General features: G+C 73.8%; 48 protein-coding genes, 1 tRNA gene and 1 pseudogene (1 of these 50 only partly in view). 25 read left to right on the top strand and 25 right to left on the bottom strand.

The features are described 5' to 3' along the window. Together ACF1BH_RS20800 and rsmI are read right to left on the bottom strand one after the other, a co-directional pair. Positions 1–53, bottom strand: partial view of a hypothetical protein gene (locus ACF1BH_RS20800; RefSeq protein WP_391644173.1) — the beginning only. It extends 373 nt beyond the left edge of the window; 53 of the gene's 426 nt are visible here — the first part of the coding sequence; it begins with the start codon at positions 51–53; its stop codon lies off the left edge, out of view. Between the two features lie 228 nt (positions 54–281). Continuing rightward, entirely contained in the window at positions 282–1,184 is a 903-nt protein-coding gene (gene rsmI / locus ACF1BH_RS20795; protein WP_391644171.1) for a 16S rRNA (cytidine(1402)-2'-O)-methyltransferase, read from the bottom strand. 83 nt (positions 1,185–1,267) lie between these two features. On the opposite strand from rsmI, the gene ACF1BH_RS20790 reads away from it, so the two are divergent. After that, positions 1,268–3,004, top strand: a complete 1,737-nt coding sequence (locus ACF1BH_RS20790; RefSeq protein WP_391644169.1) for a dolichyl-phosphate-mannose--protein mannosyltransferase — start codon at positions 1,268–1,270, stop codon at positions 3,002–3,004. A 1,050-nt stretch (positions 3,005–4,054) separates the two neighbouring features. Here the strand turns inward: ACF1BH_RS20790 and ACF1BH_RS20785 are convergent. Next, positions 4,055–4,963 (bottom strand): alpha/beta fold hydrolase, encoded by a 909-nt coding sequence (locus ACF1BH_RS20785; protein WP_391644167.1) that lies wholly within the window; start codon positions 4,961–4,963, stop codon positions 4,055–4,057. A gap of 281 nt (positions 4,964–5,244) precedes the next feature. On the opposite strand from ACF1BH_RS20785, the gene ACF1BH_RS20780 reads away from it, so the two are divergent. Then, on the top strand, positions 5,245–6,891 hold the full coding sequence (locus ACF1BH_RS20780) for a penicillin-binding transpeptidase domain-containing protein (protein WP_391644165.1): 1,647 nt from the start codon (positions 5,245–5,247) through the stop codon (positions 6,889–6,891). Positions 6,892–7,199: 308 nt separating this feature from the next. After that, positions 7,200–8,048 (top strand): EamA family transporter, encoded by an 849-nt coding sequence (locus ACF1BH_RS20775; RefSeq protein ID WP_391644163.1) that lies wholly within the window; start codon positions 7,200–7,202, stop codon positions 8,046–8,048. Between the two features lie 52 nt (positions 8,049–8,100). On the opposite strand, the gene ACF1BH_RS20770 is transcribed toward ACF1BH_RS20775, so the two are convergent. Continuing rightward, positions 8,101–9,336, bottom strand: coding sequence for a serine hydrolase domain-containing protein (locus ACF1BH_RS20770; protein ID WP_391644161.1), 1,236 nt, complete (start codon positions 9,334–9,336; stop codon positions 8,101–8,103). 414 nt (positions 9,337–9,750) lie between these two features. On the opposite strand from ACF1BH_RS20770, the gene ACF1BH_RS20765 reads away from it, so the two are divergent. After that, complete coding sequence (locus ACF1BH_RS20765; protein WP_391644561.1) at positions 9,751–13,092, top strand: S41 family peptidase; 3,342 nt, start codon at positions 9,751–9,753, stop codon at positions 13,090–13,092. Between the two features lie 138 nt (positions 13,093–13,230). On the opposite strand, the gene ACF1BH_RS20760 is transcribed toward ACF1BH_RS20765, so the two are convergent. The 4 genes from ACF1BH_RS20760 to ACF1BH_RS20745 form a co-directional block, all read right to left on the bottom strand. Then, positions 13,231–13,386 (bottom strand): hypothetical protein, encoded by a 156-nt coding sequence (locus ACF1BH_RS20760; protein WP_391644159.1) that lies wholly within the window; start codon positions 13,384–13,386, stop codon positions 13,231–13,233. Positions 13,387–13,586: 200 nt separating this feature from the next. Beyond that, positions 13,587–14,468, bottom strand: coding sequence for an SDR family oxidoreductase (locus ACF1BH_RS20755; protein WP_391644157.1), 882 nt, complete (start codon positions 14,466–14,468; stop codon positions 13,587–13,589). Continuing rightward, positions 14,465–15,508 carry an alpha/beta fold hydrolase gene (locus tag ACF1BH_RS20750; protein WP_391644155.1) on the bottom strand — a complete coding sequence of 348 codons (1,044 nt, stop codon included), beginning with the start codon at positions 15,506–15,508 and terminating at the stop codon, positions 14,465–14,467. The genes ACF1BH_RS20755 and ACF1BH_RS20750 overlap by 4 nt, the downstream gene beginning before the upstream one ends. Continuing rightward, the gene (locus ACF1BH_RS20745) at positions 15,505–17,028 is read right to left on the bottom strand and encodes a flavin-containing monooxygenase (protein WP_391644153.1); all 1,524 of its coding nucleotides are present in this window, start codon (positions 17,026–17,028) and stop codon (positions 15,505–15,507) included. Before ACF1BH_RS20745 ends, ACF1BH_RS20750 begins: the two co-directional genes overlap by 4 nt. Positions 17,029–17,191: 163 nt before the next feature. Here ACF1BH_RS20745 and ACF1BH_RS20740 point away from each other — a divergent pair, with 163 nt between their 5' ends. Beyond that, on the top strand, positions 17,192–18,004 hold the full coding sequence (locus tag ACF1BH_RS20740; protein WP_391644151.1) for a MerR family transcriptional regulator: 813 nt from the start codon (positions 17,192–17,194) through the stop codon (positions 18,002–18,004). A gap of 18 nt (positions 18,005–18,022) precedes the next feature. On the opposite strand, the gene ACF1BH_RS20735 is transcribed toward ACF1BH_RS20740, so the two are convergent. Further along, positions 18,023–18,568 (bottom strand): NUDIX hydrolase, encoded by a 546-nt coding sequence (locus ACF1BH_RS20735; RefSeq protein ID WP_391644149.1) that lies wholly within the window; start codon positions 18,566–18,568, stop codon positions 18,023–18,025. Between the two features lie 403 nt (positions 18,569–18,971). Here ACF1BH_RS20735 and ACF1BH_RS20730 point away from each other — a divergent pair, with 403 nt between their 5' ends. Both ACF1BH_RS20730 and ACF1BH_RS20725 read left to right on the top strand, forming a co-directional pair. Then, on the top strand, positions 18,972–19,814 hold the full coding sequence (locus ACF1BH_RS20730) for a Scr1 family TA system antitoxin-like transcriptional regulator (RefSeq protein WP_391644147.1): 843 nt from the start codon (positions 18,972–18,974) through the stop codon (positions 19,812–19,814). After that, a complete protein-coding gene (locus ACF1BH_RS20725) occupies positions 19,811–20,020 on the top strand; it encodes a DUF397 domain-containing protein (protein ID WP_391644145.1) in 210 nt (69 codons plus the stop codon). The genes ACF1BH_RS20730 and ACF1BH_RS20725 overlap by 4 nt, the downstream gene beginning before the upstream one ends. Before the next feature lie 121 nt (positions 20,021–20,141). Here ACF1BH_RS20725 and ACF1BH_RS20720 read toward each other — a convergent pair whose 3' ends face one another. Further along, on the bottom strand, positions 20,142–20,945 hold the full coding sequence (locus ACF1BH_RS20720) for an exodeoxyribonuclease III (protein WP_391644143.1): 804 nt from the start codon (positions 20,943–20,945) through the stop codon (positions 20,142–20,144). 156 nt (positions 20,946–21,101) lie between these two features. On the opposite strand from ACF1BH_RS20720, the gene ACF1BH_RS20715 reads away from it, so the two are divergent. The 6 genes and pseudogenes from ACF1BH_RS20715 to ACF1BH_RS20690 all read left to right on the top strand — a co-directional run bounded on the left by ACF1BH_RS20715 (position 21,102) and on the right by ACF1BH_RS20690 (position 28,102). Further along, complete coding sequence (locus ACF1BH_RS20715; protein WP_391644559.1) at positions 21,102–21,584, top strand: GNAT family N-acetyltransferase; 483 nt, start codon at positions 21,102–21,104, stop codon at positions 21,582–21,584. A 212-nt stretch (positions 21,585–21,796) separates the two neighbouring features. Beyond that, the gene (locus tag ACF1BH_RS20710; RefSeq protein WP_391644141.1) at positions 21,797–22,726 is read left to right on the top strand and encodes an ABC transporter ATP-binding protein; all 930 of its coding nucleotides are present in this window, start codon (positions 21,797–21,799) and stop codon (positions 22,724–22,726) included. After that, positions 22,723–23,745: an ABC transporter permease gene (locus ACF1BH_RS20705; protein ID WP_391644139.1), complete on the top strand. Its 1,023-nt coding sequence runs from the start codon at positions 22,723–22,725 to the stop codon at positions 23,743–23,745. The genes ACF1BH_RS20710 and ACF1BH_RS20705 overlap by 4 nt, the downstream gene beginning before the upstream one ends. A 178-nt stretch (positions 23,746–23,923) precedes the next feature. Continuing rightward, positions 23,924–24,322, top strand: a complete 399-nt coding sequence (locus tag ACF1BH_RS20700) for a GntR family transcriptional regulator (RefSeq protein WP_391644137.1) — start codon at positions 23,924–23,926, stop codon at positions 24,320–24,322. A 539-nt stretch (positions 24,323–24,861) separates the two neighbouring features. Next, positions 24,862–25,650: pseudogene (locus tag ACF1BH_RS20695) on the top strand (MerR family transcriptional regulator); the annotation flags it as partial. 988 nt (positions 25,651–26,638) lie between these two features. Continuing rightward, the gene (locus ACF1BH_RS20690; protein ID WP_391644135.1) at positions 26,639–28,102 is read left to right on the top strand and encodes a glycosyltransferase; all 1,464 of its coding nucleotides are present in this window, start codon (positions 26,639–26,641) and stop codon (positions 28,100–28,102) included. A gap of 52 nt (positions 28,103–28,154) precedes the next feature. Here ACF1BH_RS20690 and ACF1BH_RS20685 read toward each other — a convergent pair whose 3' ends face one another. The 3 genes from ACF1BH_RS20685 to ACF1BH_RS20675 all read right to left on the bottom strand — a co-directional run bounded on the left by ACF1BH_RS20685 (position 28,155) and on the right by ACF1BH_RS20675 (position 29,901). Continuing rightward, positions 28,155–28,532, bottom strand: coding sequence for a winged helix-turn-helix domain-containing protein (locus ACF1BH_RS20685; protein WP_391644133.1), 378 nt, complete (start codon positions 28,530–28,532; stop codon positions 28,155–28,157). Continuing rightward, a complete protein-coding gene (locus ACF1BH_RS20680) occupies positions 28,529–29,056 on the bottom strand; it encodes a hypothetical protein (RefSeq protein ID WP_391644131.1) in 528 nt (175 codons plus the stop codon). Before ACF1BH_RS20680 ends, ACF1BH_RS20685 begins: the two co-directional genes overlap by 4 nt. A gap of 197 nt (positions 29,057–29,253) precedes the next feature. Continuing rightward, on the bottom strand, positions 29,254–29,901 hold the full coding sequence (locus ACF1BH_RS20675) for a LysE family translocator (protein WP_391644129.1): 648 nt from the start codon (positions 29,899–29,901) through the stop codon (positions 29,254–29,256). 473 nt (positions 29,902–30,374) lie between these two features. Here ACF1BH_RS20675 and ACF1BH_RS20670 point away from each other — a divergent pair, with 473 nt between their 5' ends. Further along, the gene (locus ACF1BH_RS20670; protein WP_391644127.1) at positions 30,375–31,718 is read left to right on the top strand and encodes a PLP-dependent aminotransferase family protein; all 1,344 of its coding nucleotides are present in this window, start codon (positions 30,375–30,377) and stop codon (positions 31,716–31,718) included. Positions 31,719–32,170: 452 nt separating this feature from the next. On the opposite strand, the gene ACF1BH_RS20665 is transcribed toward ACF1BH_RS20670, so the two are convergent. The 7 genes from ACF1BH_RS20665 to galU all read right to left on the bottom strand — a co-directional run bounded on the left by ACF1BH_RS20665 (position 32,171) and on the right by galU (position 37,399). Then, positions 32,171–32,243, bottom strand: a tRNA-Ala gene (locus ACF1BH_RS20665). Between the two features lie 72 nt (positions 32,244–32,315). Beyond that, the gene (locus tag ACF1BH_RS20660) at positions 32,316–33,365 is read right to left on the bottom strand and encodes a hypothetical protein (protein ID WP_391644125.1); all 1,050 of its coding nucleotides are present in this window, start codon (positions 33,363–33,365) and stop codon (positions 32,316–32,318) included. A 151-nt stretch (positions 33,366–33,516) separates the two neighbouring features. Continuing rightward, positions 33,517–34,140 (bottom strand): GNAT family N-acetyltransferase, encoded by a 624-nt coding sequence (locus ACF1BH_RS20655; protein WP_391644557.1) that lies wholly within the window; start codon positions 34,138–34,140, stop codon positions 33,517–33,519. Continuing rightward, positions 34,137–34,637: a molybdenum cofactor biosynthesis protein B gene (locus tag ACF1BH_RS20650; protein WP_391644123.1), complete on the bottom strand. Its 501-nt coding sequence runs from the start codon at positions 34,635–34,637 to the stop codon at positions 34,137–34,139. Before ACF1BH_RS20650 ends, ACF1BH_RS20655 begins: the two co-directional genes overlap by 4 nt. Continuing rightward, positions 34,634–35,116 (bottom strand): cyclic pyranopterin monophosphate synthase MoaC, encoded by a 483-nt coding sequence (gene moaC, locus ACF1BH_RS20645; protein WP_030282029.1) that lies wholly within the window; start codon positions 35,114–35,116, stop codon positions 34,634–34,636. Before moaC ends, ACF1BH_RS20650 begins: the two co-directional genes overlap by 4 nt. A 59-nt stretch (positions 35,117–35,175) precedes the next feature. After that, complete coding sequence (glp, locus tag ACF1BH_RS20640; protein WP_391644121.1) at positions 35,176–36,492, bottom strand: gephyrin-like molybdotransferase Glp; 1,317 nt, start codon at positions 36,490–36,492, stop codon at positions 35,176–35,178. A gap of 4 nt (positions 36,493–36,496) precedes the next feature. Beyond that, on the bottom strand, positions 36,497–37,399 hold the full coding sequence (galU, locus tag ACF1BH_RS20635; RefSeq protein ID WP_391644119.1) for a UTP--glucose-1-phosphate uridylyltransferase GalU: 903 nt from the start codon (positions 37,397–37,399) through the stop codon (positions 36,497–36,499). 87 nt (positions 37,400–37,486) lie between these two features. On the opposite strand from galU, the gene ACF1BH_RS20630 reads away from it, so the two are divergent. Next, positions 37,487–38,080, top strand: coding sequence for a 5-formyltetrahydrofolate cyclo-ligase (locus ACF1BH_RS20630; RefSeq protein WP_391644117.1), 594 nt, complete (start codon positions 37,487–37,489; stop codon positions 38,078–38,080). 124 nt (positions 38,081–38,204) lie between these two features. Here the strand turns inward: ACF1BH_RS20630 and ACF1BH_RS20625 are convergent, their stop codons facing one another. Then, on the bottom strand, positions 38,205–40,928 hold the full coding sequence (locus tag ACF1BH_RS20625) for a penicillin acylase family protein (protein WP_391644115.1): 2,724 nt from the start codon (positions 40,926–40,928) through the stop codon (positions 38,205–38,207). A 261-nt stretch (positions 40,929–41,189) separates the two neighbouring features. Between ACF1BH_RS20625 and ACF1BH_RS20620 the strand changes: the two genes are divergently transcribed. From ACF1BH_RS20620 to mscL, 5 genes are all read left to right on the top strand, one after another. Then, positions 41,190–42,701: a potassium/proton antiporter gene (locus ACF1BH_RS20620; RefSeq protein WP_391644113.1), complete on the top strand. Its 1,512-nt coding sequence runs from the start codon at positions 41,190–41,192 to the stop codon at positions 42,699–42,701. A gap of 284 nt (positions 42,702–42,985) precedes the next feature. Next, positions 42,986–44,284, top strand: a complete 1,299-nt coding sequence (locus ACF1BH_RS20615; RefSeq protein ID WP_391644111.1) for an MFS transporter — start codon at positions 42,986–42,988, stop codon at positions 44,282–44,284. A 68-nt stretch (positions 44,285–44,352) separates the two neighbouring features. After that, complete coding sequence (locus tag ACF1BH_RS20610; protein WP_391644109.1) at positions 44,353–44,700, top strand: FmdB family zinc ribbon protein; 348 nt, start codon at positions 44,353–44,355, stop codon at positions 44,698–44,700. 79 nt (positions 44,701–44,779) lie between these two features. Beyond that, a complete protein-coding gene (locus tag ACF1BH_RS20605) occupies positions 44,780–45,613 on the top strand; it encodes an S-methyl-5'-thioadenosine phosphorylase (RefSeq protein ID WP_391644107.1) in 834 nt (277 codons plus the stop codon). 730 nt (positions 45,614–46,343) lie between these two features. Beyond that, the gene (gene mscL, locus ACF1BH_RS20600; protein ID WP_391644105.1) at positions 46,344–46,853 is read left to right on the top strand and encodes a large conductance mechanosensitive channel protein MscL; all 510 of its coding nucleotides are present in this window, start codon (positions 46,344–46,346) and stop codon (positions 46,851–46,853) included. Between the two features lie 40 nt (positions 46,854–46,893). On the opposite strand, the gene ACF1BH_RS20595 is transcribed toward mscL, so the two are convergent. Together ACF1BH_RS20595 and ACF1BH_RS20590 are read right to left on the bottom strand one after the other, a co-directional pair. Next, complete coding sequence (locus tag ACF1BH_RS20595; RefSeq protein WP_391644103.1) at positions 46,894–47,247, bottom strand: hypothetical protein; 354 nt, start codon at positions 47,245–47,247, stop codon at positions 46,894–46,896. Between the two features lie 73 nt (positions 47,248–47,320). Beyond that, positions 47,321–48,166: a class I SAM-dependent methyltransferase gene (locus tag ACF1BH_RS20590; RefSeq protein WP_391644101.1), complete on the bottom strand. Its 846-nt coding sequence runs from the start codon at positions 48,164–48,166 to the stop codon at positions 47,321–47,323. A 390-nt stretch (positions 48,167–48,556) separates the two neighbouring features. Here ACF1BH_RS20590 and ACF1BH_RS20585 point away from each other — a divergent pair, with 390 nt between their 5' ends. From ACF1BH_RS20585 to ACF1BH_RS20570, 4 genes are read left to right on the top strand one after another with little or no spacing between them, the layout of a single operon-like run. Next, entirely contained in the window at positions 48,557–49,837 is a 1,281-nt protein-coding gene (locus ACF1BH_RS20585; RefSeq protein WP_391644099.1) for an ATP-grasp domain-containing protein, read from the top strand. Further along, complete coding sequence (locus ACF1BH_RS20580) at positions 49,834–50,721, top strand: hypothetical protein (protein ID WP_391644097.1); 888 nt, start codon at positions 49,834–49,836, stop codon at positions 50,719–50,721. The genes ACF1BH_RS20585 and ACF1BH_RS20580 overlap by 4 nt, the downstream gene beginning before the upstream one ends. Then, positions 50,718–51,857 (top strand): PLP-dependent cysteine synthase family protein, encoded by a 1,140-nt coding sequence (locus tag ACF1BH_RS20575; RefSeq protein WP_391644095.1) that lies wholly within the window; start codon positions 50,718–50,720, stop codon positions 51,855–51,857. The genes ACF1BH_RS20580 and ACF1BH_RS20575 overlap by 4 nt, the downstream gene beginning before the upstream one ends. Next, positions 51,854–52,918 (top strand): dipeptide epimerase, encoded by a 1,065-nt coding sequence (locus tag ACF1BH_RS20570; protein ID WP_391644093.1) that lies wholly within the window; start codon positions 51,854–51,856, stop codon positions 52,916–52,918. Before ACF1BH_RS20575 ends, ACF1BH_RS20570 begins: the two co-directional genes overlap by 4 nt. Before the next feature lie 117 nt (positions 52,919–53,035). Here ACF1BH_RS20570 and ACF1BH_RS20565 read toward each other — a convergent pair whose 3' ends face one another. Then, positions 53,036–53,560 carry an AMP-binding protein gene (locus ACF1BH_RS20565; RefSeq protein ID WP_391644091.1) on the bottom strand — a complete coding sequence of 175 codons (525 nt, stop codon included), beginning with the start codon at positions 53,558–53,560 and terminating at the stop codon, positions 53,036–53,038. A 541-nt stretch (positions 53,561–54,101) separates the two neighbouring features. Between ACF1BH_RS20565 and ACF1BH_RS20560 the strand changes: the two genes are divergently transcribed. After that, positions 54,102–55,475 carry an MFS transporter gene (locus ACF1BH_RS20560; protein ID WP_391644089.1) on the top strand — a complete coding sequence of 458 codons (1,374 nt, stop codon included), beginning with the start codon at positions 54,102–54,104 and terminating at the stop codon, positions 55,473–55,475. Between the two features lie 384 nt (positions 55,476–55,859). On the opposite strand, the gene ACF1BH_RS20555 is transcribed toward ACF1BH_RS20560, so the two are convergent. After that, complete coding sequence (locus ACF1BH_RS20555; RefSeq protein ID WP_391644087.1) at positions 55,860–56,963, bottom strand: MerR family transcriptional regulator; 1,104 nt, start codon at positions 56,961–56,963, stop codon at positions 55,860–55,862. Between the last annotated feature and the right edge of the window lie 400 nt (positions 56,964–57,363).

Below are 57,363 nucleotides of genomic sequence, written 5' to 3'. Positions count from 1 at the left end.
GTGGTGGGGTGGGTGTCGGGGTAGGTGGTGCGGATGTCCGCGATCTCACTCATGTGCCGCTCCTCTTGTCCGCAGGACAAGGTCTCCGGGGAACCGTGCGTCCCGGTCTCCAGTGGACTCCTGTCCCGGGCGAGGAGCGGCGGATGTTCTTACCTGTTGGCCCAGATTTGGCCGGCTCCAGGCCAAAGCGCCGGTCGTCCGGATGCTCCCTTTACCGTTCGAGACCGGCCGTTTACCTTCCGGCAGCGGCTTTCGGACACCGGACGCGGCCGGACCCGCGGTCAGGCCCCGGCGCCCTTCCCGCCGGTCTTCCCCGCGGTCTTCTCGGCGTTCTCGGCCTTCTCGGCGTTCTTCGCCGCCACCACCGCGTCGAACACCTCCCGCTTCGGCAGCCCCGCAGCGGCGGCGACCGCGGCGATGGCCTCCTTACGGCGCTCCCCGGCCTCCTCCCGGACCCGCACCCGGCGCACCAGCTCCGCGGGGCCCAGCTCCTGCGGACCGGCCTCCGGCGCGCCCTCGACCACGACGGTGATCTCGCCGCGCACGCCCTCGGCCGCCCACGCCGCCAGCTCACCGAGCCCGCCGCGCTTGACCTCCTCGTACGTCTTGGTCAGCTCCCGGCAGACCGCGGCGCGGCGGTCGGTGCCGAAGACCTCGGCCATCGCGGCGAGGGTGTCGTCGAGCCGGTGCGGCGCCTCGAAGTAGACGAGGGTGCGGCGCTCGTCCGCGACCTCCCGCAGCCTGGTGAGGCGCTCGCCCTGCTTGCGGGGGAGGAAGCCCTCGAAGCAGAACCGGTCGACGGGCAGCCCGGAGACGGCGAGCGCGGTCAGGACGGCGCTCGGTCCGGGGACGGCGGTGACCTTCACATCCCGCTCGACGGCGGCGGCGACCAGGCGGTAGCCGGGGTCGGAGACGGACGGCATCCCGGCGTCGGTGACCAGCAGCACCCGGGCACCGCCGGCCAACGCCTCGGCCAGCTCCGGCGTCCGGGCCGCTTCGTTGCCCTCGAAGTACGACACGATCCGGCCACCGGGCGTCACGCCGAGGCCCTGGGTGAGGCGGCGCAGCCGGCGGGTGTCCTCGGCGGCGATCACATCGGCGGCGGCCAGCTCGGCGGCGAGGCGCGGCGGGGCGTCCTCGATGTCGCCGATGGGCGTCCCTGCAAGTACCAGCGTTCCAGTCACGCCCCCATCCTCCCAGCCGCCGGGCGCCCCCTTCGTCACCCGCCCTGCGGCGTACCCGTCCGTCCACGGATCGCTTCCCTACGATGGGCCGGGTGACCAGTGACACCGCGACCGACGCCGTAGCCCGCAGCGCCGACCAGCCGGACCGGCGGCCGCCCGCGTGGCAGCACAGGCTGCGCCGCTTCGGCTACGCGGACGGCCCCCGGCCCGATGTCCGCGCGCGGCTGGTGCCTCCCTTCCCGCAGGCCGGCACCCGGCTGTGGGAGCTGTGCGGCGCGAACCCGGTGCTCGCGGCGCGGCTGGCCCGCGCCTCGGGGTGGCTCGGGCCGCTGCTGGTGACGCTGATCGCCGGGGTGCTGCGGTTCTGGAACCTCGGCAGCCCGGACAAGGTGATATTCGACGAGACGTACTACCCGAAGGACGCCTGGTCGCTCCTCCAGTTCGGCTACGAGGGCACCTGGGACAAGAACGCCAACGACGCGCTCATCGGCCATCCCGCGCGGATCCTGCTGAACTCCGACCCGTCGTACGTGGTCCATCCCCCGATGGGGAAGTGGCTGATCGCCGTCGGTGAGTGGGCCTTCGGGATGAACCCGTTCGGCTGGCGGTTCATGGTGGCGCTGCTCGGCACGCTGTCGGTGCTGCTGGTCTGCCGGATCGGGCGGCGGCTGCTGCGCTCGACGGCGCTGGGCTGCCTGGCCGGCGCGCTGCTCGCCGTCGACGGGCTGCACTTCGTGATGAGCCGGACCGCGCTGCTGGACCTCATCGTGATGTTCTGGGTGGTCGCCGCGTTCGGCGCGCTGCTGCTGGACCGGGACCGTACGCGGGCCAGGCTGGCGGCGGCGCTGCCCGTCGACGCGGAGGGGCGGGCCCATCCGGACGGCGCGGTCGGCGACCGGCTGCGGCTGGGCTGGCGGCCCTGGCGGCTCACCGCCGGGATCTGCCTGGGTCTGGCGTCGGCGACGAAGTGGAACGGCCTGTACTTCCTCGCCGCGTTCGCGCTGATGTCGGTGCTCTGGGACATCGGGGCGCGCCGTATCGCCGGGGCGCGGCGCCCGCTGCGGTCGGTGCTGCGGCGCGATGTGGTGCCCGCGTTCGGTGCGACGGTCGTGGTGGCGGTGGCGACGTATCTGGCGTCGTGGTCGGGGTGGTTCGCCACCAAGGGCGGCTACTACCGCGAGTGGGCGACGACCCCCGACGGCCGGACCGGTGCCTGGACCTGGCTGCCGGACTGGCTGCGCAGCCTGTGGCACTACCAGACCGAGGTCTACGCCTTCCACACCGGCCTGACCACCCCGCACACGTACCAGTCGAACCCGTGGAGCTGGCTGGTCCTGGGCCGTCCGGTCTCGTACTTCTACGAGGACCCGAAGGCCGGACACGACGGCTGCACCGCGGCGGAGGGCTGCGCCCGCGAGGTGCTGGCGATCGGCACCCCGCTGCTGTGGTGGGCCGCGTGCTTCGCGCTCCTGTACGTCCTCTACCGCTGGGTGTTCCGGCGCGACTGGCGCGCGGGCGCCATCGCCTGCGGGGTGGCCGCCGGGTATCTGCCGTGGTTCCTCTACCAGGAGAGGACGATCTTCCTCTTCTACGCCGTGGTGTTCGTGCCCTTCCTCTGCCTGGCGCTGGCCATGATGATCGGCGCGATCATCGGCCCGCCGGGCTCCTCGGAGCGCCGCCGCACCCTCGGCGCGGTCGGCGCGGGCGTCCTCGTCCTGCTCATCGTGTGGAACTTCATCTACTTCTATCCGCTCTACACGGGCCTGCCGATCCCGAAGTCGGAGTGGCACCGGCGGATGTGGTTCGACGCGTGGGTGTGAGGCGGGCCGGCCGCCGGGGGCAGCGTCCGGGGCCGGGCGGCCCCGGGCCCGCCCGGAGGGGCGCGCATCTTAGTGACCGGCACTGACAACCGTTCACCCCTCCGTGGGAGGAAACCACCCCCACGGAGTTCGTGATTCCCGTCACACCAGGGCGCGAAAAACTCTCCGGCCTGGGCTTATGCCGAGGCCATGTGAGCAGTTCCTCGTCATCGTCCGCCGTTTCCCACTCGCCAAACAGTCATGCGAAGCGGCAAGATGGGGCGGCGTCAGGCGCAGCGAGTGGCCGAAGTCACGCAGCGACTTCCGAGTCGGCGCTGTCCGCCCGACCCCCCTACGCGCGAACGCACGAGGGCCCCACCCCCGTGAGCCGGCCAAGCTGTTCGGAGTGAGGCCCTCCACCTACCGCGCACGGTGATCTCGGCCTCACGCGGGGCCGGGATCACCGCTTCTACAAGTGGGACCAGATCTCGCGCGCGATGCGAAACACCGCGTACAGCGGACCCAGCCATCCGGCCCCGGATTTGATCCGGCGCCACCTTGCGCGGCAGCCCTTCCGTCCGTTCCTCTTGGGCATCGGGGCGACCTTCCTCTCCGGACCCAGCGGTCGTGGGCCCTATAGGCGGCCACGAACACCTTCCGACCCAGGAGGCGGGTTGGTAGCTCAGTAGAGTAGCGCGCCGCACAGACGTGCCACTCCGCGCCGCGGAACGTCGACGACCGGCCAACTGGCACCGGGTGCCGGGGTGCTGACACCCCGTCGCACCGCACCTCTCTTGTCACACCGCTCTGACCTGGTGGCCTTGCAATCGAAGGCCGGTGACATCCGGTGTCGCCCAAAGGCTCAAGCGAACCTCAATCCGTGGCCGGAGAGACCCATGTCACACCTTTCTGACCAGGTAGTTCCCTCGGCGTACATATGCCGATCAGGGCTGAGCGTCCGCTTTGCGATCGAAGGCGCAAGGGCGCTCATTCCGTCCGCCCGTCCCACGCCCGGGGCCGCGCCCCCGGCCACCGCCCACCGGAGAACTGCGAAATGAAGGTCAACTCTGGCTACCCCTGGGGCAGTCGGCCTTCCCTTTCCTCCCCGGCGCCGGACAGCAGCGCCGTCAGTACCTGCGCCGCGTGGGTCCACAGCAGCGCCCCGCCCGCGTCCGGGACGAGATGGCGGCGGGCGCCGGGGATGCGGGCGGCCAGGCGGGCGCCGTGGTCCGGGGAGTGGGTGGTGTCCTCGGTGCCGTACCAGATGGCGCAGGGGACGGTGACGGCGGCGAGGTCGAGGGGCCAGCGGGACATGGCGAGGACGGTGTCGCGGGCGTAACCGGCCGCCGCGCCCTGGGCGAAGCCCTCGTCGAGGGCGCGGCGGTAGGCGGCGGCGAAGGCCGGGGACTCGTAGACGGCGCGGTCGCGGGCGGGGCTCGTGGTGAGGACCATCTCGTGCATCGCGGCGGCGGTGAAGGCGGCGAAGAACTCCTCGGCGGCGGCCGGGTCGCGGGCGGTCAGGGCGACCAGCTCCCGCACGCCGGCGTCCACGCCGTCCGCGGTGGCGACCTCGTCCGCGGCGGAGACCAGGGCCAGGGATCCGGCGACGCCCGCGACGGCGCACGCCAGGGCGAACGGCGCGCCCTGCGAGTTGCCGACGACCGCCGGGCGGCCCAGATCCCGGGCCGCGCACAGGGCGCGGAGGTCGGCGGCGAAGCCGGTGAGGGTGCGGCCGGGCGCCGGGGTGGAGGCGCCGAGGCCGGGGCGGTCGACGGAGACGAGGCGGACGCCGAACCCGTCGACGACGTCCGCGCCGAACCCGAGCCACCGGCTGGTGGCCGCCCCCGGACACAGCACCACGGGCCGCCCGTCCGCCGGCCCCCACTCCGCCCAGCCGAGCAGCCGCCCATCGGGCAGCCGGGCCGTACCGGTGCGGGCGGGATCTCCTACGGGCGCGCGGCGCGCGGGCGGTGCGGTCATGGCGTCCATCCTCGGCGGGGGCGGGAGGGGGCGCATCCGGTTTTGCGGGGCAGCGGACCCGGCCGCCGGTGCGCACCCGGCGGGGGTTCCGCCGTGCCCCGTGCGCCCTTGCGGGCGGTCGGAGTGCTCCTTTACAACAGGAAAAGCGGAGCGCACCGGACCGTTCATCCGACCGTGCCCTGATCGAGACGGACCGGCACTCTCCGGGTTTCCGCCGTCCCATAGAGTGCGCACCAGGCCCCGGTCGAGCGGGGTGAGGCACTGGGGAGGGGAACGGTCGCATGCGCCGTGAGGTGAAGTACGGGCTGATCGGCGGATCCGCGGCGCTGGTCGCCGGGGTGGTCGGCGGGTTCGCGCTGTTCGGCGGCGGTGCGGACGACTCGTCCGCGTCGGGGGTGACGGCCACCGACGCCAAGAACGGCGGCGCCGGGCCGAAGGCCGGACCGGCGTCCGCGCAGGAGATCGCCACCACGTCCCGGGACTTCCTGACCGCCTGGCAGTCCGCCGACGCCACGAAGGCGGCGGGGCTGACCGACGACCCGGCGTCCGCGAAGGCAGCGCTCGCCTCCTTCGCCAAGGAGACCCACTTCAGCCACCTCACCGTCAAGCCCGGCGCCCCCAACGGCGACAAGGTGCCCTACACCGTCACCGCGCAGATCTCCTACCGGGGCCACCAGGCGCCGTACTCCTACACCTCCGCGCTGCACGTCCGGCGCGACGGCGCCACCGGGGAGCCCCGGGTCAACTGGAACCTCGCCGTGCTCCACCCCTCCCTCACCAAGGGCGACACGCTGCGCACCGGCCCCTCCGGCACCGCGCCGATCAACGCAGTGGACCGCAACGGCAAGCCGCTGACCGCCGACGACCACCCGGAGCTGGCGGGGGTGCTGGGGAGCCTTCAGGAGAAGTTCGGCGGCAAGGCGGGCGGCACCCCCGGGATAGAGCTGGCCGTCCACCACGCCGCGGACGGCAAGAAGGCCAAGCCCGACACCACGCTGAAGGTCCTCTCCAAGGGCACCCCCGGCACGCTGAAGACCACCCTGGACCTCACGCTCCAGGAGATCGCGCAGAAGCAGGTCGACGCCCGGAAGAACGCCTCCGCCGTCGCCCTCAAGCCCAGCACCGGCGAGATCCTCGCGCTCGCGCACTCCCCCGCGAAGGGCTTCAACGTCGCCACCGGCGGCTCCCTCGCCCCCGGCTCCACGATGAAGATCGTCACCGCCGCGCTGCTCATGGACAAGGGCCTGACCTCGCCGGAGAAGCAGCACCCGTGCCCGAAGTACATGAAGGTCGCCGGCTGGAAGTTCCACAACGACCAGATGAGCGAGATCCCGCACGGCACCTTCGCGCAGAGCTTCGCCGCCTCCTGCAACAACGCCTTCATCGGTGAGGCGAAGAACCTCAACAACGACGATCTGACGGTGGAGGCGCGGGACGTCTTCGGCATCGGCCTCAACTGGCAGACCGGCATCCCGACCTTCGACGGCATCGTGCCGGTGCAGGACGGCGCGCAGATGGGCGCGTCCCTGATCGGTCAGGGCGGGGTGCGGATGAACCCGCTGAACGTCGCCTCGCTCGCCGCGACCGCGCAGTCCGGCGTCTTCCGCCAGCCCTACCTCGTCTCCCCCGACGTCGACCACCGGAAGCTGGCGACCGCGGCGCGCAAGATGAAGCCGGACACCGCCGCCGGGCTGAAGTCGCTGATGCGCACCACCGCGGTGGCCGGTACGGCGGTCAAGCCGATGGCCGGGCTGAGCGGCGACATCGGCGCGAAGACCGGTTCGGCCGAGGTCGACAACCAGAAGAAGCCGAACGCCTGGTTCACCGCCTACCGCAACGACATGGCCGCCGCGGCGCTCGTCCCGGCCAGCGGCCACGGCGGCGACAACGCGGGCCCGGTGGTCCGCGCCCTGCTCTCCGCGGGCTGACCCCGCCGCGTACCGGATCCGCCCCGTCCCGCCCCTCCGGCGGGGCGGGGCGGCTGCGTTGCACCCGGAAAGTGCACGGGCGGTGGCCGGGGGAAGGCCGTCCGGCGCAAACCTCGTGAGCAGCCGGTGAGAAACTGCTCACCTTTCCATCGCGTGGCCCGTACACCCTTCGCTAGCGTGCGGGACATGAGCGTCTTCCCGCCCAACCTGCCCGTTCCGGCGGCCGATCGGGCACGCGCCCGCCGGGCCGCCCTCATTCGCCGGCGCCGCGCCACCGCACCCGCGGCGAACCCCTCCGAGCCCACCGCATGACGCCCCTCGTCGTCGTGGCCGTGCTCATCGCCGCGGTCACCCACGCCAGTTGGAACGCCATCGCCCACGGCATCCGCGACCAGCTCCTCGCCTTCACCCTGGTCGGCGGCGCCGGTGCCGTCTGCGGCCTCGTCCTCCTCCCGTTCACCCCGCTCCCCGCGGCCGGCGCCTGGCCGTATCTCATCGGCTCCGCCGTCCTCCACGTCGTCTACCAGGCGCTGCTGATGCAGTCGTTCCGGCTGGGCGAGTTCGGGCAGATGTATCCGATCGCCCGCGGCACCGCGCCGCTGGTCGTCACCGTCCTCGCGGCGCTCTTCGTCGGTGAGGTGCCCGGCCCCTGGGCGCTCGCCGGGGTCGCGCTGGCCTCGGCCGGACTGCTCGGCGTCGCCCTGTGGGGGCTGCGCGGTTCGGGGGCGCGCCCGCAGTGGCCGGCGCTCCTCGCGGCGCTCGCCACCGGCCTGTCCATCGCCTCGTACACCACCGTCGACGGGCTCGGCGTCCGGGCGTCGGGCTCCTCGCTCGGCTACATCGCCTGGCTGATGCTGCTGGAGGGCATCGCCATCCCGGTCTGGGCGCTGGCGGTGCGGCGGCGCCAACTCGTCGTGCAGCTCAAGCCGTTCGCGCTGCGCGGTGCGGCCGGCGGGGTGCTGTCGGTGTTCGCGTACGGGCTGGTGCTGTGGGCGCAGACGCAGGCGGCGCTGGCGCCGATCGCGGCGCTGCGGGAGTCGTCGATCATCGTCGGCGCGGCCATCGGCGCGCTGTTCTTCAAGGAGCGCTTCGGCGCACCGCGGATCGCGGCCGCCGGGCTGATGGTGGTCGGCATCGGGCTGATGCTGCACACCTGACGCCGTACGGCACCGCAAGGGGGCTCCGGCACGGCCGGGGCCCCTGTGCCGTTCAGTGGCCGGGTACGGAGGCGGCCAGGGCGCGGACGAGGGCCTGGGCGCGGGGGTCGGCGGTGACGCCGCGCTGCATGCCGTTGGTGACGTACCCGAGGGCGAGACCGGATTCGGGGTCGGCGAAGGCGAGTGCGCCGCCGCGCCCGGGGTGGCCGAACGAGCCGGGCGCCAGCAGCGGGGAGGCGGCGCTGTGCAGCATGAAGCCCAGGCCGAAGCGGGTGTTCACGACGAGCGTGCGGTCCGGGCCCGCGGACTCCTCGGTACGGGCCAGGGTCAGCGTGGCGGGGGCGAACAGCCGCGCGTGGCCGTCGGGGGCGCCGGTGCCGTCGGCGTCGACCGGGCCGATGAGCGCGGCGTAACAGCGGGCCAGGGAGCGGGCGGTGGCGATACCGGCGGAGGCGGGCAGCTGGGCGGCGCGGTAGGCCGGGGCGTTCTCGTCGGGCGCCGGGGTGATGGCGGCGAAGGCGCGGCTGGTGAGGGAGGACGGGTCGCGGTACGCCTCGGCCACCGACCGCTTGGGGCGCACCCGCAGGCCGCCCGCGGGGTCCGGCTCGGGCGGCCTGACCTCGGTGAGGCGCCCGGCGCGGGCCTGCTGACCGGGCGGCAGGCCGAGCCAGAGGTCGAGGCCGAGCGGGGCGGCGATCTCGTCGGCGATCCAGGCGCCGATGGTGCGGCCGGTGACCCGCAGGACCAGTTCGGCCAGCAGCCAGCTGTAGGTCTGGGCGTGGTAGCCGTGGTCGGTGCCGGGCGTCCAGGCGGGGGCCTGCGCGGCGAGGGCGGCGGGTCCGCTGACGCCGTCGACGGCCTGCTCGGGGGTGAGCGGGGTGTCGAGGACGGGCAGGCCGGCGCGGTGCGAGAGCAGATGGCGGACGAGGACGCGGTCCTTGCCCGCGGCCTTGAACTCCGGCCAGTACGTGCCGACCGGTGCGTCCAGATCGAGGAGTCCGCGCTGGTGGAGCAGGAGCGGGACGACGGCGGCGACGCCCTTGGTGGCGGAGCGGACGACCTGGGCGGTGCCTTCCTCCCAGGGGGCGTCCGGGCGGCCGTCGGCGGCGGGGCCGAGGTCGTCGCCGCCGTCGCCGTGCTTCGTCCCGGCCCAGAGGTCGACGACCTTGCGGCCGTCGCGGTAGACGGCCACGGCGGCGCCGCGCTCGCCGCGGCGGGTGAAGTTGGCCGTGAAAGCGTCCCGGACCGGCTCGAAGCCGTCCTCGACCCTGCCCTGGACGTCCACCACGTGTTTCCCGCTTCCCACTGTTCCGTCGCTTTGGTGACCCTTCAATGGTGCCTCGCGCGAAGCGGTGCTCATGACCGGGGCCGGTGCGGCGTGGGCTTCGTCACAGGGGTACGGGGACCCGCCGGCGCGCCCCGGAGACGGCGGGGGCGGCCGAACCGGCGTGGCCGTACCGGACGGTGGGTACGCCTCGGCCCGGCGCCGCGGCACCCCCTCCGGCGGCGCCCGCGAACCGGCCGACGGCCCGCCCGGCTTGGGCGGAGTCGCCCCGATGGCCCGCACGGCCCGCCGTACCCGTCCGCCGAGTTGCCGCCCGGCGGGGGCGGCGGAACGATGAGACGGGTGAGCGACGCACGCGAGGCCGTCGGGCCGCACCCGGAGCCGGATGACGCAGCACCGCCCGGAAGGCTGCGCCGGATGCCGGTGCCGCCGGGCCCACCACCCGCGTCCTACCTGCGATATCCGCATCTCCACGGCGATCTGCTCTGCTTCACCGCCGAGGACGACCTGTGGGTCGCGCCCCTCGTCCCGGAGGGCGTCGAGCCGGCGCCCGCCCGGCGGCTGACCGTCGACCGCACCCGGGTGGGCCATCCCCGCTTCTCCCCCGACGGCCGCCATCTCGCCTTCACCTCCTGGCGCTCCCTCGACCCGGAGGTCCACCTCGTCCCGGCCGAGGGCGGGCCCGCGCGGCGGCTGACGTACTGGGGCAGCACGGACGCCCGGGTCTGCGGCTGGACGCCGCCGGACCAAAACGGTGTCTCCCACATCCTCGCGGTCGCCTCGCACGGTCAGCCGTTCTCGTACTACTCGTGGGCCTACCGGCTCCCCGTGGAGGGCGGCCCCGGGGCGCGGCTGCCCTGGGGGCCGGTGTCCGACATCGCCGTCGCCGATCTGGCCGGGGAGCGGCGCACCCTGCTGCTCAGCGGGAAGCCGCCGCACGAACCGGCGTCGTGGAAGCGGTACCGGGGCGGGGCGATGGGCCGGATGTGGCTGCACGGCACCCGGCTGCTGCCGAAGCTGCGGGGGCATCTGGACGCGGTGATGTTCACCGGCGGGCGGATCGCTTTCCTCTCCGACCACGAGGGCGTCGGCAACGTCTACTCCTGTCTGCCGGACGGCTCCGACCTGCGCCGCCACACCGACCACGACGACTTCTACGCCCGGCACGCCTCGACCGACGGCTCCCGCATCGTCTACCAGTGCGCCGGTGACCTCTGGCTGGTCGACGACCTCTCCCCCGCCGCCCGGCCGCGGAAGCTGGCGGTGCAGGTCGGCGGGCCGCGCACCGGGCGCCGGACATACCAGGTGCCGGCCGCCTCGAACGTCACCTCACTGGCGGTGGACACCACCGGCCGGGCCAGCGCGGTCGGGGTGCGCGGCAGCCTCTACTGGCTCACCCACCGCGACGGCCCGGCCCGTGCCCTGCACGACGTCCCCGGTGTCCGGGTGCGGCTGCCGGAGATGCTGGGCGACACCGGCCGGATCGCGTACGTCACCGACGCGGAGGGCGCGGACGCGGTCGAGATCGCCGGGCTGCCGCGGGCCAGCGGAGTGGGTCAGCCGCGGCGGCTGGCGGCGGGGCGGCTGGGGACGGTCCAGGAGACGGTGGCGTCACCGGACGGCACCCGGCTGGCGGTGGCCGCCCACGACGGCCGGTTGCTGCTGGTCGATGTGCGGCGGCCGGAGGACCGCGAGGCGGCGGAGGCGCCCGCGGTGGAGGGTGACGACGAGCCCGCGGAGCGCCAACTCCCGGACGAGGTCACCGAGTTGATCCGGTCCGCCAACGGTCCGGTGCGGGATCTGGCGTTCTCGCCGGACTCACGGTGGCTGACCTGGTCGCATCCGGGCATCGGCCGGTCGCTGCGGCAGATCAAGATGGCCCGGCTCGCCGACCGGATGATCGTGGACGTCACCAACGGCCGGTTCGAGGACGAGCAGCCGGTCTTCACCCGCGACGGCCGCTACCTGGCGTTCCTGTCCTGGCGCGGCTTCGACCCGGTCTACGACGTACACACCGGCGATCTGTCGTTCCCGCTGGGCTGCCGCCCGCACCTGGTCCCGCTGTCGTCCGCGACGCCGTCGCCGTTCGCCCTGTCGCCGGAGGGCCGCCCAGCCGCCGGCGGGCTCGATCCGGCCGAGAACCCGCCGGTCGCCGAGGGCCCCGTGCTGGTCGAGGTGGAGGGGCTGCCGGAGCGGGTCACCCCGTTCCCGGTCGCCGCGTCGAAGTACTCCTCGCTGCGGCCGGTCGCCGGGGGCGGTCTGGTGTGGCTGCGCTGGCCGATCTCCGGGGCGCTCGGCGAGACGTTCGCCAACCCGGACAACACCTCGGGCCAGCCCACCCTCGAACACTTCGACCTGTCCAAGGCCCGGCGCACCGAACTGACCTCCGCGCTCGACCGGTTCGCGCTCAGCGGCGACGGCACCCGGCTGGTCGTCAACGACGAGGGCGATCTGCGGGCCGTGCCCGCCACCGAGCAGGCCGACAGCGACTCGACGGTCCACCTCGACCTGCGGCGCATCCTCCACGAGGTGCACCCGGAGGCGGAGTGGCGGCAGGCGTACGAGGAGGCGGGCCGGATCGTCCGGGCGTACTTCTGGGACCCGGGGATGTCCGGCATCGACTGGGACGCGGTGCTCGCGCAGTACCGCCCGCTGCTGGACCGCGTCGCCTCCCCGGACGAGTTCGCCGATCTGCTGCGGGAGGTCCTGGGCGAGCTGGGCACCTCGCACGCGTACGTCGCCGGGGCGCGGCGCAACGAGGGGCCGCCGCACTACCAGCGGGCGATGGGCCTGCTGGGCGCCAACTTCGTGCCGCGCGAGGGGCGGTGGGTGCTCAAGCGGATCCTGCCGGGCGAGTCGTCGGACTCCAAGGCACGCTCGCCGCTGGCCGGTACCGGCATCCGGGAGGGCGCGGCGCTGACCCACGTCGACGGCCGCCGGGTCGATCCGGTCGCCGGGCCCTCGCCGCTGCTGTCGGCGGCGGGCGGGACGACGGTGGAGCTGACGTTCGCCCCGGCGGAGGGGTCCGGTCCGCCACGGCGGGTGGCGGTGGTGCCGCTGGTCGACGAGCGGCCGCTGCGCTACCAGGACTGGGTGCAGCGGCGCCGGGCGGTGGTCCGGGAGCTGAGCGACGGCCGGTGCGGCTATCTCCACATCCCGGACATGGGCGGCTCGGGCTGGGCGCAGTTCAACCGCGATCTGCGGATGGAGGTCTCGCGCCCGGCGCTCATCGTCGACGTGCGCGGCAACGCCGGGGGCAACATCTCCGAGCTGGTCATCGAGAAGCTGACCCGCACCATCATGGGCTGGGACCTGACGCGCGACGCGCAGCCCGTCTCGTACACGCAGAACGCGCCGCGCGGGCCGGTCGTCGCGGTCGCCGACGAGATGACCTCATCCGACGGCGACATGATCACCGCGGCGTTCAAGCTCCAGGGCATCGGCCCGGTGGTCGGGATGCGCACCTGGGGCGGCGTGGTCGGGATGACCGGCCGGCACCGGCTGGGCGACGGGACGACGATCACGGTGCCGATGAACGCGGCGTGGTTCAAGGTGTACGGCTGGGGTGTGGAGAACCACGGCGTCGAACCCGACATCGAGGCACTGCGCTCCCCGCTGGACTGGGCCGAGGACCGCCACCCGCAACTCGGCGTCGCCGTCCGCACCGCCCTGGAACTCCTCGACCGCCACCCGGCGGCCACCCCGCCCGACCTCTCGGAGGCGCCGGACCTGCGGCGACCGGAGCTGCCGCCCCGGTGAGCGGGGCCCGGCCCCGGCGGCACGGCCCCGGCGCCCGGGTGGCGCGGAAGGAGCCCGCCCGCCGCGCCGCCGCACGCGGGCGGCGCACCCGGTGTGTGCTCCGGGTGCGCCGTGCGCGTGCGGGGTGGGCCGCCGGGGTCAGTACCCGGTGGGCTCCGTCGGCTCGGTGCCGGGTTCGGGCTCCGGCCCGTCGGTGGTTCCGGCGCTGCGCCGGGCCGCTTCCGCGTCGGCCTCCGCACGCGCCCGCTGCGCCAGTTGTTCGGCCTTGGCCTGGAACTGCTCCCTGAGCCCCATGCGGTTCACTCCCGTCGGATGTCGGGTGCCGGACGCGACCAGCCTTGCACGCGCCCCCGCCACCCGCATTTCGATCAACCGGCGGGCGGCGGGCCGGGCCGGACGGTGATCAACGAGACGGCGGGGCCCGTCGGTTGGGTGCCGGGCCGGGCCCGTGAAGGCCGCGGTGGGCAAGGCGGCGCCCGGCCCGGCGGAGGCGGTCACCGCTCGGCGCGCGCCTTCTCGTCCGCCTCGCCGCCGGCGCCGACCAAGCCGACGTCCATCCCGTCGAGCCGGTCCCCGAACCGCCGCATCTCCCGCTGCCCGACCGTGCCGATGAGCGCCGGGAGGTAACCGCGGAGCGACTGCATCCCGCGCAGCCACCACTGGCCGTAGACATGCGCCGAGCGCCGCTCGACACCGTCCGCGATCCGGTCGACGGCGGGCCCCAGCGGATACGTCTTGTTCGACGGCCAGGGCAGCCTCGACCGCAGCTCGCGCATGATGTCGTCCTGGTCGGCGCCGCGCACCATGTCCGTGTCGGTCCAGCTCAGGTAGGCGACGCCGACCCGTACGCCCTTGTGTCCGACCTCGCCGCGCAGGCTGTGCGCGAACGCCTCGACGCCGGACTTGGAGGCGCAGTACGCCGTCATCATCGGCGCCGGGGTGAGCGCGGCGAGCGAGGCGATCTGGAGGAAGTAGCCGCGCGACTCGGTGAGGACGGGCAGGAAGGCGCGGGCGGTGACCGCGCCGCCGATGAGGTTGACCTCGATGACCCGCCGCCAGGCGTCCGGGTCGGAGTCGGCGAACGGGCCGCCGGTCGCCACCCCGGCGTTGGCGACGACCGCGTCGACCTTCCCGAACCGCGCCTTCACCTCGGCGGCGACCCGCGCCATCGCGGTGTGGTCGGTGACGTCGGCGTACCAGTGGTGGGCCGGTCCGCGCAGCGAGACGGCGACCTCGCGGAGCGCGTCCGGCTCCAGACCGACCAGCGCGAGGGTGGCGCCGCGCGCCGACAGCTTGCGGGCCAGCAGCTCACCGACCCCGCGCGCCGCCCCGGTCACCACCACGACCTGCCCCTGAAGCCCGTTGCGCCCGCTCATGCCGCTTCCCCCTTCTCCTTGCCGTCCTCACGCCGCGCGCCGCTCTCGGCGCCGGTCTTCCTTCCGGGTGCCTGCCCGCAGGATTCCTCGCCCGCCGCCGCGCTCGTTCCGGCGGGGTTCCTGCCGGATCCCGCCCCCGCCACGTGGTCCGCCACCAGGGCGCGCAGCCGGGTCGCCACCGCGCCCGGGTTCTCCAGCGGGGTCATGTGGCCCAGGCCCGGCAGTTCCGTCAGGCGGCGGCAGTCGGGCAGGACGGACGCCAGCCGGCGCGCGTGGACCACCGGGGTGAGCCGGTCCGCGGTGCCGACGACGACCTCCGCCGGTACGGCCAACCGCGCGGCGCCACCGGTGAGTTCGAGCCCGTAGAGCACCCGGCCCCAGTGGGAGCGGACGCCGGTCGGGCAGGCGTGGACGATCCGGGCGCACGCCTCGACCTGTTCGGGGGAGGAACCGGCGCCCATCGTGGCGTACTTCAGGGCCGCCTTCGTCACCGGGCTGACGGGGCCGAGCGGCGCGCGGGAGCCGAGCATCAGCCGGTGTGCCCGGCGGCGGCCCTCGGGGGTGCGCAGCGGGATGACCCGTGATTCGGCGGAGAGGTCGGCGGCGCCGGTGCTGCACAGCAGCGCGGCGGCGGCCCGTTCGCGCAGGGCGGGGCGGTCGGCCGCGGCCATGATCGTCATGCCGCCCATGGAGTGGCCGCCGACGACGGCGCGTTCGCCCGGTGCCAGCGTCGCCTCCAGGACGGCGACCAGGTCGTCGGCGAGGGCGGTGGTGCTGTAGCCGCCGGGCCCGGGGGCCGGGCTGCGGCCGTGGCCACGCTGGTCGTAGACGATGACGCGGTGGTCGGCGGCGAGGTCGCGGACGACGGGGGCCCAGAAGGCGGTGGAGCAGGTCCAGCCGTGGGCGAGCACGACGGCCGGGGCGCCCTCGGGGCCGTGGATCTCGGTGTGGAGCCGGGCGCCGCCGGAGACGACGTGCAGTGCCCGGCGGGGCGGCGGTGGGGCGTACGGTCCGCTGGTGACGTGTCCGGGGCGCTTCATGCGGCGGCCTCCTCGGAGAGGGTGGCGGGGGCGGGGGTGCGGCGGCCGGCCGGCGGGCGCAGCAGGGTGTACTCGGCCAGGTCGACGTGGCGGGTCTCGCGCCGGAACTCGGCGGTGGTACCGGGCCAGGCGGTGGTGTTGCGGCCGTTGGCGTCGAGGTACCAGCTGTCGCAGCCGCCGGTGGTCCACACGGTGCGCTGCATCCGCCGCTGCATCTCGTCGCTCCAGGCGGCCACCGCCTCGGGGCGGGCGTCCAGCGCGATCCCGCCGCCGAGGACGTCGAGTTGGCGCAGGTAGTCGGCGAGATAGTTCAGCTGGGACTCGATCATGAGGATCATCGAGCTGTTGCCCAGGCCGGTGTTGGGGCCGATGAGGGTGAGGAAGTTGGGGAACCCGTCGGTGCCGGCGCCGCGCAGCGACGCCATGCCGTCCTTCCAGCGCTCGGCGAGGGTGACGCCGTCGGCGCCGGTGATGCGCGCGGCGATCGGCATGTCGGTGACGTGGAAGCCGGTGCCGAAGACGATCGCGTCGGCCTCGGTGCGGCTGCCGTCGGAGCCGATGAGGGTGGCGCCGTCGACCTCCCGCAGCCCGGCGGCGATCACGTCGACATTCGGCCGGGTGAGCGCCGGGTAGTAGCTGTTGGAGAGCAGGATGCGCTTGCAGCCGATGCGGTAGTCGGGCGTGAGCTTGGCGCGCAGCGCGGGGTCCTTGACCGCCAGCCGCATGTGCGCGCGGCCCACGGTTTCGACGAGCCCGAGTTCGTTCGGCCGCTTGGTGAAGGCGCTGACCTGGAGTTCCCGGATGCCCCAGAGGAGTCCGCGGCGGGCCGCGCGGGTGGCGGGCACCTTGGCGTGCAGCCAGCGCTCCAGCCCGGTGATCCTGCGGTCGGCGCGCGGCAGCACCCAGGCGGGGGTGCGCTGGAAGAGGCTGAGGCGGCCGACCTCGGGCTGGATGGCCGGGACGATCTGGATGGCGGAGGCGCCGGTGCCGATCATGGCGACGCGCTTGCCGCGCAGGTCGTAGTCGTGGTCCCAGCGGGCGGAGTGGAACACCTTGCCGGGGAAGCCGTCGAGGCCCGGGATGTCGGGGATCTTCGGGTCGGAGAGCGGTCCGGTCGCCGAGACGAGGACGTCGGCGGTGAGCGGCCCGCGGGCCGTCTCGATCTCCCAGCGCAGCGCGTCGCCGTCCCACCGCGCGCTCTCCACCTCGGCGTGGAAGCGCAGGTGGGGGCGGAGGCCGAAGGTGTCCGCGACATGCTCCAGATAGGCGCGGATGTGCGGCTGACCGGAGAAGTTCCGCGGCCAGCGGGGGTTGGGCGCGAAGGAGAACGAGTAGAGGTGCGAGGGCACATCGCATGCGCACCCGGGATAGCTGTTGTCCCGCCAGGTGCCGCCCACCGACCCGGCGCGCTCCAGCACCACGAAGTCGGTGATCCCCTCCCGGCGCAGCCGCACGGCCGCCCCCAGACCACCGAACCCCGATCCGATCACCGCCACCCGCACGTGTTCCCGCTCGGACATGCCACCGCCTCCCCGGTTCACCGACGCCACCGATCGCGCCAGCAATCACTGGCACGATTGGAGCGTAAGGCAGCTCCGTACCGAGCGGTAGAGGCTGCGCGCAGGGAAGTTACCGGCGGTTGCACCCCGGGCCGCCGGGGTCCGCCGCGCATAAGGTGACCGGGTGGCCGCGAACGAGAACCCGAACGACCAGCCCGAGCAGCGCGAGTTCCGGATGACGGAGCTGGCCGCCGAGGCCGGTATCACCGTCCGGACGCTGCGCTTCTACCGCGAGCGCAAGCTGATCCCGCCGCCGCGCCGCGAGGGCCGCATCGCCTGGTACAACGAGCACCACCTCGCCCGGCTCCGCTCGATCGCCGCCCTGCTGGAGCGCGGCCACACGCTCGGCGGCATCACCGAACTCCTCGCCGCCTTCGAGAGCGGCCGCGACGTCGGTGAACTCCTGGGCCTGGACACGGCGTTCGTGACCCCCTGGTCGGACGAGACCCCGGTCCGCCTCACCCCCGAGGAACTGGCCGACCACTACAGCGGCGACGTCACCGCCGAGAACCTCGCCGCCTCACTCGACATCGGCTACCTGGCCGTCGACGGCGACGAGTTCGTCCACACCAGCCGCCGCCTGCTGGACGCCTCCACCACCCTCGTCGCCCGGGGCATCCCGCTCGCCGCCGTCCTGGAGGCGGGCCGCGCCGTACGCACCCACGCCGACGCCGTCGCCGCCATCGCGGCGGCCCTCATCCGCACCCACCTCGTCGACCCACCCACGGGCACACCCCCCGCCGCCCACGACATCGACCACCTCGCCGGCACCATCGAGGAACTCCACCCCGTCTTCCAGGCCGTCATCGACGCCGAGATCACCATGGCGATGGACCGCCGCGTCCGCGCGGAGCTGGAGTGCTGGATGCGGGGGGAGACACCGGACGGGGGCGGGGATGACGGGCAGGAGTCACAGGCGGGAACCGCAGACGGATAGCCCCGGGAGAACCGCCCGTCAGGGCGCGGCGACGAAGGGCCGGAGCCGGGCGGCGATCCGCTCGTCGACCTCGCCGAGACCGGCCCACCGCGCGAGCCCGTGCGCGAGGACGACGGAGGGAACCACGCTGCTGTGGGTGACGAAGAGGTACCGGAAACCGACACGGTCCGGCCTGCCCCGCGTGACGTCGATCATCACAGGACCCGCCGCCTGTCCCGGCACCCACGCCTCTCGCACCCCGCCGAACTCGCGGAGCAGCGCGTACGCGGTGTCCCGCAGGCCGAGGTCCCCGGGTTGCGGCGCACCTTCGGGAAACGCCCAGCGGTCGCCGTGACGGAGCAGCAGCACCCGCCCGCGCTCATCGAGCAGCAGCGCACCGGAGAGGATCTCCGGGCACCGTCCACCGTGCGGACAACGCCCCCGCCGCGCGTGATCGCACAAGGCGTCGTACAACGTCAGCAACGCCCCCTGCTCCTCAGGGTGTTCACGAAGGTAGTCGGTCATCTCGCGGGTGAGGGCACCCGCGTCGGTGGCGTGCGTCATCGGGGTGTCCGCGGTGGTCATCGATTCGCCTTCCGTTGATGGGGGTGTCCGGCAATCACGGCGTTGCAGCTCCGGACCGTCAGGGTGCGTCCGTCGGCGCGGGCGCCCTCCCGGTCCTGAGCGCACAGCCGGCACACGTCGCACCCCGGCGCGGGGACGGGCTCCGGCTCGGGCGCATCGGCAGGGGCCACGGTGGCTCCTCACTGATCGGGGGCGCATTCCCCGGAGAGCGCGCCGGGCGGTCACCACCGCAAGCTCACGCTGTGCGGTCGATCGCTCACAAGCCTGCGGCATCCCTGGCTACGCTGGGGAGAGTTTCAGCGCTCAACCTGCGTAATGGTCACGACGACATATGTGCGCACCGTTCACCGCAGGTAGTGGCGCCCTCGGAAATTCGTGACCAGGCCGGTGGTCAGGGGGAAAAATGAGTGGAGAAACTGACAGCGCGGCGGACACCGGGAGTGTGCGGGACCCTCGCAAGGAGTTCGCGGAGGAGTGCAAGAGCGCTCGCGAGCTGTACCCGGGCAAGCCCTTGACGCAGACCGATCTGGGCCGACTGGTGCGCGTATCCAAGAGCACCATTTCCCGGGTGGAGAACTGTGTGGGCCCGATCCCACCAGGGCTCGCGCCGCTCTTGGACCAGGTGTTCATGACGGATGGACTGTTCAAGCGGCTGTACGAAGAGGTCCATGCGCAGGCGTTCCCGGCACATTCGCGGCGACGGATCGAGCTGGAGCCGAAGGCGATCAGCATCGCGGCGTGGTCGCCCACCGTCGTACCGGGTCTGCTCCAGACTTCCGACTACGCGTGGTCTCTCTTCCGCGAGGGTGACCCTCGGGCCAGTAACACCGAGTTGCTGAACAAGGTGCGCACCCGCATCGCGCGGCAACAGATTCTGACCGGCAGCACGCCCCCTGACTTCTCCGTGATCCTCTGCGAGTCGGTCATAAAACGAGTGGTAGGCGGCCGTGAAGTAATGCGGGAGCAACTGGCCGCGCTCCTGGAACACACGGCGCGCCCCACCACGGTTCTCCAGGTGCTTCCGCTCGATGCGGGCACGCACGGGTTGATGGACGGCACCCTGTCGATCCTCACCACTGCGGACGGCCCACCCGTGGTCTACACGGAGGGCATCCGGTCTGGCGCCATCATCGACGAACCGTCGGAAGTTCGGCATCTTTCGCGGTCTTACGATGTCCTCACGGCTTCCGCCCTGTCCCGTGACGCGTCCGTCCAGATGATCCGACATCACATGGAGGCATTGTGATCCCGCCGAACTCCTCCTGGGTCAAGTCCAGTTACAGCAGCCAAGACGGCGGGGACTGCCTGGAGTGGTCCCCTGCCTCCGCCATAGCAACCAGCATCGTCCCGATACGCGACAGCAAGGCACCGGACGGCCCTGTCCTGTCGTTCCCAGCCGGCTCGTTCGCTCAGTTCGTCGCGGGTGTGAAGGCCGGACAGTTCGGCGCCTGATCTCCCGCACGTACGAAAAACGCGCCCCTGCACCGGCGACCGAGCCGGTGCGGGGGCGCGTCGCATGGAACGGGCCTCGCAGGGCGAGGGGTGAAAGGCGCCCGACCTGGCGCCCCGGGCGTCAGCCCCCGTACACCACCGTCACCGGCGCATGATCGCTCCACCGGGTGTCATAGCTCTCCGCGCGCTCCACGAACGCCTTGGCCGCGCGGCGGGCGAGGCCCGGGGTGGCCATGTGGTAGTCGATGCGCCAGCCGGCGTCGTTGTCGAAGGCGCGGCCGCGGTAGGACCACCAGGAGTACGGGCCGTCGGTGTCCGGGTGCAGGGCGCGGACGACGTCGACGTAGCCGCCGGCGGTCTCGGACAGGACCTCGGTCAGCCAGGCGCGCTCCTCGGGGAGGAAGCCGGACTTCTTCCCGTTGGCCTTCCAGTTCTTCAGGTCGGCCTCCTGGTGGGCGATGTTCCAGTCGCCGCAGACCAGCACCTCACGGCCGTCGGCCGCCGCGCGGGCGCGCAGCCCGGTGAGGTACGGCAGGAACTCCTTCAGGAAGCGTTCCTTCTCGTCCTGGCGCTCGGTGCCGACCTCGCCGGACGGCAGGTAGAGCGAGGCCACCGTCACGCCGGGCAGATCGGCCTCCACGTAGCGGCCGCTCGCGTCGAACTCCGCCGAGCCGAACCCGATCCGTACGGCGTCCGGCTCCCGCCGCGTGTAGAGCGACACCCCCGCGCGGCCCTTCACCTCGGCCGGGGCGTGCACGGTGTGCCAGCCCTCGGGCTCGCGGACCTCCGCCGGGATCTGGGCGGCCTCCGCGCGGACCTCCTGGAGGCAGAGCACGTCCGCGGCGGTCTCCGCCAGCCACGGCACGAAGCCCTTCTTGGCGGCGGCACGGATACCGTTGACGTTCACGGTGGTCACGGTGAGCAAGGCGGGCTCCTCAGGTTCGCAAGCGGCGGCGGCAGTCCCACGCGTTCCCCGTCACGGTGAGCATTCCGGCACGATAACCGGCCGGGCGGGCCGGTCCGCAAAGCCGCTCGCCCGGTCCGGCGGGCGCGCCGTACGCTTTCCGGAATGGAGACCGGTGTGGAGATACGCCCCGTTCGCTACGACCATCCCGACGCGGTGGTCCTCGACGCGCTGGTGCAGCAGGAGTACGTCCGCCGCTACGGCGAGACGGACTTCACACCGCTCGACGCCGCGATGTTCGACCCGCCGCGCGGCATGTACCTGCTCGCGTACGACGGCGGCCGCCCGGTGGCCACCGGCGGCTGGCGCACCGAGGAGGACACCGCCAAGGGGTACGCCGCCGGGGACGCGGAGATCAAGCGGATGTTCGTGATCGAGGAGGCCCGGGGGCGCGGGCTGGCCCGGCGCATCCTGGCCGCGCTGGAGGCCGACGCGCGAGCGGCGGGCCGCACCCGGATGGTGCTGGAGACCGGCACCGAACAGCCGGAGGCGCTGTCCCTCTACGCGTCCTGCGGCTATCTGATGGTCCCCGAGCCGGAGAAGTTCGGGGAGTTCCGGACGTACGACGACAGCCGGTGCATGCGCAAGGCGCTGGTGTAGCACCGCGCCCGCCCCTCCGCCTTCCTTCCCGCGCCGCCCCGGTCCCGCCGGGGCGGCGCTTCCGTGTGCGCCCGTCCGGCGCCCGCGCCCCGGGCCCGTGCCGCGACGCGGCGGATCGGCTCGTGACCTCGCTCGTGCCCCCCTGTTTGACAGGTCTCCGCCGATCTCCCCATACTCATTCCACTAATCAACTAGCTAAAGGGGTGAGCCGGGTGAGCGACCAGAGCCCATGGGCGATCGAGGCCGACGGCCTGGGGAAGAAGTACCGCCGCGGCTGGGCGCTGCAGGACTGCTCGTTCCGGCTCCCGGCAGGGCGTATCTGCGCGCTGGTCGGGCCCAACGGCGCCGGCAAGAGCACCTTCCTGGGCACCGCGACGCGGCTGGTGCAGCCGTCCGCCGGCTCGCTGCGGCTGTTCGGGGTGCCGGTCTCCGACCCCGCGGTCCTGCAGCGCATCGCCTTCCTGGCCCAGGACAAGCCGCTCTACCCGCGCTTCACGGTGGCCGAGACGCTGCGGTTGGGCCGCGAGCTGAACCCCGGCTGGGACCAGGCGCTGGCCGAGCGGATCGTGAAGTCGGGCAACGTCCCCTTCACCGCCAAGGTCGGCACCCTCTCCGGCGGCCAGCGCACCCGCGTCGCCTTCGCCCTGGCCTTCGGCAAGCGCCCCGACCTGCTGATGCTCGACGAGCCGATGGCCGACCTGGACCCGCTGGCCCGCCACGAGATGGCCGGGCTGCTGATGGCCGAGGCCGCCGAGCACGGCACGACCGTCCTGATGTCGTCCCACATGCTCTCCGAGATGGAGGACATGTGTGACTTCCTCCTCGTCCTCTCCGAGGGCCGGCTCCGGATGGGCGGCGCGACCGACGAACTGGTCCCCGCACACACCCTGGTGACGGGTGTCGCCGCCGGCAACGGCCTCCCGGACGAGCTGGCGCGCCACCACACCGTCGTCGAATCCCGGGTCACCGGACGGCAGTTCACCGCCCTGGTCCGCCCCGGCGGCCCGCTCTCCGACAGCTGGGACGTGCAGGTGCCGGGCCTGGAGGAGGTCCTGCTGGCCTACCTGCGGTCGCCGCAGGCACCGAACTTGATCTCGGACGAGGCCCGCCTCGACGGTCCGGTCGCGGGACGTGCGGCATGACCACCGATATCCGGGCGGAGAGCCGCCCCCGGCCCGAGGGAAACACCCCCGACATGAGCGACACCACCACCGGGCGCCCCTCCGGCGGGCTGCTGCACGGCCTGCCCTGGCTGGTCTGGCGCCGCCACCGCGCGGCCCTGACCGGCGGCATCGTCGTCACCGTGCTGGTCTCCGCGTACTTCGTGTACCAGCACTTCGCCGTCGTCGACTTCGTCCAGCAGTACGGCATCCAGCCCGGCGAGCGCGCCTCGACGAAGTTCGGCGACGAGTTCGGCAGGATGTTCCGCGCCGGCGCCGGACTGCTGGCGTTCCTGCCCGCGCTCATCGGGCTCTTCGTCGGCGCCCCGCTGATCGCCGGGGAGCAGGAGCACGGCACGATCCGGCTGGTCACCACGCAGTCCGTCAGCCGTGCCCGGTGGATCGCCACGACCCTCGCGCTGCCGCTGACCGTCGTCGTGGTCTGCACCACCGCGCTGTCGCTGTCGTACCGGTGGATGTGGCTCCCGGCCCACACCCTGGCGTTCAACGGTGACTGGCTGAACGGCGGACCGTTCGGCGTCACCGGCCCGATGCTCCCGGCCATGTCGCTCTTCTTCACGGTCTGCGGCATCGCCCTCGGCATGCTCCTCAAGCGCATGATCACCGCGATGGTCGCCACCGTCGTCTTCATGGGGGCCTTCAGCATCGCCTGGGACCGCGTCACCTCGCACCTGGCGGAGCTGCGGCACTCGTTCGTCCCGCTCGGCCACGAGGTGTCGATCGCGGTGGACTCCATCAACATGGACAGCTGGGTGGCGACCGCCGACGGCAAGCTCTACGGCTTCGGCACCTGCCTCGATTCCACCGAAGCGGCCACCGACGCGTGCCGGGCGAAGCTGGGCATCACCCAGAGCGTCACCGACTACTTCAGTTTCGACCAGATGATGGGCATGCAATGGCGGGGATCGGCCATCCTGTTCGCGCTGACCGCGGCGATTCTCGGGTTCGTCGCCTGGCGCGCCCACCGGCGGCCGCTCTGAGCGCCGACCGGCCCGCCGCCCCCGGTCACCAGCCGTGCCGCGCTTTGACAGCCGGTAGTGGCCGCACCATCATCAATCGGTCGGACCGTACGGAGTCCGGCCCCCCGCTACCGTGGCAGTGGGGGCGGCCGGGCCCGCACGGGGCCGCCGGGCCGCGGCGGGCGGAAGAGTCGGAGAGGTGGTGAGCGTGGTCGAGTTCCGGATCGACCGGCGCAGTGGCGTGGCCACCTACCTCCAGATCGTCCAGCAGGTCCAGCAGGCGCTGCGGCTGGGCATCCTGGTCGAAGGGGACCGTCTGCCGACGGCGGCGCAGGTCGCGGCCACCACCAAGGTCAATCCGAACACCACGCTGAAGGCCTACCGCGAGCTGGAACGCGAGGGCCTGGTCGAACCGCGCCCCGGCCTCGGCACCTTCGTCAGCCGCACCCTGGCCCGCCCGGAATCCGCGGCCGACACCCAGCTCCGCGAGGAGTTGCGCGCCTGGATGACCCGGGCCCGCACCGCCGGCCTCACCCGCGAGGACACCCAGGCGGAATTCACCTCGGTGTGGCAGGAGACGTATCCGGAAGGAGGGTGAGGGGGCCGGGCTGTTTCCCCGCCCGCCCCCTGGGCCCCACCCGAGGCCGGGGCCCCGCCCGATCACGGGCCCCCTGTTTCCGTCCTTCACCGCACCGCCCCCGAGAGCCTTCGTTGCTTCGGGGGCGGTGGTTTCTTACGGGGGCGAGCGGGATGCGTGGTGGCGACCTGCGACTTCGTGATTCTTGCCGGGTGGCGGGTGGCGGCGCCCCCCGGACGCTTCCGGCCGGGGGGGCGCGGCTTCTGGGGCGTTCCACTTCCTCGCCGGGGGCCGCCTCCTGCCGGGAGCCCGCTTCCCTTCGGGGCCCGCTTCCCTCCGGGGGCCCGCTTCCGCAGGTGTCCGCTCCCCCTACTTCGGCCTTCTCCTGGAGCGCTCGCGCCTGCCGGCCGGTCGCTCCCGTGCGCCTCGTCGGCCGTTCCCGCTTGACCCTTACGTCACGTCAGGGCGCACCCTGTACGGGTGACGGGGGCGGCTCGCCCCGGACCCCTACGGGTGGGTCCGGGGCTCCGCCGCGAGCAGCCAGGACGGAAGGCGCCGCGATGAGCTACACGGTCGGCCAGGTCTCCCACTTCGCGGGGATCACGGTGCGCACCCTGCACCACTACGACAAGGCCGGACTGCTCAGCCCGGGCGACCGCAGCCCCGCCGGGTACCGCCTCTACAACGACGCCGACCTCGCCCGGCTCCAGCGCATCCTCTTCTACCGCGAGCTGGGCTTCCCGCTCGACGAGATCGCCACCCTCCTCCGAGCCCCGGACGCCGACCTCCTCGACCGGCTGCGCACCCGCCACCGCCGGCTCACCGAGGAGATCGCCCGTCTCGGCCGCCTGGTCGAGGTCGCCGAGCGGGCCATGGAGGTCCAGCAGACCGGTGTGCGGCTGACACCCGACGAACGGTTCGAGGTCTTCGGCGAGGTCGCCTTCGACCTCAGCTACGCCACCGACGCCGAGCGCAAATGGCACGACAGCCCAGGTCACCGGCGGGCGATGGCCCGCGCCGACAGCCACACCAAGGAGGACTGGGCCCGCCTCATGGCCGAGGCCGCCGCCTGGCGCACCCGTCTCCTCGCCGCCCACGACACCGAGGAACCCCCGGACGGTCCGACGGCGATGGACCTGGCCGAGGAGCACCGCGCCCACATCAGCCGCTGGTTCACCCCCTGCCCCACCGACATGCACACCCGCATCGCCGACGACTTCCTCACCGACCCCCGCGCCTTCGCCCTCCTCGTCCCCCCGTCGGAACAACGCCCCGGCCTGGCGTCCTACCTGCACACCGCCATCCACGCCAATGCGGTACGAGGACCGGGGGCGATGACCGCCGCGGAAGCCGCCGTGGAAGCCGCCGTGGAAGCCACCGTGGAAGCCGCCGCGGAAGCCGCCGTGGAAGCCGCCGGGGGTTCGGGTGCGGAGCAGGACCGGGGGGCGGGGCAGGACGCGGAGGCGGAGGCGGAAGCGGAGGCGGAATCGGGTGCGGGGCCGAGGGCCTCGTCCTCTGGGTCGAGGGCCTCGACTTCTGTGGCGGGGGCCGTTGCTGAGGCCCCGTCATGCCCAGCGGGGACAGAGCCGTCGGCCGGGGCAGCGGTGGAGACGCCAGGGGAAGGAGGTCCATCGCCGGAGACGCCTGGGACAGGGCATCCGTCGCCGCCGGGGGCGACGGCTGCGCCCTGAAATCCGGGGCGCGCGCCTGGGACATCGGCGCACACCTCCTGCCGACCGGGCCGCCACGTGAAGTGGCCCGCGCCGCCTGAGGCCCGCGGGCCGCGCCGGCCCGGCGCGGCCCAAGGACAGCCGGGAACCGCCTGGGGAGCAGGCCGGACCTCCCCTTCCCGGAAGAGGCATCCCGGAAGGGCTTCCCACCCGGCCCCCAGGTCCTCCCGCACGGGCTGACAGGAAACTCCCTTACGGGCGCGACGCCCGACAAGTCGGGTAACGGAGCGACGACACCGGGACGCCGGACGCCGGACGCCGGACGCCGGACGCCGGGACGAGCAGACCCCCTACGGGACGCCACCGAGCCCTTCCTTCCGCCCGTCCATCCATCCATCCATCCATCCGTGTGCCCGTCCGTCCGACGCCCCCGTACACACCGGGCGGCCATTCCTCACAGGCAGGCCCACCCCTACGTCCGTGACGACCGCCCGCACCTCACCCACCTCCGCCCCGGCCCACTTCTCCGGGCTCCAGGCTCAGGGCTCCGGGATCGGGGATCCGGGATCCGGGGCCGCGGGGCCTGGGCTCCGGGCCCCGCCCCGCTCACTCACTCACTCACTCACTCACTCACTCACTCACTCACTCACTCACGAAAGGCAACCCCATGAAGATCCTCATCACCGCCGCCGGTTCCTACGGCGATGTCGCCCCGTACACCGGTATCGGCGCCGCCCTCATCGCCGCGGGTCACGACGTGGCGATCGCCACGCACGACGTCTTCGCGCCGCTCGTCCGCGCCGCCGGGCCGGAGTTCCGACGGCTGCCCGCCGATCCGCATGCCCGGCGCCCCGGCGACGCCGGTCCCGGTGCCGGGCGCGGCGGTCAGCGGGCGCTGCTGCGCACCGCCGCCGCATTCGTCGACGAACTGGGGGCGGGCATGGCCGACGCCGTCACCCCGGGCACGGAACTGCTGCTGCTCTCCACGACCACCGCCCCGCTCGGTCGCCACCTCTGCGAGGCCCACGGCATCCCCGCGCTCGACCTGCCCCTCCACCCCACTGCCCCCACCAGGGAGTTCGCCCCCGTGGTGTCCGGTGGCCGGAACCTGGGCCCCTGGGGCAACCGCCTCGCGGGCCGCCTCGCCCCACGCCTCGTCGACCGGCTGTACGCCGACGCGACCCGCGCCCTCCGCGCCCGCCTCGGTCTGCCGCCCGCCACCCCGGGCGCCGTCCGCCGCCGGTTCGAGGCGGCCCGGCCCCGGATTCTGCACGGCTTCAGCGAGGCCCTGCTGCCGCGCCCCGCCGACTGGCGCCCCGGCCTCGACGTCGTCGGCAACTGGTGGCCCTGGCACTCCCCCGGCGCCCCGCTCCCACCCGGCATCGAGGACTTCCTGGCCGACGGCCCGCCCCCGGTCTTCATCGGCTTCGGCAGCATGGCCGCCGGCGAAGGCGAACGCCTCGGCACCCTCGCCGTACAAGCCCTACGCCGCGCCGGACTCCGCGGCGTCCTCCAATCCGGCACCGCAGGGCTGACCGCCCCCGACACCTCCCCCGCACCCGACCACGGCACCTGCGCCCCCACCGGCCCTCACCCCTCCGACACGGGCACGGGCCCGGCCACCGACGGCATCGCCTCCCCCACGGGAACCCGCACGGGCACAGCTACGGGAACCCGCACAGGCACAGTCCCCGCCACCGAGCCCCCCACCCGCACCGCGCACACGCCACGCACCGCGTCCCCCACTCCCCGGCACACCGATTCCGACATCCTCACCATCGGAGAAGTCCCGCACGCCCTGCTCTTCCCCCGCACCGCCGTGGTGGTGCACCACGCGGGCGCCGGGACCTCGGCCGCCACGCTCCGCGCGGGCGTCCCGAGCGTGCCGGTACCGGTCACCGCCGACCAGCCGTTCTGGGCAGGCCGCCTGGCCGCGGTGGGGGCGGCGACTCCCCCGATCCCGTTCGCCGCGCTCTCCGACGACGAGGCCGCCGACCGACTGGCCGCGGCGCTCCTCCGCGCCACCACAGAGCCCGCCCTCCGCACCCGCGCCGCCGACGCCGCCCGCCGGATGGCCGCGGAGGACGGCATCGCCGCCGTCGTCTCCGCCGTGGCCCGCCTGGCCGGCTGACACGCCTCCACACCGGACCGCCCCGCGCCCCGCCCGCCCTTCCGCTCGCCGGCTACTCCCCCGCCGCGCCCCCGTCCTCCGCCCCGCCGGAACGTGTCCGCGCGCCCGCGCTCCGGGCCGTGTCCGCGATGCTCTGAAGCGCCGCCAGATGCTGGTTGAGCGCCAGCTCGCCGGCGTCGGTGAGGCCGAGCCAGGTACGGGGCCGTTTGCGCACGTACCCCTTGCGGATGGCGACATAACCGGCGGCCTCCAGCGCCGACGCGGCCTTGCTGAGCACCGAGTCGGACACCTGGCAGCAGTCACGTACAGCGGCGAACTCCGCTTCGTCGCAGGCCGAGAGGAAGGCCACCACCGCCAGCCGCGTCGGGTGGTGGATCACCGGGTCCAGCTGCGGAGCCCCGGACTCACCAGGTCCGGTATCGCCGCTCACGCCGCACCCGGTTCGTCCCGGAGCCGGGCCAGCTCCTGCCGGGCGACGGCGTTGCGCCACAGGAAGTTGCCCCACACGCAGAGGCCGGCGACCACGTACACCGCGAGGCGCGAGGCGGCCCCTCCGGCCCCGAGCAGTATCGCCGCGCCCCATGTCACCGCGCACGCCGCCGCAGTGATCAAGAGCCCGTACCGGCTGCGCCACAACCGGACGGACAGGGGGACGTGCCTCACCACTCCCGTGCGGCGCGTGGCGATCCACCGCACCGTGCGGACCGCCACCAGGCCGCCGAACGCGACCACCAGCGCCAGCAGAACCGGGAAACCCTTCCGGTCCACGCTCCAGCTCTGCACGGCGCCGACCCCCACCACGATCAGCGCGGAGACCGGTCCGAACCACGCGGGGAAGATCCGCGCCTGGACTTCGGCCCGCGCCCGGGCCGCCTCCGCCTCCCGCAGTCCGCTCGTCGCCTCCAGCGCGACGGCCTCCGCCCCGCCGCCCGGTACACCCTCCTGCGCCGCCATCACGCTCACCGTCCCTCTCCCCGGCACCCCGACCGGGCACCGAACGTCGTACACCCCACCCTGCCACACACTTTCCAATACGGAAAATACTTTCCCAGGAAGGGATGGGCACCCAGGGCCAGAGCCGCGTCACCACTGGGCACACCGACCGGGCCCCCCTTCCGCCGACCACCCACCCCCCTCGCCCACCCCTCTCCTCAACTCGCCCTGGAAGGCCCCGAGGTGTCGACGGCCAATGTGACGGCGAGCGCCCCCAACACCGCGCCCATCACGTACCGCTGCACCTTCAGCCAGGAAGGGCGACGGGCGAGGAAGGCGGCTATCGCTCCGGCCGCCAGGACGATGACGAGGTTCACCGCGATGCTCACCACGATCTGGATCGCACCCAACGCCAGCCCCTGGAGCAGCACATGCCCCTCGTCCAGATCGATGAACTGGGGTATCAGCGAGAGGTACATGACGGCGATCTTCGGGTTGAGCAAATTCGTCATCAGCCCCATGGCGAAGAGCCTGCGGGGTGAATCAGGCGGTACCTCCTGCGGCGAGAACACCGCCGGACCACCCGGCTTCAGGGCCTTCCATGCCAGGTGGGCGAGGTAGACGGCGCCCGCCAGCTTCACCGCGACATACAGCTCGGGCACGGCGAGAAAGACGACCGACAGCCCAAGATTGGCAGCGAGCAGATAGACCAGAAAGCCCAGCGCCACCCCACCCAGCGAGATCACCCCGGCCCGCCGCCCCTGGGTGACGCTCCGGGAGACGAGATAGATCATGTTCGGCCCGGGCGTGAGCACCATGCCCAACGCCACCACCGACACCCCGAGAACTCCGCTCAACTCCAGCATGGAACCTCCTCGTTCAGAAAAACCCGCCCCGCCCCGATCGGTTGCATGACCGCCCCCTCACCTGGCGCACCCGTAGGAGCGCTGCACAAAAGCCGCCGACCCCCAACCCGCCTCACCTCAAAGCAATCAGGCCAGAGAGAACACATTGCACCGAGATACAATCGCCGCCAAAATACCCGCAGTTCGCGGCATCATGACCATCACCACAGGACCCTAAAAGCGCCCCCGCCTCGGCGCAATAGAGACATTGCACCGAGTGCAATACCCTGAACGCCCTCCCCGCAGAACCGCCGACCGCAGACAGAACCTCCGATCACGGGCGGACCCCACAAGCCGAGACCACCCGACCGGCCGACCAACCGGCGACGGAGCGACTGAGCGGCAGAGCGGCAGGAGCGGCAGGAGCGGTAGAGCAACAACCCGGCCAACAGCCCGCCCAACCGCCCGGCCAACGACACGACAGGAAAAATCCCATGCAGGACTACCGGAGCGTCGCCGACGCGGTGGCCGAGGAGATCCGGACCGGTGCGCTCCGGCCCGGCGACCGCCTCCCCCCGCAGCGCACCTTCGCGCGGAAGTACGGCATCGCCGCCTCCACCGCGACCCGCGTCTATCAGGAACTGGCCCGGCGTGGCCTGACCGTCGGCGAAGTGGGCCGCGGCACCTTCGTCCGCGCCGAGACCACCGCCCCGGCCCCCTCCCCCGCACTCACCGAACCCGCCGGAAACCGCATCGACCTGGAGCTGAACTACCCCGTCGCCCCCGACCAGAGCGCCCTCCTCGCCGCCGGACTCGGCGGGCTGCTGCGCCCCGACGGCCTGGCGTACGCGCTGCAACCGGTCGGTACCGCCGGGCTCCCCGCCGTACAGGAATCAGCCGCCGACACCCTCGCCCGCGGCGGCTGGCGCCCCGACCCGGCGCGCGTCCTCTTCGCCGGGAACGGCCGGCAGGCCGTCGCCGCCGCCGTCACCGCCCTGGTGCCGCCCGGCGGACGGCTCGGCGTCGAGGAGCTGACCTACCCGGTCGTGAAGGCCGTGGCCGCCCGCCACGGCATCACCCTCGTCCCGCTGACCATGGACGATGCCGGGCTGGTCCCCGAGGCCGTCGCCGAGGCCCATGCCGCCGCCCCGCTGCACGCCGTCTACGTCCAGCCGCGGCTGCACAACCCGCTCTCGCTCACCATGCCCGCCGCCCGGGTGGCGCAGCTGGCCGAGACCCTGCTCCGGCTCGGTCTCCCCGCGATCGAGGACGCCGTCTGGGCCTTCCTGCGCGACGAACTCCCGCCGCTGGCCGCCCTTGCGCCCGAGCGCACCGTCCTGATCGACAGCCTCTCCAAACGCGCCGCCCCCGGCCTGACCCTCGGCTTCGTGGTCGCACCGGCCGCGCTGAGCGGCGCGCTCTCCTCCGCGCTCCGGTCGGGCGGCTGGTCCCCCATGCGGTTCGCCCTGGAGGCCGCCCACCGCTGGCAGCAGGACGGCGTCCTGGCCACCCTGGTGGCCGCCAAACAGCAGGAGGCGACGGAACGCCAGAAGCTCGCGGCCCGGCACCTCGACGGGTTCGACATACGGAGCGACCCCCGCTCGTACCACTGCTGGTGGCGACTGCCCCGCCCGTGGCGCGCCGAGACCTTCGTCGCCGCAGCGGCCCGCCACGGCATCGGCGTGGTCCCCGCCGCCGCCTTCACCACCGGCCGCGGCCACGCCCCGAACGCCCTCCGCCTCGGACTCGCCTCCCCCCGACCGGATGTCCTCGCCCAGGCCCTCACCACCCTCGCCGCCCTCGCCCGCACCTCCCCGGAGGGACTCGTCAGCGACTGACCGCACCCCGCACGGCACCCGGCCGTTGCCGCGCCCACACCTCCGCCGTAGGCCCGAACGGCGTCCCCGATGACCCGACAGCCCCCGCCCGACCTTTCGGCTCCCGCTCGGCCCCCAACCCGGCAGCGGACAACTGCCGCCCCTGGCCGACCACGCCCCAGGCCCCCCGCGTACAGGTCCGCTCCTGCGCCCGCCTCGACGGTGACCACCTCTACAAGGCGGGAGTGGGAGGTCCGCAGCGACCTGGTACACGGCGCGGCATACCAGGTGTGCGCCTACGTGATCACGGCCGGCAGCTCCGGCCCGAACATCAGAGGCCAGGCCACGACGGGCCTCCAACACGGCGTCACCTACCGGTGCCCGGCCCGGCCCGGAAGCCCCGCTTCCCCCGCCAAGTTGAGCAGGACACAAAAAGAGCCGGTCACGAGAATTCTCGTGACCGGCTCCGTCGGTGGACCTGAGGGGATTCGAACCCCTGACCCCCTCGTTGCGAACGAGGTGCGCTACCAGCTGCGCCACAGGCCCTTGCGACGAGTGAAACTCTAGCACCTCGATGGCGGTGCTCGGAAATCGCTTCCCGTGCTGGTCAGCGTGGGGCTACTCGTTCGCGGCGCGCGGACGGTCGTAGTCGTCCGGGTCGGCTGCGGGGTCGGTGGGCGCCGGGGAGGCGTACTGGTCGAACAGCGGGGTGCGGCCCCGGGGGCGGCGGGACGCGGTGGGCTGGTCCTGGCGCGGGGGTTCGGGGTGTTCGGCGGCGGCGCTGGAGCGGGCGGAGCTCCAGGCGTCATCGGCGTCGAGGTCGACGTGGCTGGTGGCGCGGGGGGCGACCGGGGCGGTGACGTAGGTGGGGAGCGGCACGGGGACCGGTTCCCAGCTGCCGGGGGCCGGGTGGGGGCGCTCGCGTTCGCGCTGCTGGTCGACCCACTCGGCGTGGTCGGTCTCCTCCACGAGGGCGCGGCGGCCGGCCGCCTGGGCGGGCTCGGGACGCGGCTCCGGGTGGGGTTCGGCCGGGGCGTCAGCGACGGGGTCGGCCGGGTGGTCGGCGGCGGGCGGCTGGTCCGCCGCCCGCGGAGGGCGGGGGCGGCCCTCCCGCAGCCGTTGCGCCGCCGCCTCCGCCTTGCGCTGGTCCATGGTGAAGGTGAAGCGGCGGCGCTCCTGGGTGCGGAGGTAGACGATGTACGCGCTCAGCAGGAGGGCGGGGGCGGCGGGGGCCCAGAGGAAGGCGGTGCCGCCGACCGCGGCGACGACCGCGCCGACGGTGAAGGCGAGGAAGAGGACCGTGATGGTGCGCCGGCGGCGGGCGAGGACCTTGGCCCGCTTGGCGCGCTCGGTGAGCGAGGGGCGCGGCGGGTGGGCGGCGACCCGGGTGCGGGGGTCGGTCGCGGGGTCGCCGGGGGGCCGGACGTCGGCCTCGTCGGGCCGGTGGTCCGGTTCCTGCTCGTCGGCGGCATCGTCGGCGAGGCCGTCCTGCTCCTTGTCGTAGCGGCGCTGCATGGCCGCTCGGCCGGAGAGGAGCCGGATGGCCGTACTGAAGCGCTCCGTGGGACGCGCTTCGTTCAGCTCGTCCTGCCTACGGAGCCACATCGGCACCAAGTAGGCAGCCCAGGCCCCGACGATGACTGCGTAGATGAGGCCGCTGCTTCTCACGACTCACACGGTAGAGGGGTTTGCGGGGGGCCATCCGCCAATTGAGCCGGTGTGTCGCACGATCTGGCTGATATCTCGAACTTTTTTTGTGATTGTTGAGATCAGCACTCTCCGAATGTGGGTATTCGGTGGATTAATTCGAACAGGTATTTCATTTGTGGGATGCGCTGGGCTTCTGCCGCCGCCAGCGGTTCAGCAGACCTTCGGGCACCTCTTCGGCGGTCAGCGCGAATACGGCGTGGTCACGCCAGGCGCCGTCGATGTGCAGATAGCGCGGACGCAGCCCCTCCTCGCGGAATCCGAGTTTCTCCACCACACGGCGGCTGGGGGTGTTCTCCGGGCGAATGCACACCTCGATGCGGTGCAGTCCGACGCTGCGGAAGCAGTGGTCGACGGCGAGCGCGACGGCGGTCGGAATGACGCCACGGCCGGCGACGTCGCGGTCGACCCAGTAGCCGATATGGCCCGAGCACATCGAGCCCCAGGTGATCCCGGCGACGGTGAGCTGACCGACCAGGCGGCCCTGGTACTCGACGACGAACGGCAGCATCCGGCCCGCGTACGCCTCCGCCCGCAGATGGCGGACCATCTGACGGTAGGTCGGGCGGTGCGGTACGGGGATGCCGGGCGGAGGCGGCGGAACCGTCGCCTCCCAGGGGCGCAGCCAGTCGCGGTTGCGGCGGTTGACCTCGCGCCAGGCGCGCTGGTCGCGCAGTTTTATCGGCCGGAGGGTGACGTCGTTGTCCGTGAGGACGACCGGCCAGGGCGCGTTCAGTGGGTGCTCCGCTGGGGTCTGGGGTGATCGCCGCCGCGGATCTGGTCGACGGCGTGCGGCAGGAGCGTGGCGAGGACGGCGAGGCCGTCGCGTACGCCGCCGGTCGAGCCGGGGAGGTTGACGATGAGGGTGGTGCCGGCGACCCCGGCCAGACCGCGGGAGAGGACCGCGGTGGGCACCGCCTCGCGGCCCGCGGCGCGCAGCGCCTCCGGGATGCCGGGGATGTCGCGGTCGAGGACGGCGCGGGTGGCCTCGGGGGTGCGGTCGGTGGGCGAGATGCCGGTGCCGCCGGTGGTGAGGACGGCGTCGTACCCGGCGGCGACCGCCTCGCGGAGGGCCTGTTCGACGGGGTCGCCGTCCGCGACGACGCGCGGGCCGTCGACCGTGAAGCCCATGGCCGTCAGCCCCTCGACAAGCAGCGGGCCGCCCCTGTCGGGGTAGACGCCGGCGGCCGCGCGGTTGGAGGCGGTGACGACGAGGGCGCGCGGGGCGGTCATCCGCGGCTCCAGTCGCCGGACTTGCCGCCGGTCTTCGTCTCGACCCGGACATCGGTGATCACGGCCGCCTTGTCGACGGCCTTGACCATGTCGACGACGGTCAGCGCGGCGACGGAGACCGCGGTGAGGGCCTCCATCTCGACGCCGGTGCGGTCGGTGGTGCGGACCGTGGCGGCGATCTCGACGGCGTCGTCGGCGACGGTGAGGTCGACGGTGACGCCCGAGACGGCGAGCGGGTGACAGAGCGGGATCAGCTCCGGGGTCCGCTTGGCGCCCATGATCCCGGCGATCCGCGCGGTGGCCAGCGCATCGCCCTTGGGCAGCCCCTCACCCCGGAGCAACGCGACGACCTGCGGCGATACCAGGACGCGGCCGGTGGCGCGGGCGGTGCGGGCGGTGACGTCCTTCGCCGTGACGTCGACCATCCGGGCGGCGCCCGCCGCGTCGAGATGGGTGAGGTGTTGCTGGCCGCTGCTCATTGTTCTCCTGGTCCGCGCTGCCGCCTGTGGGACGACACCGTACCCCTGGGGCGCCGCGGCTATCCGAGCAGGACGACGTCGACGCTGTCGCCCGCCGCGACCTCGGTGGTGTCCTCGGGGACGACGATCAGGGCGTTGGCGTGGGCGAGCGCGCCGATGAGGTGGGAGCCGGCGCCGCCGACGGGGGTGACCGTACCGGCGTCCCGGTCGTAGGAGCCGCGCAGGAACTGACGGCGGCCCGCGGGCGAGCCGGTGACCGCCTCGGTGCACTCGGCGGGGACGGTGGCGCGGTGCACGTCGGGCAGGCCCATCAGCGTACGGATGGCGGGGCGGGCGAAGAGCTCGAAGGAGACGTAGGCGCTGACCGGGTTGCCGGGGAGGGCGAGCAGCGGGATGCGGTCGGGGCCGATGAGGCCGAAGCCCTGGGGCTTGCCGGGCTGCATGGCGAGCCGGCGGAACTCGACGCTGCCCTCCTCGGCGGAGAGGTCGGTGAGCGTCTCCTTGACCACGTCGTACGCGCCGACGCTGACGCCGCCGCTGGTGACCAGCAGGTCGGCGCGGATGAACTGGTCCTCCAGGGTGGCGCGGAGGGTGTCGGGGTCGTCGGCGACGGCGCCGACGCGGTAGGCGATGGCGCCGGCGTCGCGGGCGGCGGCGGTGAGCTGGAAGCTGTTGGAGTCGTGGATCTGGCCGGGGCCCAACGTCTCACCGGGCTGGACCAGTTCGCTGCCGGTGGACAGCACGACGACCCGGGGGCGCGGCCGGACCCGGACGGTGCCGCGGCCGATGGCGGCGAGCAGGGCGATCTGCGGCGGGCCGAGGACCGTACCGGCGCGCAGGGCGCGCTCCCCGGCGCTGACGTCGCTGCCCGCGGCGCGGATATGGGCGCGGGCGGCGGCCGGGCGGTGCACCCGGACCTCGCCGGAGGCGCCCGCGGGGGACGCGCCGTGGGCCGCCATGGAGTCGGCGGGGCCGCCGCCGCTGCCGCCGTCGGTCCACTCGACGGGGACGACGGCCTCGGCGCCGGGCGGGACGGGCGCGCCGGTCATGATGCGGGCGGCCTGGCCGGGGCCGACGGCGGGCAGCTCGCCGCTGCCCGCCGCGACATCCCCGATGACGGTGAGGGTGGCCGGGAACTCCTCGGTGGCGCCCTCGACGTCGATGACGCGGACCGCGTAGCCGTCCATGGAGCTGTTGTCGAACGGCGGGAGGGCGGCCGGGACGGTGACGTCCTCGACCAGGACGCACCCCTGGGCGTCGAGCAGCTGCAGCTCGATCGGGTCCAGGGGGCGGACCTTGGCGAGGACGTCGTCGAGATGGTCGGCCACCGACCAGACACGGTGCGGACGGCGGGTCGGGTCGGTGGTACCGCTCAAGGCCCTACAACTCCTCGGTGACGTAACTGCGCAGCCAGGTCCGGAACTCCGGGCCCAGGTCCTCACGTTCGCATGCCAGTCTGACAATGGCACGGAGGTAATCGCCGCGGTCGCCGGTGTCATAGCGGCGGCCCTTGAAGACGACGCCGTGCACCGGGCCGCCCAGGGACGGGTCGGCGGCGAGCGTCTGGAGGGCGTCGGTGAGCTGGATCTCACCGCCGCGGCCGGGGGCGGTCTCGCGCAGGACGTCGAAGACGGCCGGGTCGAGGACGTAGCGGCCGATGATGGCGAGGTTGGAGGGGGCCTGCTCCGGGTCGGGCTTCTCGACCAGGTCGGAGACGACCACGACGTCGTCGTCGCCCGTGGGGGTCGCGGCGGCGCAGCCGTAGAGGTGGATCTGGGCCGGGTCGACCTCCATGAGGGCGATGACGGAGCCGCCGTGCCGCTCCTGTATGTCGATCATGCGCTGGAGCAGCGGGTCGCGCGGGTCGATGAGGTCGTCGCCGAGGAGGACGGCGAAGGGCTGGTCGCCGACGTGCGGGGCGGCGCAGAGGATGGCGTGGCCGAGGCCCTTGGGGTCGCCCTGGCGGACGTAGTGCATGGTCGCCAGGTCGCTGGACTCCTGGACCTTGGCGAGGCGGGATTCGTCGCCCTTGCGGTGCAGCGCCTCTTCCAGCTCGTAGTTGCGGTCGAAGTGGTCCTCCAGGGGTCGCTTGTTGCGGCCGGTCACCATGAGGACGTCGGAGAGGCCGGCGGCGGCCGCCTCCTCCACCACGTACTGGATGGCGGGCTTGTCGACGACCGGCAGCATCTCCTTGGGGGTGGCCTTGGTGGCGGGGAGAAAGCGGGTGCCGAGGCCGGCTGCCGGGACGACGGCCTTGCTGATCCGGGGGTGCGATGGGGTCATGCGCAGAACGATAACCGGCCCAAAAGGAAGGATGATGAGTGTCCGGTGAATACTGCCCGAGAGCGGGAGCAAGGCCACACGGTGAGCATGGACCACGGTAGGAAACAGAGGTTGCGGCGCCGTCTCCTGGAGGTGAGGAGAGCGTTGCCGTCCGATGTCGCGGCGGCTTCCGGGGGCGAACTGGCCCGCCGGGCGCTGGAGCTGGCGGAGCTGGCGGACGCCGGGACGGTCGCGGCGTACGTGTCGGTGGGGCGCGAGCCGTCCACCCGCGCGCTGCTGGAGCGGCTGCACGGGGCGGGAACGCGGGTGCTGCTGCCGGTGCTGCTGCCCGACAACGATCTGGACTGGGCGCGCTACGAGGGTGCAGACCGCCTGGTGAAGGCGGGCCGGGGCCTGCTGGAGCCGGCCGGGCCGCGGCTGGGCCCCGAGGCGGTGACGGCGGCGGACACGGTGCTGCTGCCGGGCCTCGCGGTGGACCGGCACGGGCTGCGGCTGGGCCGCGGCGGCGGCTCGTACGACCGGGTGCTGGCGCGTCTGGAGCGGGCCGGGGCGCATCCGGCGACGGTGGTGCTGCTCCACGACGGCGAGGTGCTGGACGAGGTCCCGGCGGAGGCGCACGACCGGCCGGTGGACGCGGCGGTGACGCCGTCCGGGGTGTGGCGTTTCACGGCACGGGAGTGAGCGGGGAACGTCACTTTCCAGCCGCCGAGTATTGACCTGAATTGACCACCTCGGCGGGTACGGAAACGGCCCCGGCCCCCGTCCGCGTCGTGCGGGCGGGGGCCGGGGCGTTCCGCTCAGGCGCTCACGGGGTGAGCGTCAGCGTGTCCTTCGTGCCCTTCTTGACCACGGCGTCGCCGAAGGCCCAGGGGAGCAGTTCGCCCTTGGCCCACTTGTCGGTCTGGTCGTAGTAGTGGGCGTCGTAGGCGTGGCCGGAGGCGCCGGTGAGGTTGATCCAGCGGGACTTGTCGAGGTCGGCGAGGTTGACGACCATCCGCATGGACGGGACCCAGGTGACGCCGTAGCCGCCGGAGGCGTTCCAGCCGGTGGCGTTGACCGCCGCCTCGCCGCCGCCGACGTTCCACGGGCCGCGGTTGAAGAGCCCCTGGAGGAAGCCGGGGCCCGCGGTGCCCAGCGTCTGGTTCTTCAGGAACAGCTGGTGCAGCCGGCCCCAGGTCCAGTTGTCGATGTTCTTGCCGAGCTTGGAGGTCAGCTCGTAGCGGGCGTCCTTCATGGCGTGCGCGAGGAGCTGGTCGCGGTTCTTGTCGCCGGGGCGGCCGGGCAGGTCCGCGGTCTTCCACCAGGCGTTGTTCGGGTCGTCGAGGATCGCGCGGACCACCTCGTACCAGCGGTCGCCGCCGTCGGGCTGGGCCATGTCGGGGGCGCGCTCACCGCATTCGCGGACGAACTTGTTCAGGTCGTCGACGGGCCCGCTGCCCTCGGCCGGGCGGACGGTCAGGCACTCGCCCTTGACCCGCAGCTCCTTGGGCATCTTGTTGCCGAAGGCCAGCTTGAGGAGGTTGCGCCAGACGCCGTTGAAGTAGGCGGCGGCCGCGGAGTCCGGTTCCTGGGTGAAGTCCCAGCCGTCGAGGAGCTGCTGCGCCTCGCGGACGTACGGGTCGGAGATGTTGACCTTGGTGAGGTACGGCGTCAGGATCCGGGCGATCTGGCTGCTGTTGTCCTGCTGGAAGCTCTGCATGTCGTCCGTGGAGACCTTGCCGCCGTCCTTGATCTTCGACTCGATGAGGTCGTTGATCCGCTGGCTGCGGGCGCCGTAGCCCCAGTCCTTGGTCAGCAGGTAGGGGTACTTCTTCTCGTCGACGACGGCCTGGTTGGCGGTGACGATGTAGCCGCGCCCGGGGTTGTACTCCCAGGGGAGCGCGGACTGCGGGATGTAGCCGGTCCAGCGGTAGGCCGGGTCCCAGCCGGGGGCGGGGAGGGAGCCGTCGCCCTTGCCGCGGACGGGGATGCGGCCGGGGGCCTGGTAGCCGATGTTGCCCTTGGTGTCGGCGTAGATGAGGTTCTGCGAGGGGACCTCGAAGTCGGCGGCGGCCTTGCGGAAGCTCGTCCAGTCCTTGGCGCGGTTCAGCTCGAAGACGGCGTCCATGGACTTACCGGGGTCGAGCGCGGTCCAGCGCAGCGAGATCGCGTAGCCGTCGCCGCGGTCGGGGGCGGCGTTGCCGACGGGGGCCCGCTTGCCGACGGTGGCCAGCTCGCCGTTCCGGTCGGAGACTATGGGCCCGTTGTCGGTGGTACGGACGGTGATCTCGCGGCTCGGGCCGCCGGCGACCTTGATGGTCTCCTTGCGGGTGGTGAACGGGCGGCGGCGGCCGTCGGAGAGGTAGCCGTCGGTGGTGATCTTCTCCAGGTACAGGTCGGTGACGTCGGCGCCGAGGTTGGTCATGCCCCAGGAGATGTCCTGGTTGTGGCCGATGATCACGCCGGGCATACCGGAGAAGGTGTAGCCCGCCACGTCGTAGTTGCACTTCGGGCCGGTGGTGCGGCAGTGCAGGCCCATCTGGTACCAGAGCGAGGGCATCTGCGGGGCGAGGTGCGGGTCGTTGGCGAGCAGCGGCTTGCCGGTGGTGGTGTGGGAGCCGGAGACGACCCAGGAGTTGGAGCCGATGCCGTTGCCGTTCGGGCCGAGCAGCGCCGGGATCTTGTCGAGCGAGGTGGAGAGCGCGGAGAGCTGGTTCTGCAGGCCCTGGGTGGCGCCGCCGGGGGTGCCGTTCGCGGCGGTGTTGCCGCTGCTGCTGCCCTTGGGGTCGAACTCCTTGGTGACGGGGTTGACCGCGCCGCCCTCGACGATCGGCTTGTTCCGCTTGGACGGGTAGGCCGGGTACAGCTCCGCGATCTGCTTCGGGCTGAGGCGGCTCGTCATCAGGGAGCGGTCGATCTCGTCCTGCATGTTGCCGCGCAGGTCCCAGGCCATGGCCTTGAGCCAGGCGATCGAGTCGACGGGCGTCCACTTCTCGGGCTTGTAGTCGTTCTGGAAGTCCAGCGCCGCGTACTCCAGGGAGAGCGCCGCGCCCTCGTGATCCTTGAGGTAGGCGTTGACGCCCGCGGAGTAGGCCTGGAGGTACTTCTTCGTGGCCGGCGACAGCTTGGTGTCGTACTCCTGCTGTGCGACGCGGTGCCAGCCCAGCGTGCGCAGGAAGGCGTCGGTGTCGACCTGGTCCTTGCCGAACATCTCGGAGAGGCGGCCGGCCGTCATGTGGCGGCGGACGTCCATCTCCCAGAAGCGGTCCTGCGCCTGGACGTAGCCCTGGGCGCGGAAGAGGTCCTCATCGGAGTCGGCGTAGATCTGGGGTATGCCGTGCGCGTCGCGGCGGACCTCGACGGGGTCGGTCAGGCCCGCGAGCTTGAGCGACCCGGTGGTCTGCGGGAGCGACGCCCGCACGGTGTTCACCCCCCAGAAGGCGCCGAACGCGATGCCCGCCACGAGCAGCAGCACGACCGCGACGGCGACGAGGCGGCCGCGCCGCCCCTTCTTCTTTTTGGGGGCTGGGCCGGTCTTGTTGGCGGGCATCTCTGTCCTTCGAGGGGCAGGGTGGGAGTGCTGGAGCAACGATAGGCCCACGGGTCGGGCGGCCCCTACGCGGCGTCATGACCAGCGCATCCAAGGTTCAAGTAATGGTAAATTGTTAGCCTCAGTAACTAGATACGGTAAGGATTACGCCAGGGAAAGGCCCCGGACCCGGCTCCGGACCGCGCGCGGAAGGACCAGCTCCTGACTGTCGACCATCTCAACCAACTCCTGCTGCTCTGCTCGCTCGTACTGCTCGTCGCGGTGGCCGCGGTACGGCTCTCCTCGCGCAGCGGGCTGCCCAGCCTGCTCATCTACCTCGGGATAGGCATCGCCCTCGGGCAGGACGGCCTGGGCGGCGTGGACTTCAGCAACGCCGAGCTGACCCAGTTGCTCGGCTACGCCGCCCTCGTCGTGATCCTCGCCGAGGGCGGCCTCGGGACGAAGTGGAAGGAGATCCGGCCCGCGCTGCCCCGCGCGGCGCTGCTCTCCACGCTCGGCGTCGCGGTGAGCGTGGGGGTCACCGCGGCGGGGGCGCACTACCTCGCCGGGCTGGAGTGGCGGCAGGCGCTGCTGATCGGCGCGGTGGTGTCGTCGACGGACGCCGCCGCGGTCTTCTCCGTGCTGCGCTCGGTGCCGCTGCCGTCCCGTCTGACGGGCGTGCTGGAGGCCGAGTCCGGCTTCAACGACGCCCCGGTGGTCATCCTCGTCGTCGCCTTCTCGACCGCCGGACCGGTCGAGCACTGGTACGTCCTGATCGGCGAGATCGCCCTGGAGCTGGCGATCGGCGCGGCGGTCGGACTGGCCGTGGGCTGGCTCGGCGCGTACGGCATGCGGCACGTGGCGCTGCCCGCCTCGGGTCTGTACCCGATCGCCGTGATGGCCATCGCGGTCTCCGCGTACGCGGCGGGCGCCCTGGCGCACGGCTCGGGCTTCCTCGCCGTCTACCTGGCCGCGATGATCCTCGGCAACGCCAAGCTGCCGCACTCCGCGGCGACCCGCGGCTTCGCCGAGGGGCTGGGCTGGATAGGCCAGATCGGCATGTTCGTCCTGCTGGGCCTGCTGGTGACGCCGCACAACCTCCTCGACGACATCGTCCCCGCGCTGCTGATCGGCCTGATCCTGACCGTCGTGGCCCGGCCGCTGTCGGTCTTCCTCGGGCTGCTGCCGTTCCGGGTGCCGTGGCGGGAGGAGGCGCTGCTGTCCTGGGCCGGGCTGCGCGGCGCGGTGCCCATCGTCCTCGCCACCATCCCGATGGTCGGCCACGTCCCGGGCAGCGAACGCGTCTTCAACATCGTCTTCGTCCTCGTCGTGGTCTACACCCTCGTCCAGGGCCCGACGCTGCCGTGGCTGGCGCGGCGGCTGCGGCTGGGTGAGGGCGAGGAGGCGGCCGACCTCGGCATCGAGTCGGCGCCGCTGGAGCGGCTCCGCGGCCATCTGCTGTCCACCTCGATCGGGGCCACCTCCCGGATGCACGGCGTGGAGGTCGGGGAGTTGCGGATGCCGTCCGGCGCCGCCGTCACCCTCGTCGTCCGGGACGGCAAGAGCTTCGTGCCGACGCCGACGACGGTGCTGCGGCGCGGCGACGAACTGCTGGTCGTCGCCACCGACCAGGTCCGCGACGCGGCGGAGAAGCGGCTCCAGGCCGTCTCCCTGGGCGGCAAGCTCGCCGGCTGGCTGGGCACCGTCGCCGAGGCCCCGGTGGAGGCGGTGCGCCGGCACGGACGGCGGAAGACGCCGGCCACCACCGGCGGCAGAAGGGCACACCGCGACTGACCGGTCGGTGCGCCGCCCCGGTGTGCGGCGGCGTACCACCGATCCGAAGGCGGCCCCCGGGAAGCCCCGGCCGATCCCGGGGCTTCCCCCGTACCGGCCTGTACAATTCCGTCAGCACATCGACGAACCACTCTGCCTGATGCAGAGCTGGCGCGACCGCTCGGCGGCCGCGGCCCGGTGCGGGCCACGCGGTATCACTCGGTCCTGCGCGAGAGGACAGCTCTCGGCGCACCACCCGTGAGCACTCGCGGCCGTGCGCTACCAGGCAGCGGAAAGGCCCGGCCGTGGCATCCGCGGTCAAGGACTCCCGTCCCGGATACGGACAACTGCTGCGCACCCCCGGTGCGTGGAGCTTCCTGCTGCCCGGCTTTCTGGCCCGGCAGCCCTTCGCCATGCTGACGATCTCCATCGTGCTGCTGGTCGAGCACACCACCGGCTCGTACGGCACCGCCGGTACGGTCTCGGCGACGACCGGTGTGGCGATGGCACTGTTCGCCCCGCAGAGCGGCAAGCTCGCCGACCGGTTCGGGCAGCGCGCGGTGCTGTTGCCCGGCGTACTGGTGCACGTCGCGGGCATCGCCGCACTGATCACGCTGGCCCTGTCGCACGCCCCCCTGTGGGCGCTGCTCGCCGTCGCGGTGCCCACGGGCGCCTCGACGCCGCAGGTCGGCCCGATGGTGCGGGCCCGCTGGGCGGCCCGGCTGGGCGGCAGTCCGCTGCTGTCGACGGCGGCGGCGTTCGAGTCGGTCACCGACGAGTTCACCTTCGTGGTCGGTCCGGTGCTGGCCACGGCGTTGTGCACCGGCGTCCACCCGGCCGCCGGACTGATCGCCGAGGCGGCGTTGACACTGGCCGGCGGGGTGCTCTTCGCGGCGCAGCGGCGCAGCCAGCCGCCGGTCCACCGCGGCCACCAGGAGGGCGCGCCGCGCGTCTCGGCGCTGTCGGTGTCGGGGGTGCGGGTGCTGATCGTGGCGTTCCTCGGCATCGGCGCCGTCTTCGGCGGTATGCAGGTCACGCTGACCGCGTTCACCCAGGACATCGGCCGCCCCGGCATCAACGGCGTCCTCTACGGCATCTTCGCGGCGGGCAACATGCTGGCCGGGATCGCGTGCGGCGCCATCGCCTGGAAGACCGGCCCGCGCCGCCGGCTGCTCGTCGCGTACGGGCTGCTGGCGCTGGCCACCGTCCCGCTGTGGGCGATCACGGCGGTGCCGCTGCTGGCGGCGAACGGCCTGGTCATCGGGTTGTGCATCGCCCCGGCGCTGATCACCGGCTACACGCTGGTGGAGTCGCTGGTCCCGGCGGGCGCCCGGACGGAGGCGTTCACCTGGCTGACCGGTGCGGTGGCGCTGGGCCAGGCCGCGGCGGCGACGTCGGCGGGCCGGCTGGCCGACGCCTACGCGCCGAGCAGCGGCTTCCTGGTGCCGCTGGCCGGTACCGCGCTGGCCGCCGCGGTGCTGCTGGCACTGCGCTCGCGGCTGCTGCCCCGGGGGACGAGCCGCGTGGTGACGCCGTCCGCGGAGCCCTCGGGCGAGGCGGCGGAGCGTGGAGTCGGTCACCGTACGGCGGCCACAGTGGACTGACGGGCCGGAATACTGCACTATGGAGCGTCGTTAGCACTCATCGAGTGAGAGTGCCAGGAGGAAGTCAAGTGCCGACCTACCAGTACCAGTGCACCGAGTGCGGCCAGGGCCACGAGGCGGTGCAGAAGTTCACCGACGACGCACTCACCGAGTGCCCCAGCTGCCAGGGACGCCTCAAGAAGGTGTTCTCCGCGGTCGGCATCGTCTTCAAGGGCTCCGGCTTCTACCGCAACGACAGCCGCGGCGCGTCGACCAGCAGCAGCCCGGCGAAGTCCGCCTCTCCCTCGACGAGCACGTCCGACTCCTCGTCGTCCGGCTCCGGCTCGGACACGAAGTCGTCCGGTACGTCGTCCAGCGCGTCGTCCTCGTCGACGAGCAGCACCTCGGGCTCGGCGAGCAGCAGCTCCGCCGCCTGATTCCCGCTTCCCCGGACCCCCGCCGTCGCGCCGACGGCGGGGGTCCGGTGCGTGCGGGGCACCCCGTAGGCTGAGCCGCATGGCTGACGCGGAGATTGGCGTCATCGGCGGATCGGGTTTCTACTCCTTCCTCGACGACGTGACCGAGATCACGGTGGACACCCCCTACGGGAGCCCCAGCGACTCCCTGTTCCTCGGCGAGATCGCCGGGCGGCAGGTCGCCTTCCTCCCCCGGCACGGCCGCGGTCACCACCTTCCGCCGCACCGCATCAACTACCGCGCCAACCTCTGGGCGCTGCGCTCCGTCGGTGTCCGGCAGGTCCTCGGCCCGTGCGCGGTGGGCGGCCTGCGGCCGGAGTACGGACCGGGCACGCTGCTCGTCCCCGATCAGATCGTGGACCGCACCAAGGCCCGCGCCCAGACGTTCTTCGACGGTGTCCCGCTCGCCGACGGCAGCATCCCGCGCATCTTCCACCTGCCGTTCGCCGACCCGTACTGCCCCGCCGCCCGGACGGCCGCGCTGACGGCGGCGCGCGGCCGGGAGTGGGACGCGGTGGACGGCGGCACGCTCGTGGTGATCGAGGGGCCGCGCTTCTCCAGCCGCGCCGAGTCCCGGTGGCATGCCGCGCAGGGCTGGTCGGTGGTCGGCATGACGGGCCACCCCGAGGCGGCCCTCGCCCGCGAACTGGGTCTGTGCTACGCGTCGTTGACGCTGGTCACGGACCTGGACGCGGGCGCCGAGACGGGCGAGGGCGTCTCCCACCACGATGTCCTGGAGGTCTTCGGGAAGAACGTCGGCCGGCTGCGCGAGGTCCTCTTCGACGCGATCGGCGCCCTCCCGGCCGCGGACGCCCGGACCTGTGGGTGCGCCGAGGTGCACGACGGCTGGGAGCTGGGGATCGAGCTGCCGTAGGGGGTTCGGAGCGGGGCCGCGGACCGGTTTCGCGGTGGGGCCGCCGCGCCGGGTCCGCCGCGACCTTGGGGGCTGTCCCTCCGGCGGGTGACGGAGTTTTCCCCACCCGCCGGGGCCGTCCACAGGCCGGTACGCGCGGCGGGGAGAGCGGGCACGGTGGGTGCTGTCGGTCCCGTTCCCTCACCGCAGGCGGTGTTCTCCGTGCCCCACTCCCCGCTTCTCCCGTCCGCTCCGCCGGCCGCCCGGGCGGCCGCGCTTCCGGCGCCGCTGCCCGCGCCCTCGCCGTGTGAAGTGCCCCACTTCCCGCCGCTCCGGCTCGGTGGCACCCGGCACCCGTGGCGCCGGGCCCTGTGGTGGCGGCTGGGCGCCGCCGGGCTCGCGATCACCGCCACGACATGGGTATTTACGGAATTACCGGACGCGGGCCGGGCTCCGTCGGACGCCGGTTGTGCCGCTTCGGCGGCGCCGGTGGGGCGGTAGTCCATGGCGCAAGATCGAGTGGCGTCCGTTTCCCGGCCGGGCGAAACTTTTCCGGGCGGCGGGGCCGCTGCCGCACGCCGCCCGGAGCGCGCCCGATATTTCCGCGGCGCCCCGGATGTGATCCGTACTGACGCTCTGGCCGCTCACTGGTTCGTGTGGGGCGGCTGGACACCGCTGCCCCGCCCTGACGTAAGTTGCGGTGCTGTTTGTTGGCGCACCGTCCGTAATGAGCATGGAGAGAGGCCCACTGGTGAGCGAGAGCAAGAGCGTCCTGCAGGGATTCAAGGACTTCCTGATGCGGGGCAACGTCATCGAACTCGCGGTGGCGGTGGTCGTCGGTGCGGCCTTCACCAACATCGTGAACGCGGTGGTGAAGGGCGTGATCAACCCGATCGTGGGCGCCTTCGGCTCGCAGAACCTCGACAACTACAAGACCTGCCTCACCACCTGCGTCGTCGACAAGAAGACGGGCGAGTTCACCGACGGCATCTACATCCTGTGGGGCTCGGTCCTCAGCGCGGTGCTGACCTTCCTGATCACCGCCGGGGTGGTCTACTTCCTCATGATCCTTCCGATGAACAAGTGGAAGGAGCGGGTGGACGCCCGCAAGCCGGTGGACGACAGCCCGGCGGAGCCGACCGAGGTCGAGCTGCTGGCGGAGATCCGCGACGCCCTGATCGCACAGCGCAACGGCTCCCCGTCGGCGTCGTCCGCACCGGACGCCGTCGCAACGGTCATCACGCAGAAGTCGCAGTCGTAGCCGGACCCCGCGGACGCCTCGGACCGCTCCACCGCCTCGCTCAGAGGTGGTGGGGCGGTTTTTCGTCGAGGAAGCGCCGCAGGTCGGCGGCGGCGTCGGCCGCCTCACCGGTGGGACGCTCGCCCCAACCGCGGTCGGAGTCGTCGTCGGAGCGGCGGGACAGCGGATCGTCGAAGATCAACGCGGCCCGGGCCGCCCGGCGCCGGGCGGCGACCCGCCGCTCCTCGGCGTCCCGGGCCGCCTGCTCCTCGTCGGAAGCCTGGCCGGAGCCCTGGGGCGCCTGGTCCGCGGCCTGCTCGCCGGGGGCCGGCCGGTCCTGGGCCGGCGCGGTGTCGGGCGCGGGCTGCGGCTCGCGGGGGCGAGCCGGATCGTCGGATGCGGGGGTGGTGCTCACCCCCTCAGGGTACGACCGGCCCGGGCCCGGCCTCCGGGCGGCCGCGGCGGGGGCATGCCGCGGCCCGGGCGGATCAGGACGGCGCGGTGGCCGTGACGAGCCGGGCCGCGTTGCACAGGCGGACGGCGCCGTGCTCCTCGTAGACCCGCAGCCGGTCGGTGAGCGCGGTGCGGGCGCGGGCCACGGTGGCGGGGTCGGCCCGGCTCGTCCAGTGGCGGCCGTGGCCGGAGCCCAGCAGGAAGTCCGCGGCGTCGTCGGCGTCCCGGCCCCAGGCGCCGTAGGCCGCCACCCGCTCCGTGGTGACGCCGGTGAACCCGGCGGCGGTGAGCACCCCGCGGATCTCGTCCGGACCGCCGAGGGAGAAGGCGCCGGGGGCGCCCGGGCGGCCGAAGTCGCCGAGCGGCAGATGGTCGCGGAGGACCAGGACCGCCTGGAGCCATTCGTTGTCCGCGTCGGCCGCGCCGCAGACGAAGGCGAGCCGGCCGCCGGGGCGCAGCGCCCGGCGGAGGTGGGCGAACGCGCCCACCGGGTCGGCGAAGAACATCACGCCGAAGCGGCTGATGGCGACGTCGAGCCCGCCGGGCGGGAAGGGATGGGCCTGCGCGTCGCCCTGTACGAAGGTCACATTGGCGGGGCCGTCGCGCCGGGCGCTCTCCCGGGCCTTCTCCAGCATCGGGGCGGACAGATCCAGGCCGGTGGCGCCGCCCCGGTACGCCTGGCGGGCGGCGAGCCGGGTCGTGCAGCCGGAGCCGCAGCCGATGTCCAGGACCCGGTCGTCCGCGCGGATCGCCGCGGCGGTGAGCAGCGGTTCGGTGAATCCGGCGTTGACCGCTTCCCAGCGGTCCCGGTGGGCGGCCCGGTGGACGCCCTCGTCGCCGTCCCAGAAGCGCTGCTGCTCGGTGTTGACGATCGCTCCCATGCCGTTCCTCCTGCGGGCTGCGGGCCGCCACTGCCGACCGGACCGGGCCGTTCACGCCCGCGCCGGAAAGGGGGATGCGCCCCCTCAGTATGGGCGCGGCCGGGCGAACCGGCACCGGAGCGCGGCGGCGGCCCGGCGTTCCGCTCCCCGCGTCCGCGCGGACCGGATCGCCAACCGCCGCAGGGGCGGTGGAGGTTCGCGCCGGCCGGGGGCGTACCGGGAGCCGCCCCCGTCGGGCGCCCCGGCGCGAGGGGCCGCGAACGCCCGCCACCACACCCCAACATGACACTGAAAATCATTACCGATATCGTGATCTCCGGGTCACTGCGGGACCGCGGTCCGGGGTTCCCGGATGCCGGGGGCCCGCGCATCTCGCGGCGATGGGGAGTCATGGGACATCTGTTGATGGTCGAGAGCTGGGTGGGCTCGATGAGCCGGCTGCTGCCACGGGCGCTCACCGGCGCCGGGCACACATTCACGTTCCTCACCCGGGACCTGCAGCACTACCTGCGGTCCGCCCCCGAGGGGACCGCCCACCCGCTGCTCGGCGCCCGCAACGTCCTCACCGCCGACACCAACGACCCCGCCACGCTGCTGCCGTACGTACAGCGCCTGCACGCCGCGCTGGGGTTCGACGGGGTGCTCAGCTCCTGCGACTACTACCTGCCGACCGTCGCCGCCCTCGCCGGAGAGCTGGGGCTGCCCGGTCCGGACGCGGACGCCGTCACCGCCGCGTGCCGCAAGGACCACACCCGGCGCGCGCTCGCCGCGGCGGGGGTGCCGGGGCCGCGGTTCGCCGTCTGTGACGGGCTGCCCGCCGCCGCCCTCGCCGCCGCGGAGATCGGCTATCCGCTGGTGGTGAAGCCGGTGGACCTGTGCGCGGGCATGTTCGTCCGGCGGGTGGACGACGAGCGGGAGCTGGCCGCCGCACACCGTGCGCTGGACGCCTTCCCGGTCAATGCGCGCGGCCGGCGCCGCGTCCCCGCGCTTCTGCTGGAGGAGCTGCTGGAGGGGCCCGAGGTCAGCGTCGAGACCGTGACCTCCGGCGGCGTCACACACGTCATCGGCGTCACCGACAAGAGCCTGGGCGGTGCCCCGGCGTTCATCGAGACGGGGCATCTCTTCCCCACCGCGCTCGCCCCGGACGAAGCCGCCGCGGCGGCGAAGACCGCGTGCGCCGCGCTCACTGCGCTCGGCCTGGACCAGCTCGTGGCGCACACCGAGATCAAGCTGACCGCGGACGGCCCCCGGGTGATCGAGGTCAACCCGCGCCCGGCGGGCAACCGCATCACCGAACTCGTCCGCCATGTCACCGGCGTCGACCTCGCTGCCGTCTGCGTGGCACTGGCGCTCGGCGAGACGCCCGACCTGGCGGTCCGGCCGACGGGGGTGCCGGACGCGGCCATCGGCTTCCTGCTGCCGGAGACCGACGGCGTCCTGACCGGCTACGGTCCGGCCGGGTGCGAGGCGCGGCAGGACCCGGCGGCGGCACCCGGTGTCCTGGAGGTGGTGCTGGCCGAGCCGGGCACCCGGGTGCGCGTCGCCGCCGACAACAACGGCTATCTGGGGCACATCATGGCGGCGGGGAGCGGCGCCCCGCCCGGCGACGCCCGCAGCCGCGTCGCCGAGCTGCTCGCCGCCGTCCGCCCGCGCGTGGCGGTGGACCGATGAGCGCCCCGCCCGCCGTCCGGTCGGCCACCGCCCCGCTCACCGGCTGGCCGGACCCGGAGACACTGCGACAGGCCGTACTGGACGGCGCCTTCGGCCCCGATCCGCGGGACGTGCGGATCTCCACGGCGTTCGCCACCAGCCAGGCGGTCCGCCACGACGGGCGGTCCGGCGGCTACCGCAACGAGGTGCTGAGCCTGCGGCTGGGCGCGGCTGTCGGCTCGTGCGCGGCGGAGCCCGGCGCACTGCCGGCCGAGGCGGTCACGGACGCGGTGGGCGCGGACGTGGCGACGCTGCTGGCACACCCGCTGCCGGTGGTGCGGACCGCCGCACTCGACGCGTATCTGATGCACCGGCTGCCGCACACCCCGGCGCACGGGGCGCGGCCGCTGACGCTGGCCGCGGGCACGTCCCTGGAGAAGTCCCGGGCGCGGGCGCGGGCCGTCGTGGAACTGCTGGCGCCGGTGGTGCCCGCCGGGGGCCGGGTGCTGGTCGTCGGCGTCGTCAACTCCCTGCTGGAGGCGTTGCGTTCGGCCGGGCTGAGGTATGTGCCGTGCGATCTGAAGGGCGGGGTGACGGAGTGGGGCGAGAGGGTGGTGCGGGACGCGGCGGGCGCCGTCGGCGGCTGTGCCGCGGTGCTCGCCTCGGGGATGACGCTCGGCAACGGCACCTTCGGGCCGTTGCGGGCGCTGGCCGCGGCGCGCGGGCTGCCGCTGGTGCTGTTCGCGCAGACCGGCAGCGCGGTGCTGCCCCGCTTCCTCGGCGCGGGCGTGCACGCGGTGTGCGCGGAGCCCTACCCGTTCTTCTGGCTCGACGGCGGACCCGGCACGCTGTACCGCTACGGCGGGCCGCCCGCCGACGGCCGGTACGAGGGGAGCGGCCGATGAGCACGCCGACGACCGCGGCCGCGCCGCCGCGCGCACCGCAGCGGCGGGTGCGGCCGGAAGCCGCCGATCCGCATCTGTTGTCGCTGGTCGGACGGACACCGCTGGCGCGGATCACCGCCGATCTGCCGGGCCCGCAGCCCGGGTTCTGGGCGAAGCTGGAGGGGCACGGCGTCGGCGGGATGAAGGCGCGGGCCGCCGTGTCGATGCTGCTGGGGGCACGGGAGCGCGGTGAGCTGCGGCCCGGTGCGCCGGTGGTGGAGTCGACGTCCGGCACCCTCGGCATCGGCCTGGCCTTCGCCGGTCAGGCACTGGGCCACCCCGTCGTCCTGGTCGGCGACGCGGAGCTGGAGCCGTCGATGCGACGGCTGCTGCGGGCGTACGGGGCGCGGCTGGAGCTGGCCGACCGCCCGGCGGCGCGCGGCGGCTGGCAGGCGGCCCGGCTGGCGCTGCTGCGCACGGTGCTGGCGGAGCTGCCCGGCGCGTACTGGCCCGATCAGTACAACAACCCCGACAACCGCGCCGGTTACGCCTCGCTCGCCGCCGAGATCGCCGGTGCGCTGCCGCGGCTGGACATCCTGGTGTGCAGCGTCGGCACCGGCGGCCACAGCGCGGGGCTCATCGGACCGCTGCGGCGCGCCCGGCCCGGGCTGCGGCTGATCGGGGTGGACGCCACCGGCTCGACGATCTTCGGACAGCGGGCCCGGCCCCGGCTGATGCGCGGGCTGGGCAGCAGCATCCATCCGCGCAACGTCGACCACGCCGCGTTCGACGAGGTGCACTGGGTGGGACCGGCCGAATCCGCCGATGCCTGCCGCCGGTTGGCGCGGACCAGCTTCGTCAGCGGGGGCTGGAGCACCGGCGCCGCGGCGCTGGTGGCGGCGTGGGCGGCGCGGAGCCGTCCGGGCGCGGTCGTCGCGACGGTCTTCCCGGACGGACCGCACCGCTATCTGTCGTCCGTCTACGACGACGACTTCACCACCGCGCACGGCGTGGACTGCGCCACCGCCCGCACCCACCCCGTCGAGATCCCCCATCCGCACGCGGCCGAGGCGACCGGCTGGACCCGCTGCACCACGGTCCTCTCCCCCCACACGGCGCCCGTACCGCCCCGTCCCCCGCAGGAGGCACCCGCGTGAAGACGTCCCTGCGCACCACGCGCCTGGAACTCGCCGAACCGCTGCGGATATCCCGCGCCACCATGGCCGCCCGGGACGCGGTGTGGCTCACGGTGGCGCACGGCGGGCTGCGCGGCCACGGCGAAGCGGTGGCCAGCGCCTACTACGGGCTGGACGCGGCCACGCTGGTGCGGTTGCTGCGCGACGCATCGGCCGGGATCGCGCGCCATGCCGACCCGGAGTCCGCGCTGGCGGCGCTGCGCGCCGGGGAGCTGTCCCCAGGGGCGCCACCCGCCGTCACCGCGGCCGTCGAATCGGCGCTGCTGGACCTCGTCGGCAAGCGGTCCGGTCACGGCGCGTACCACCTGCTGGGCGCGGCCGGCCCACCGTCCGCGCCGACCGCCCGCACCCTCGGCATCACCGCCCCGGAGCGGGCCGGGGCGCTCGCCGCGCGCCTGAGCGGCCGCGGCTTCACCCTGCTGAAGATCAAGGCGGGCTCGGCCGACCCGGAGGATGATCTCGCCCGTGTCCGGGCGGTCCGCGCGGCGGCCCCGCACGCCCGGCTGCTGCTCGACCCGAACGGCGCGTGGAGCGCCGCCCAGGCCCGGGAGCTGCTGCCGCGCTGCGCGGAGCTGGGGGTGGCGGCGGTGGAGCAGCCGCTCGCGCCCGGCGATCCCGAGGCGCTGGCCGCGCTGGCGGCCCGGTCGCCGCTGCCGGTGATCGCCGATGAGGACGCGGTGTCGTACGAGGACGCGCGGCGGCTCGCGGGCCGGGTGCAGGGCGTCAACGTCAAACTCGCCAAGTGCGGCGGGGTGTTCGCGGCGCTGCGCATCGCCGATCTGCTGGCGGACAGCGGTACGGAGCTGATGCTCGGCTGTCTGACGGCCAGCACCCTCGGCATCGCGCCCGCCGTCCATCTGGTGCACCGCGCCCGCTGGGTCGACCTCGACGGTCATCTGCTCCTCGCCCACGACCCGTGGCGCGGGGTCGGCGGCGCGGACGGGACGGTACGGGTGGGCGACGGCCCCGGGCTGGGGGTACGGCCGCGGGCCCGGGAGGAGCGCCCGGGGGTGGTCGGCTGAGGGGGAGAGCGGGGCAAGGGCCGGCAGGTGGCCGCGGCGCGCGGCTCTCCCGGACCGGCCGCGTGGTGGGGGGGACCGATCCGGACGTGTGACGGCCGGAGCTGGTGTTCCGTCCGCTCAGACCTGCGCCAGTTCGTCATGCCACCAGTGGTCGCGGCCCGGCAGCCAGCCCACGGGGCGGGCGCAGCGGCTGACGACGAGGACGGGCGCGGTCACCTCGCGGCACGCGGTGTGGTGCAGGGCCCGGTCCAGGACCGGCTTCACGGGGCGGACGGATCCCTCCCAGAACGCCGCGTCCGCGGTGACCAGCACCCGTGCGTCCGTGCCCTGTATGCGCTCGGCGAGCTGCGGGGCGGTCAGCTGCACCGGGAGCGTGGTCCGGATGGCGTCCAGCTGGCCGCAGGCGAGGGTGACTATCACCGATTCCGGGACCAGCGGCAGATGGACGGCGACCCGGTCGCCCGCGCCGACGCCGAGACGGCGCAGCACGGTCGCGGCGCGCTCCGCCCGGTCGAGGAGCATGCCGTGCGTCAGCTCCTCCAGCCGTCCCGGCTCGCCGGACCAGGTCAGCGCGGGCCGCGAACCGCCCGGCCGACGGGAGGCCCGCGGCTCGCGGGGGCCATCTGCATGCTCTGAGGTCACACGGCGCAACATGCGGACCAGCCTGAAGATCACCGATCAACGATCGCTGAACGTCCGCTGTACGCAGCCGCCACCGCTGCCGCGCAGGCGGTCACGGCCCTTGCCCTCGGGGCCCGTTCGCCCGTGGGCGCCCCCGGTGCGGCGCGGACCGATACGCTACCGAAGGGCACCTCGCCCGGCGACCGTCTGACCCGTCACCGCCGACCGCCCCGTTCCACACCGTGCCGCGTCCGGTGCGAACCGGCTCGCCCGGCACCGCTTCCCGCGCCTGCGCCGTTCCGTACGGCCGGCACCTCGCCCGGCCCGGGGCCTTCCGGAGTGCCGCGTCCGGCCACCGACGGAACCTCTCGGTCCGCGCCCGCCGGCACCCGGCACGGCTCCGGCCCGCCCCCCTTCCTGCCCCTCGTTCCGGGCACCCAATCCCCTCCCCCGCGACGGATGTCGCCCACTCCCGTCACGCCCTGCCGCGCGCGTGCGCGCCCCGGCGCGCCCACATGCGCCGCGCGCCCTCTGCGTGCGCCCGTACGAAAGGCCGTCCCGTATGCCCGTGTCCCCCTCCGCCCCGCCGCCCCCGCCGTCCCCGTCACCGCCCGGGGCCGGGCCGGACGGCCGGTGGGCGCTGACCGCGGTGGCGCTGGGCGCGTTCTGCGTCCAGTTGGACTCGTTCGCGCTGCATCTCGCGCTGCCCGTCATCCGGGGCGAACTGCCGGGCCCGGCGGCCCTGGGGCGCGCGGTGAGCGGCGGCTATCTCCTGGCCGCCGGGGCGCTGATGCCGCTCGCCGGGCGGCTCGGCGACGCGTACGGCAGCCGCCGGATGCTCCGTGCCGGGCTGCTGCTGTTCGCCACCGCGGCCGCCGCCTGCGCCCTCGCGCCGTCGCTGCCGCTCCTGGTGGCGGCCCGGGTGCTCCAGGGGGCGGGCGCCGCACTGATCATGCCGAACGGACTGGCGCTGCTCACCCAGCTCTTCCCCGGGCCCCGGGGGCGGCGGATGACCGGACGCGCCCTGGGGCTGGCCGGACTCGCCACCGCCTGCGGCCCGTTCGTGGGCGGCGCCGTCACGGAGTACGGATCCTGGCGGGCCGTCTTCTGGCTGACCGCGCTCCCGGCGCTGGCGGCCACCGCGGCCATCCGGCGCGCCCCCGGTGCGGCCCGACGGGCCGCGGCACATCCGGACGCGGCGGGCGCGGTCGCCGCCACGGGTGCCTGCGCCTGCCTGGCGCTCGGCCTGGGCGGCGGCCCCTGGTGGTGGGCCTGGCTGGCCACCGCGGCGGCGCTCGGCGGCTGCGGCGTACGGCGGGCGCGGCGCACGGCGCCGCTCCTGGACCCGGCGCTGCTCCACGACGGTCGCTATCTGCGGCTGACGGCCTCCGGAGCGGTCGCCAACGCGGCGACGGTGGCCCTGCTGTTCACCGTGCCGCAGCTCCTGGAGCGGGCCGCCGGACTGTCACCGACCGTCGCCGGCCTGGCGTTCCTGGTTCCGGCCGGGGCGTTGGCCGCCGGTGGCCCGGCCGCCGGACGGGTGCGGCCGACGGCCGGCACGGCGGTGATGGCGAGCTGTCTGACCGTGGCGGCCGCGGGGTTGGGGGCGCTGCCCCTGGGCGGTACGGATCCGCTGCCGCTCCTGGTGGCGGCGACGGTCGCGGCGGGCTCCCTGGGAGCGGCGGGCGCGCTGGCCCTCACCGGGACGCAGGCCCTGGCGGCGGCCGATGGAGCGGGCGCGGCCGCCGGGGCGACCAAAGCGGTCCTGACCGTCACCGCCGGTCTGGGTCTCGCCCTGCCGCTCCCGGACGACGGCCCCCGCCCCGCCGTCCTCGGGGCGGTCTGCCTGACGACGGCGCTCGGCCTGACCGCCCCGGCCGCCCTCCGGACGCTCCGGCGACTACTGCGGAGGGGAGGGCGGGGGACGCCCGGGTGACCTTCGCCCGGGCCCGACCCCCGACCGGAAGCGCCTCGCCGCGCGGCCTCGGGAGTTATCCACAGGCCCGGCGCGACGCGGGCCGACGGTCGTACGGTGAGCCCGCGAAACGAGCACGGAAAGTGACGAAGCGCGGGACAACGGGGGTGCGGAATGAGGAAGTTGGCGAGCATTCGGCGGGTGGAGCCGCGCGGTTCGGACGGACGTGGCGCAGGTCGGTGCCGAGCGGATGGGCAGGGCTCCGGCCGACGCCGGCCGGGCGGGGGCGGTGCCGACCGGAGCGGTCCCGGCGGAGGCGACACCGCCCGGCCCGGGTGCGGTGCCCGGCGCGGGGCTTCACGCCGGGCACGCCGGTGGCCGCGCCGTCCGCCGCGGCTCCTGCGGTCAGGCGTCCGCCGCCACCGTGTCGGCGACCACGCACCCGATGTTGTCCGGCGCGCCCGCCTCCCGCGCCCGCGTGACCAGTTCCCGCACGGCCTGCTCGGGGCCGGGCGCGGCGGCCAGCACCTCCTGGAGGGTGCCGGGCGGCAGGACGGTGTGGAGCCCGTCGGTGCACAGCAGGTACCGCTCGCCCGGGCGGGCGTCCAGCAGCCGCAGGTCGGGGGCGAATCCCTCGCTCCCGTCGAGGGCGCGGGAGAGCAGCCCGTGCTGCGGATGCCCGGGCGCCTCCTCCGGCGTGAGCCGTCCCTCGTCGATGAGGGACTGCACCGGGGTGTGGTCATGGGTCAGCCGCACCAGCCCGGCGTCCCGCAGGACGTAGCAGCGCGAGTCGCCGATGTGCAGCAGCACCGGCCGCGCCCCGGCGTGCAGCAGCGCCGTCAGGGTGCAGCCCGCCTCCGCCGCGCCCTCGGTGCCGAGCTGCCGGACCGCGCGGTTGGCGCGGTGCGCGGCCTCCTCCAGTGCGTCGAGGAGATCCGCGGGCGCGGGGTCGCGCGTCTCCAGGGCGGTCAGTTCGGCGAGCGCGGTGGCCGCCGCCCGGCCGCCGGCCGCGCCGTATCCGTCGGCGACGGCGAGCAGTCGCCGCCCGGCGTACGCCGCGTCCTGGTTGGCGGTGCGGACGAGCCCGCCGTCGGTCAGGGCCGCGGCGCGCAGTGTCATGGGAGTGGGAGTGGTCGCCATGGTGGAGTCCTTCCGGGACAGTTGGTCGACGAGGAAGACGGCCAGGTCCCGGCGGGCCGCGGTGTCGGCCTCGACCTGTTCCCAGTAGGCGGCGACCGCGGTGGCCGCGGCGTCCGGCGGCAGGGCGCACACCTCGCGGATGCGGGCCAGCGGCATCCCCAGCCGTCGCAGCCAGGCGACGAGCCGCGCCCGTTCCAACTGCGCGGGAGCGTAACGCCGGTAGCCGTTCAGCGGGTCGACATGCGCCGGGGGCAACAGCCCGAGGTCGTCGTAGAGCCGCAGCGCCTTGGGCGAGAGCCGGCAGGCGCGGGCGAACGCCCCGATGGCCAGCAGCCCCGTCCCGTCACCGCGGTCCCCGTACCCCGTCACCGTCCGCCCCTTCCCCTGCCGTCCGGCCGCCGTGGGGCGGGCAGCCGCCCGGCCAGGGCGCCCGGCCGTCCTCCTCGTACCGGGCCCGTCGCCCGGCTCCACCGATGCTGTGGCTTCCCCCAAGGGCAAGGTCAACCACGTCCGTCACCGGAGGCCGGGCACCTGCCGTCGGGGCCGCGCCGGACGGCGCCGGGCCGGTCGCCGGGCGGTACGGAACCAGCACCGGGCCACACCGCCGTGCCCCGGGCCCGCCGTCCCGCGACCACTCCCGTCACCGCCCGGGCCGGGGCGCGGCCCGCACCGCCCCTAGATGAGTAAGTCCGAAGTGGTGGTCAGTGGTCGTAGGCGGTCAGGGATCGTGTGATCGGTTGTCCGGTGGCTCGGTTGTGCCAGATCGCGG

It is taken from the genome of Streptomyces sp. NPDC014733, from assembly GCF_043083385.1.
In the GTDB taxonomy this organism is placed as follows: Bacteria; Actinomycetota; Actinomycetes; order Streptomycetales; family Streptomycetaceae; genus Streptomyces.
This window is presented reverse-complemented; position numbering and strand designations above follow the sequence as displayed.

Coding starts and splice junctions, on each gene's coding strand:
- ACF1BH_RS20670 (WP_391644127.1), top strand. CDS start 30,375: ATGCAGGACTACCGGAGCGTCGCCGACGCGGTGGCCGAGGAGATCCGG.
- ACF1BH_RS20560 (WP_391644089.1), top strand. CDS start 54,102: ATGCCCGTGTCCCCCTCCGCCCCGCCGCCCCCGCCGTCCCCGTCACCG.
- ACF1BH_RS20590 (WP_391644101.1), bottom strand. CDS start 48,166: ATGGGAGCGATCGTCAACACCGAGCAGCAGCGCTTCTGGGACGGCGAC.
- ACF1BH_RS20585 (WP_391644099.1), top strand. CDS start 48,557: ATGGGACATCTGTTGATGGTCGAGAGCTGGGTGGGCTCGATGAGCCGG.
- ACF1BH_RS20735 (WP_391644149.1), bottom strand. CDS start 18,568: ATGACCACCGCGGACACCCCGATGACGCACGCCACCGACGCGGGTGCC.
- ACF1BH_RS20575 (WP_391644095.1), top strand. CDS start 50,718: ATGAGCACGCCGACGACCGCGGCCGCGCCGCCGCGCGCACCGCAGCGG.
- ACF1BH_RS20785 (WP_391644167.1), bottom strand. CDS start 4,963: ATGACCGCACCGCCCGCGCGCCGCGCGCCCGTAGGAGATCCCGCCCGC.
- ACF1BH_RS20755 (WP_391644157.1), bottom strand. CDS start 14,468: ATGAGCGGGCGCAACGGGCTTCAGGGGCAGGTCGTGGTGGTGACCGGG.
- ACF1BH_RS20605 (WP_391644107.1), top strand. CDS start 44,780: ATGGCTGACGCGGAGATTGGCGTCATCGGCGGATCGGGTTTCTACTCC.
- ACF1BH_RS20775 (WP_391644163.1), top strand. CDS start 7,200: ATGACGCCCCTCGTCGTCGTGGCCGTGCTCATCGCCGCGGTCACCCAC.
- ACF1BH_RS20705 (WP_391644139.1), top strand. CDS start 22,723: ATGACCACCGATATCCGGGCGGAGAGCCGCCCCCGGCCCGAGGGAAAC.
- ACF1BH_RS20675 (WP_391644129.1), bottom strand. CDS start 29,901: ATGCTGGAGTTGAGCGGAGTTCTCGGGGTGTCGGTGGTGGCGTTGGGC.
- ACF1BH_RS20750 (WP_391644155.1), bottom strand. CDS start 15,508: ATGAAGCGCCCCGGACACGTCACCAGCGGACCGTACGCCCCACCGCCG.
- ACF1BH_RS20765 (WP_391644561.1), top strand. CDS start 9,751: ATGCCGGTGCCGCCGGGCCCACCACCCGCGTCCTACCTGCGATATCCG.
- ACF1BH_RS20690 (WP_391644135.1), top strand. CDS start 26,639: ATGAAGATCCTCATCACCGCCGCCGGTTCCTACGGCGATGTCGCCCCG.
- moaC (WP_030282029.1), bottom strand. CDS start 35,116: ATGAGCAGCGGCCAGCAACACCTCACCCATCTCGACGCGGCGGGCGCC.
- ACF1BH_RS20790 (WP_391644169.1), top strand. CDS start 1,268: ATGGGCCGGGTGACCAGTGACACCGCGACCGACGCCGTAGCCCGCAGC.
- ACF1BH_RS20580 (WP_391644097.1), top strand. CDS start 49,834: ATGAGCGCCCCGCCCGCCGTCCGGTCGGCCACCGCCCCGCTCACCGGC.
- ACF1BH_RS20760 (WP_391644159.1), bottom strand. CDS start 13,386: ATGGGGCTCAGGGAGCAGTTCCAGGCCAAGGCCGAACAACTGGCGCAG.
- ACF1BH_RS20745 (WP_391644153.1), bottom strand. CDS start 17,028: ATGTCCGAGCGGGAACACGTGCGGGTGGCGGTGATCGGATCGGGGTTC.
- ACF1BH_RS20680 (WP_391644131.1), bottom strand. CDS start 29,056: ATGGCGGCGCAGGAGGGTGTACCGGGCGGCGGGGCGGAGGCCGTCGCG.
- ACF1BH_RS20625 (WP_391644115.1), bottom strand. CDS start 40,928: ATGCCCGCCAACAAGACCGGCCCAGCCCCCAAAAAGAAGAAGGGGCGG.
- ACF1BH_RS20630 (WP_391644117.1), top strand. CDS start 37,487: ATGGACCACGGTAGGAAACAGAGGTTGCGGCGCCGTCTCCTGGAGGTG.
- ACF1BH_RS20650 (WP_391644123.1), bottom strand. CDS start 34,637: ATGACCGCCCCGCGCGCCCTCGTCGTCACCGCCTCCAACCGCGCGGCC.
- ACF1BH_RS20780 (WP_391644165.1), top strand. CDS start 5,245: ATGCGCCGTGAGGTGAAGTACGGGCTGATCGGCGGATCCGCGGCGCTG.
- galU (WP_391644119.1), bottom strand. CDS start 37,399: ATGACCCCATCGCACCCCCGGATCAGCAAGGCCGTCGTCCCGGCAGCC.
- ACF1BH_RS20730 (WP_391644147.1), top strand. CDS start 18,972: ATGAGTGGAGAAACTGACAGCGCGGCGGACACCGGGAGTGTGCGGGAC.